Annotated in this window: 42 protein-coding genes (2 of these 42 only partly in view); 10 read left to right on the top strand and 32 right to left on the bottom strand. The window is 37.9% G+C overall.

All coding sequences use genetic code 11. From position 1 onward, the window contains the following. From KMW37_RS12645 to KMW37_RS12600, 10 genes are all read right to left on the bottom strand, one after another. Nucleotides 1-739, bottom strand: partial view of a F0F1 ATP synthase subunit gamma gene (locus KMW37_RS12645; protein WP_215224993.1) — the 5' portion only. 149 nt of this gene lie to the left of the window's left edge; only the first 739 of its 888 coding nucleotides appear in the window; the start codon lies at nucleotides 737-739; its stop codon lies off the left edge, out of view. A 7-nt stretch (nucleotides 740-746) separates the two neighbouring features. Beyond that, on the bottom strand, nucleotides 747-2,258 hold the full coding sequence (locus KMW37_RS12640; RefSeq protein ID WP_215224992.1) for an alternate F1F0 ATPase, F1 subunit alpha: 1,512 nt from the start codon (nucleotides 2,256-2,258) through the stop codon (nucleotides 747-749). Continuing rightward, nucleotides 2,242-3,057 carry a F0F1 ATP synthase subunit B family protein gene (locus tag KMW37_RS12635; RefSeq protein WP_215224991.1) on the bottom strand — a complete coding sequence of 272 codons (816 nt, stop codon included), beginning with the start codon at nucleotides 3,055-3,057 and terminating at the stop codon, nucleotides 2,242-2,244. The genes KMW37_RS12640 and KMW37_RS12635 overlap by 17 nt, the downstream gene beginning before the upstream one ends. 3 nt (nucleotides 3,058-3,060) lie before the next feature. Next, on the bottom strand, nucleotides 3,061-3,342 hold the full coding sequence (locus tag KMW37_RS12630; RefSeq protein WP_215224990.1) for a F0F1 ATP synthase subunit C: 282 nt from the start codon (nucleotides 3,340-3,342) through the stop codon (nucleotides 3,061-3,063). Between the two features lie 14 nt (nucleotides 3,343-3,356). Beyond that, the gene (locus KMW37_RS12625; protein WP_246581472.1) at nucleotides 3,357-4,064 is read right to left on the bottom strand and encodes a F0F1 ATP synthase subunit A; all 708 of its coding nucleotides are present in this window, start codon (nucleotides 4,062-4,064) and stop codon (nucleotides 3,357-3,359) included. Further along, complete coding sequence (locus KMW37_RS12620) at nucleotides 4,027-4,377, bottom strand: N-ATPase subunit AtpR (RefSeq protein ID WP_215224989.1); 351 nt, start codon at nucleotides 4,375-4,377, stop codon at nucleotides 4,027-4,029. Before KMW37_RS12620 ends, KMW37_RS12625 begins: the two co-directional genes overlap by 38 nt. After that, nucleotides 4,352-4,669: an AtpZ/AtpI family protein gene (locus KMW37_RS12615; RefSeq protein WP_215224988.1), complete on the bottom strand. Its 318-nt coding sequence runs from the start codon at nucleotides 4,667-4,669 to the stop codon at nucleotides 4,352-4,354. The genes KMW37_RS12620 and KMW37_RS12615 overlap by 26 nt, the downstream gene beginning before the upstream one ends. Then, nucleotides 4,666-5,055: a F0F1 ATP synthase subunit epsilon gene (locus KMW37_RS12610; RefSeq protein ID WP_215224987.1), complete on the bottom strand. Its 390-nt coding sequence runs from the start codon at nucleotides 5,053-5,055 to the stop codon at nucleotides 4,666-4,668. The genes KMW37_RS12615 and KMW37_RS12610 overlap by 4 nt, the downstream gene beginning before the upstream one ends. Further along, nucleotides 5,045-6,469 carry a F0F1 ATP synthase subunit beta gene (gene atpD, locus KMW37_RS12605; RefSeq protein WP_215224986.1) on the bottom strand — a complete coding sequence of 475 codons (1,425 nt, stop codon included), beginning with the start codon at nucleotides 6,467-6,469 and terminating at the stop codon, nucleotides 5,045-5,047. The genes KMW37_RS12610 and atpD overlap by 11 nt, the downstream gene beginning before the upstream one ends. A gap of 355 nt (nucleotides 6,470-6,824) precedes the next feature. Then, complete coding sequence (locus KMW37_RS12600; protein WP_215224985.1) at nucleotides 6,825-7,331, bottom strand: AAA family ATPase; 507 nt, start codon at nucleotides 7,329-7,331, stop codon at nucleotides 6,825-6,827. Nucleotides 7,332-7,582: 251 nt separating this feature from the next. Between KMW37_RS12600 and KMW37_RS22545 the strand changes: the two genes are divergently transcribed. From KMW37_RS22545 to KMW37_RS12590, 3 genes are all read left to right on the top strand, one after another. Next, nucleotides 7,583-7,711 carry a hypothetical protein gene (locus tag KMW37_RS22545; RefSeq protein ID WP_262898198.1) on the top strand — a complete coding sequence of 43 codons (129 nt, stop codon included), beginning with the start codon at nucleotides 7,583-7,585 and terminating at the stop codon, nucleotides 7,709-7,711. A gap of 262 nt (nucleotides 7,712-7,973) precedes the next feature. Then, the gene (locus KMW37_RS12595) at nucleotides 7,974-8,621 is read left to right on the top strand and encodes a dienelactone hydrolase family protein (protein WP_215224984.1); all 648 of its coding nucleotides are present in this window, start codon (nucleotides 7,974-7,976) and stop codon (nucleotides 8,619-8,621) included. A 10-nt stretch (nucleotides 8,622-8,631) separates the two neighbouring features. Continuing rightward, complete coding sequence (locus KMW37_RS12590) at nucleotides 8,632-9,255, top strand: phosphoribosyltransferase (RefSeq protein ID WP_215224983.1); 624 nt, start codon at nucleotides 8,632-8,634, stop codon at nucleotides 9,253-9,255. Nucleotides 9,256-9,789: 534 nt separating this feature from the next. On the opposite strand, the gene KMW37_RS12585 is transcribed toward KMW37_RS12590, so the two are convergent. Further along, the gene (locus KMW37_RS12585; protein ID WP_215224982.1) at nucleotides 9,790-11,535 is read right to left on the bottom strand and encodes an adenosylcobalamin-dependent ribonucleoside-diphosphate reductase; all 1,746 of its coding nucleotides are present in this window, start codon (nucleotides 11,533-11,535) and stop codon (nucleotides 9,790-9,792) included. Nucleotides 11,536-12,042: 507 nt separating this feature from the next. Here KMW37_RS12585 and KMW37_RS12580 point away from each other — a divergent pair. Further along, nucleotides 12,043-13,347: a glycosyltransferase family 4 protein gene (locus tag KMW37_RS12580; protein WP_215224981.1), complete on the top strand. Its 1,305-nt coding sequence runs from the start codon at nucleotides 12,043-12,045 to the stop codon at nucleotides 13,345-13,347. Further along, on the top strand, nucleotides 13,344-14,567 hold the full coding sequence (locus KMW37_RS12575) for a polysaccharide deacetylase family protein (protein ID WP_262898197.1): 1,224 nt from the start codon (nucleotides 13,344-13,346) through the stop codon (nucleotides 14,565-14,567). The genes KMW37_RS12580 and KMW37_RS12575 overlap by 4 nt, the downstream gene beginning before the upstream one ends. 44 nt (nucleotides 14,568-14,611) lie before the next feature. Here KMW37_RS12575 and glgP read toward each other — a convergent pair whose 3' ends face one another. Further along, nucleotides 14,612-18,829: an alpha-glucan family phosphorylase gene (glgP, locus tag KMW37_RS12570; protein ID WP_215224979.1), complete on the bottom strand. Its 4,218-nt coding sequence runs from the start codon at nucleotides 18,827-18,829 to the stop codon at nucleotides 14,612-14,614. 441 nt (nucleotides 18,830-19,270) lie between these two features. Continuing rightward, on the bottom strand, nucleotides 19,271-19,747 hold the full coding sequence (locus KMW37_RS12565; RefSeq protein WP_215224978.1) for a YbhB/YbcL family Raf kinase inhibitor-like protein: 477 nt from the start codon (nucleotides 19,745-19,747) through the stop codon (nucleotides 19,271-19,273). A 493-nt stretch (nucleotides 19,748-20,240) separates the two neighbouring features. On the opposite strand from KMW37_RS12565, the gene KMW37_RS12560 reads away from it, so the two are divergent. Next, the gene (locus tag KMW37_RS12560) at nucleotides 20,241-20,621 is read left to right on the top strand and encodes a hypothetical protein (RefSeq protein WP_215224977.1); all 381 of its coding nucleotides are present in this window, start codon (nucleotides 20,241-20,243) and stop codon (nucleotides 20,619-20,621) included. A gap of 126 nt (nucleotides 20,622-20,747) precedes the next feature. On the opposite strand, the gene KMW37_RS12555 is transcribed toward KMW37_RS12560, so the two are convergent. The 6 genes from KMW37_RS12555 to KMW37_RS12530 form a co-directional block, all read right to left on the bottom strand. Further along, complete coding sequence (locus KMW37_RS12555; RefSeq protein WP_215224976.1) at nucleotides 20,748-22,616, bottom strand: sulfatase family protein; 1,869 nt, start codon at nucleotides 22,614-22,616, stop codon at nucleotides 20,748-20,750. Between the two features lie 287 nt (nucleotides 22,617-22,903). Continuing rightward, the gene (locus KMW37_RS12550) at nucleotides 22,904-24,280 is read right to left on the bottom strand and encodes a sensor histidine kinase (protein WP_215224975.1); all 1,377 of its coding nucleotides are present in this window, start codon (nucleotides 24,278-24,280) and stop codon (nucleotides 22,904-22,906) included. Then, nucleotides 24,277-24,945, bottom strand: a complete 669-nt coding sequence (locus KMW37_RS12545) for a response regulator transcription factor (protein ID WP_215224974.1) — start codon at nucleotides 24,943-24,945, stop codon at nucleotides 24,277-24,279. The genes KMW37_RS12550 and KMW37_RS12545 overlap by 4 nt, the downstream gene beginning before the upstream one ends. A 43-nt stretch (nucleotides 24,946-24,988) precedes the next feature. Further along, nucleotides 24,989-26,968: an LTA synthase family protein gene (locus KMW37_RS12540; RefSeq protein ID WP_215224973.1), complete on the bottom strand. Its 1,980-nt coding sequence runs from the start codon at nucleotides 26,966-26,968 to the stop codon at nucleotides 24,989-24,991. Nucleotides 26,969-27,381: 413 nt separating this feature from the next. Next, nucleotides 27,382-28,548, bottom strand: a complete 1,167-nt coding sequence (locus KMW37_RS12535; RefSeq protein WP_246581471.1) for an efflux RND transporter periplasmic adaptor subunit — start codon at nucleotides 28,546-28,548, stop codon at nucleotides 27,382-27,384. Beyond that, complete coding sequence (locus KMW37_RS12530) at nucleotides 28,549-32,880, bottom strand: CusA/CzcA family heavy metal efflux RND transporter (RefSeq protein WP_215224972.1); 4,332 nt, start codon at nucleotides 32,878-32,880, stop codon at nucleotides 28,549-28,551. A gap of 281 nt (nucleotides 32,881-33,161) precedes the next feature. Here KMW37_RS12530 and KMW37_RS12525 point away from each other — a divergent pair, with 281 nt between their 5' ends. Together KMW37_RS12525 and KMW37_RS12520 are read left to right on the top strand one after the other, a co-directional pair. Continuing rightward, on the top strand, nucleotides 33,162-33,617 hold the full coding sequence (locus tag KMW37_RS12525) for a (2Fe-2S)-binding protein (RefSeq protein ID WP_246581470.1): 456 nt from the start codon (nucleotides 33,162-33,164) through the stop codon (nucleotides 33,615-33,617). A 12-nt stretch (nucleotides 33,618-33,629) separates the two neighbouring features. Next, nucleotides 33,630-35,885 (top strand): xanthine dehydrogenase family protein molybdopterin-binding subunit, encoded by a 2,256-nt coding sequence (locus KMW37_RS12520; protein ID WP_215224971.1) that lies wholly within the window; start codon nucleotides 33,630-33,632, stop codon nucleotides 35,883-35,885. A gap of 200 nt (nucleotides 35,886-36,085) precedes the next feature. On the opposite strand, the gene KMW37_RS12515 is transcribed toward KMW37_RS12520, so the two are convergent. The 7 genes from KMW37_RS12515 to KMW37_RS12485 all read right to left on the bottom strand — a co-directional run bounded on the left by KMW37_RS12515 (nucleotide 36,086) and on the right by KMW37_RS12485 (nucleotide 48,579). Next, the gene (locus tag KMW37_RS12515; RefSeq protein ID WP_215224970.1) at nucleotides 36,086-36,532 is read right to left on the bottom strand and encodes a molybdenum cofactor biosynthesis protein MoaE; all 447 of its coding nucleotides are present in this window, start codon (nucleotides 36,530-36,532) and stop codon (nucleotides 36,086-36,088) included. Between the two features lie 222 nt (nucleotides 36,533-36,754). Next, a complete protein-coding gene (locus KMW37_RS12510) occupies nucleotides 36,755-37,753 on the bottom strand; it encodes a hypothetical protein (RefSeq protein WP_215224969.1) in 999 nt (332 codons plus the stop codon). An 89-nt stretch (nucleotides 37,754-37,842) separates the two neighbouring features. Further along, nucleotides 37,843-39,621: an FAD-dependent oxidoreductase gene (locus KMW37_RS12505; RefSeq protein ID WP_215224968.1), complete on the bottom strand. Its 1,779-nt coding sequence runs from the start codon at nucleotides 39,619-39,621 to the stop codon at nucleotides 37,843-37,845. Between the two features lie 21 nt (nucleotides 39,622-39,642). Then, a complete protein-coding gene (locus KMW37_RS12500; RefSeq protein WP_394369620.1) occupies nucleotides 39,643-42,153 on the bottom strand; it encodes a hypothetical protein in 2,511 nt (836 codons plus the stop codon). A 165-nt stretch (nucleotides 42,154-42,318) separates the two neighbouring features. Beyond that, nucleotides 42,319-43,719, bottom strand: coding sequence for a sulfatase-like hydrolase/transferase (locus KMW37_RS12495; protein ID WP_215224967.1), 1,401 nt, complete (start codon nucleotides 43,717-43,719; stop codon nucleotides 42,319-42,321). A gap of 57 nt (nucleotides 43,720-43,776) precedes the next feature. Next, nucleotides 43,777-45,480 (bottom strand): RagB/SusD family nutrient uptake outer membrane protein, encoded by a 1,704-nt coding sequence (locus KMW37_RS12490; protein WP_215224966.1) that lies wholly within the window; start codon nucleotides 45,478-45,480, stop codon nucleotides 43,777-43,779. 12 nt (nucleotides 45,481-45,492) lie between these two features. Beyond that, on the bottom strand, nucleotides 45,493-48,579 hold the full coding sequence (locus KMW37_RS12485) for a SusC/RagA family TonB-linked outer membrane protein (protein ID WP_215224965.1): 3,087 nt from the start codon (nucleotides 48,577-48,579) through the stop codon (nucleotides 45,493-45,495). Between the two features lie 842 nt (nucleotides 48,580-49,421). Between KMW37_RS12485 and KMW37_RS12480 the strand changes: the two genes are divergently transcribed. Beyond that, nucleotides 49,422-50,336, top strand: coding sequence for a hypothetical protein (locus KMW37_RS12480; protein ID WP_215224964.1), 915 nt, complete (start codon nucleotides 49,422-49,424; stop codon nucleotides 50,334-50,336). Nucleotides 50,337-50,360: 24 nt separating this feature from the next. Here the strand turns inward: KMW37_RS12480 and KMW37_RS12475 are convergent, their stop codons facing one another. Continuing rightward, the gene (locus KMW37_RS12475; RefSeq protein WP_215224963.1) at nucleotides 50,361-51,239 is read right to left on the bottom strand and encodes an AraC family transcriptional regulator; all 879 of its coding nucleotides are present in this window, start codon (nucleotides 51,237-51,239) and stop codon (nucleotides 50,361-50,363) included. 96 nt (nucleotides 51,240-51,335) lie between these two features. Between KMW37_RS12475 and KMW37_RS12470 the strand changes: the two genes are divergently transcribed. Next, nucleotides 51,336-51,668 carry a DUF983 domain-containing protein gene (locus tag KMW37_RS12470; RefSeq protein ID WP_215224962.1) on the top strand — a complete coding sequence of 111 codons (333 nt, stop codon included), beginning with the start codon at nucleotides 51,336-51,338 and terminating at the stop codon, nucleotides 51,666-51,668. Nucleotides 51,669-51,766: 98 nt separating this feature from the next. Here the strand turns inward: KMW37_RS12470 and gnd are convergent, their stop codons facing one another. From gnd to KMW37_RS12445, 5 genes are all read right to left on the bottom strand, one after another. Next, nucleotides 51,767-53,221 (bottom strand): decarboxylating NADP(+)-dependent phosphogluconate dehydrogenase, encoded by a 1,455-nt coding sequence (gene gnd / locus KMW37_RS12465; RefSeq protein WP_215224961.1) that lies wholly within the window; start codon nucleotides 53,219-53,221, stop codon nucleotides 51,767-51,769. Nucleotides 53,222-53,502: 281 nt separating this feature from the next. Continuing rightward, on the bottom strand, nucleotides 53,503-54,573 hold the full coding sequence (locus KMW37_RS12460; protein WP_215224960.1) for a PCMD domain-containing protein: 1,071 nt from the start codon (nucleotides 54,571-54,573) through the stop codon (nucleotides 53,503-53,505). A gap of 4 nt (nucleotides 54,574-54,577) precedes the next feature. After that, nucleotides 54,578-55,360: a hypothetical protein gene (locus KMW37_RS12455; protein ID WP_215224959.1), complete on the bottom strand. Its 783-nt coding sequence runs from the start codon at nucleotides 55,358-55,360 to the stop codon at nucleotides 54,578-54,580. Nucleotides 55,361-56,295: 935 nt separating this feature from the next. Then, complete coding sequence (locus KMW37_RS12450) at nucleotides 56,296-57,633, bottom strand: BatD family protein (protein ID WP_215224958.1); 1,338 nt, start codon at nucleotides 57,631-57,633, stop codon at nucleotides 56,296-56,298. Continuing rightward, on the bottom strand, nucleotides 57,617-57,671 hold the 3' portion of the coding sequence (locus KMW37_RS12445; RefSeq protein ID WP_215224957.1) for a vWA domain-containing protein. 1,661 nt of this gene lie beyond the right edge of the window; only the last 55 of its 1,716 coding nucleotides appear in the window; its start codon lies off the right edge, out of view; its stop codon occupies nucleotides 57,617-57,619. The genes KMW37_RS12450 and KMW37_RS12445 overlap by 17 nt, the downstream gene beginning before the upstream one ends.

The following is a 57,671-nucleotide window of genomic DNA, read 5'->3' as shown; positions in this document are numbered from 1 at the left end:
TCTGCATTGAAGCTAAACGACTGGTATTTTCACTAGTGAGAGAACTTGCGCAAGCCCTATATAGAGAAACAAATAGGTATTCCCTTACCAACAGCCCAAGGGTCTTTTCCCTATCCCCCATAATTTCCGGTATTCTATTGCTTGGCCAGGTATTTTTTTCAAGATTTTCTAACCACTCCTTGTCCAAAGGAAGTAACTGCTCTTGATAGGGCTGAAATAAAAAATTTTTCATTACTGGCTGGTTGTAAAAAATATATATGGTACTCAAAGGGATAGTATCCAATATTTCAGTCACCAAGGAAGTGATTCCATGGACAGAAGTAGGTAATTCCAATACTCCCTCTATATTCAAATGACGATCGGTCAAATGACCTGCAATCCTATCTCCAACAGCCCATATCTTAGTTTTATCCAATGGGAAATCATTAAAAAACCTGAGTACTTTTTCAGCAATCACTTCATTGAATCTCCCCACTAAACCCTGGTCAGAACCAAAAACCAAAACCTGTACAGATTTACTTTTTATAAAATCACCATCTTGAAAATTGAATTGATGAACATCCCTAAGGCTTATGGATAACCCCAGTTGAACGGTTCTATAATAATCCGTTAAAGCCTCCATAGCCAGCTCATATTGATTAATATTGGTGGAGGCCAAAGCCTTCATGGATCGGACCAAAGTAAAGATTTCCTCTCCTTTATTGATCTTATTTGCTATGACTTCCAAATATTCACTCATGATTTACCTATTCGATATAGAATCTTTTAAGCCACATGTCAGCCAACTCCGCAAGGGTTTCCCTATCTTTTTCTGAGAAGGTTTCAGATGAATTCATTCTGTCCAATAGATCTTCTGGGAGCAGTCTAGCCGCTTTCCGAAGGATTTTCTCAGTTTGTTTTAACTTTTCCAAAGGAATCTTATCCAAAAGGCCATCAGATAAGGCAGTTAATATTATTATCTGTTCTGGAAGTGATACAGGGTCAAATTCCATCTGAAACAGAAATTCCTGAATCCTTTGCCCATGGGCTATATATTTTTTGGTCTGGTCATCCATTCGGGTACCAAAACGCATAAAGACTTCCAATTCTTTATACTGGATATAAGCTAACTTAAGCGGGGAAGCCAGCCCTCTATAGGCTGGTCTTTGGGCCTTATCTCCTACCCTAGAGACAGATTTTTCTACTTCCACTGCAGGTAACATCCCTTGTTCAAACAGCTTTGGAGAAAGGTAAATTTGACCATCTGTAATACTAATAAGATTTGTAGGGATATAAGCCGCAAGGTTCTGCCCTTCTGTTTCTATAATCGGTAAGGCCGTCAATGATCCACCGCCCCTTTCATTATTCAGCTGGGTACCTCTTTCCAAAAGCCGGGCATGGATGTAAAAAATATCACCCGGAAATGCCTCCCTTCCAGGCGGCCTTCGAAGCAACAATGATATTTCCCTATAGGCCCTGGCATGGTGTGTCAAATCATCATATACGATAAGAACATCCTTACCCATTTCCATAAAGTACTCCCCGATACTAGTAGCTGCATATGGAGCTAAGTAAATCAAGCCTGGCGGATCATTTCCTTGGCTAATCATTACAATGGTATAGTCCATTGCCTGATGAGCATCCAGAACAGCCAAAGTTTTGGTTACCGAAGCAGCCTGCTGACCTATGGCACAATATATACAGATGACTTCCTTGTCTTTTTGATTTAAGATGGTATTAACGGCTATAGCCGTTTTTCCAGTTTGTCGATCACCCAGTATTAATTCCCGCTGCCCTCTACCCACTGGAATAAAAGCATCAATCACCTTGATCCCTGTTTGCAAAGGCCTACTTACTGGAGCTCGGTCAGTAATCGGAGGTGAAGGTCTCTCCACAGGTGATCGTGAACTTTGCTCCAATAAACCTTTATTGTCCAATGCAAAGCCAAGCGGATCAATAACCCTTCCAAGCAAAGCCGATCCCACAGGAATATCTACAACCTTTCCTGTTCTTTCCACTTTATCCCCAACCTGCAAATTCTTAATTTCACCCAATAGGACTACGCCTATGGCATCTGGATCAAGGTTAAATGCCATCCCATAAAGCCCCCCTTGAAATTTCAACAATTCCTCATTTCCAGTGCCGGGTAACCCATCCACTAATACTACACCTTGGTATATAGCCTTTACCTTACCTATTTCTTTGCTACTAACACCCGGAGCATATTCAGATCTGACTTTCTCCAAATCCCTGAACAGTGGATCAAATAGGTTTTCCATGGTCTTGGTCTTTAGATTCTAATTTCCCTGATTTACCCAAAATACTGTTATTCAAGGTATCCTGGACCTTATCTTCCCATCTTTCCAAGTATTCCATCAAGTTCCAGCTATATTGATAGTTTTGGGTTTTAAGTGTAAAACCACTTATGTTTTCTGAAGAGGTTTCAAATCTCAAATTCACGGAACGCCCTACTAATGCTTCCAATTTTTCTTTAAAACTTTCCTGAAGACTATCTGGAAGCACAAAGCTGCTTTGAAGTATTATTGGACCGGAAGCAGACTTTAGACCTTCAAAAAGTTGTCCATCCACTTGTTGCTTCTTATCGCCAATACGATCTAAAAAGACATCAGCCATTAGTGCTTCCAATTTGACATTGGCCAATTCACCCAATAGTTTTTTGCACATAAGGAAAATTTCCCGAACCATTTTTTTATAGATTTCATCTTGAAGCCCTCTCTGTTCCCTGTCCAATGAATCCTTCAACCTTTCACTCAATATTTTTACTTCTTCCTTGGCAAGTTTTATGAGCTCCTCCTTTTTCTTCCTTGCCTCATCCTCAACTACTTGGAGCATTTTCTGCTTTTCCTGCTCAAATTCTGCGTTTTTTTTCTGATAGCTTTTTAGCTCACTATTGGCTTCATATAATACCTTTTCTGATTTTTCTAGTTCCTGTCTGATTTTTTCCTCCCTATCATGTACCGCCTTGAGTATAGGTCGGTAGAGGAAACGCTTTAATAGCAAGACCAAGACCAGAAAATTTATTACCTGCGCCAATATGGTAAACCAATCTATCAGCATGACCTATCCACCCGGGGCATTGGTGATGAAATAATTCCAAAAAGGGTTGGCAAAAATGATAATCATGGCCACTACCAATGCATAAATCGCAGTGGACTCGATCATTGCCAAACCGACAAATAGTGTCCTGGTCATTGTTGAAGCAGCATCAGGTTGTTGAGCCAATGAACTCATCGCAGAGGCCACAGCCTTTCCTTCTGCAAATGCAGGTGCAATACAGCCAATGGCGGTAGTAAAACCCGCCGTAATGATCGAAACCATTCCTATAATTGTTACCGAATCCATAAGCATAAAATTTATTATAATTGTTGATCTAAAATTTCTTCTCTACGTGTTGCAGCAGCTATGTAAACAGTAGCCAATATGCTGAATATATAGGCCTGTACCATGCCGGTAAGCAAGCCAAGCACCTGCATGATTACCGGGAAAAAAAAGGGCACGATAGCGACCAAAACCGCCACAATCATGGCCCCACTCATCATATTTCCAAACAGCCTGACGGCCAGAGAAAGTGTCCTGGTCAATTCGCTTATTATATTAAATGGCAGCATCAACCAACTAGGCCTTTGGTAAGTTTTCAGATACCTCCCAAGCCCCAACTCTGCCACCCCATAAGCCGGTACTGCCACAAAAACAGTCAAAGCCAAGGCAGCAGTAGTAGAAAGTGAGCCTGTGGGTGGCTCATAGCCAGGAAAAAGGGTACATAAATTGGAAATGGCAATAAAGAGAAATAGTGTACCCAAAAAGTTTAAATATTTTTCCGGTTTAGCAATTCCGATTGCTTTAATCTGTTTTTGCATTTGAAGTATTAATATTTCCAAAACACATTGCCAGCCCGAAATTTTTATTCCTTTTTTTAAACTTCTGGTGATCAAAATAGACCCCAATACCATTATAAACATGATTAGCCAGGTAAATACAATGGTCGCGTTTAACTTAAATATTCCATATTCCCAGAATATCCAGTCATCAGGACTTAACCTCATCATCCACCTCCTTCCCATCATTGACCCTATATTTCATTTGGCTTTTGATACTTCTCAAAAAGACCAATCTAATGCCCAAAAATCCTAAGAAAGCAGCCAAGAGATCAACCCAATCTGTTTCGGCCAAATAATAAAATCCAAGCATTACTATGACCAAGCGGAAAAAGAAACTCATAGGATATAAAATCGCATAATATTTTGACTTGAAACCATATTGAATCGTCCATAATAGACCAGCCCAGAAAACGAGGCCCAATACTGCACCTCCCAATGCTTTAAGAATTATTTTGATGATCAACTCTTCCATTTCAATTATTCTCCTGATGGTTATCATCCTTTATTTCATTCCCTTCTTTTCTTATCCAGTACCAGGCATTTAAGGCGCCCAGACCAATCCCAAACACCAAGAAGGACAAGGTCCAAGAGTATTGACTAGAGAACTTAGAATCAAGCCAAATTCCCAATAGTGCTCCCAGGACAGCTGGTACCATAACAGACCACCCCACTATTCCAAAAAGGCTAAAGCCAAACCAAATACTTCTGATAGGTCTCTTTTGAGCTTTGATTTTACGGTCTTCTTTTTCAGCTACAGTTTCCTTAAACTTTTCATTTTCCCCCGGTTTCATGTTTTGAGGAGTTCCTGGAAATTCCTTATAAATCCACTTTCAAGCTTTGCCAATGCTGTTCTTATTTGGCTTTCACTTTCCCTGTGATGGGAAAATTCCATTTCAATGGCTTGATGTAATTCCCCAAGTTTTTTCCCACTGATGCACCTTCTAACTGAGATGACAAGCTCATTTCCTGTTTTCACCATTATACCTTCCCCAACAGCAAGGTATTTAGCTTCTTCTCCAATGATTTCATACATTAATATACCAGGTGCCAAGGCAGCTGTACAGTCCAAGCGATTGGGCAAAATACCAAAAGCTCCCTGCCAGGTTTCGAGTACAACCCTGCCTATTTTGTCGGCATTAACTACTACCTTATAAGGTAATAGCACCTTAAGCTTCATGTAGGGAGCCTGATTCATTTATATTAATCGATTTTTCTTTTTCAATTGCTTCCTCAATTCCCCCAACCATGTATAGGCAATTTTCAGGTATATCGGCAAATTCATCATTTAAGATCCTTTCAAATCCATTTAAGGTTTCTTCTAATGGAATAACCTTTCCAGGAATTCCGCTGAATACTTCGGTAGTGAAAAATGGTTGGGTTAGAAACCGCTCGAGCCGTCTTGCGCGATTTACGGTCTTTCGATCCTCTGACGACAATTGCTCTGTTCCCAACATGGCAATAATGTCCTTAAGGTCTTCATATTGGGCTAAATTTTTACGGATTTCCTGTGCCAATTGATAATGTCTTTGGCCGATCACCTCTGGATTACACATCTTAGAGGCAGAATGTAGCGGATCAATCGCTGGGAATAATCCTTCACCAGCTCTTTTTCGAGAAAGAACTATGGAGGCAGATAGGTGGCTGAAAGTATGCACTGCTGAAGGGTCCGTCAGGTCATCCGCTGGAACATAAACGGCCTGTATTGAGGTAATGGCCCCTTTATCCGTACTTGAAATCCTTTCTTGTAATTTGGACAATTCGGTACTCAAAGTAGGCTGGTATCCCATTCTGGATGGCATTTGCCCCATTAAACCAGATACCTCCATTCCTGCTTGAATAAACCTGAAAACGTTGTCAATTAATAGCAATACATCTTTGTTCTTGTCGTCCCTAAAATACTCAGCCATGGTAAGCGCAGCATGCCCCACCCTGAAGCGATTGCCTGGAGGCTCATTCATCTGCCCAAATACCAGCACCATCCCAGGCAATACCCCTGCCGATTTCATCTCCCTGTACAATTCTTCTCCTTCACGGCACCTTTCTCCAATACCACAAAAAATGCTTACCCCCTTGCTTTGCCCAACGAGATGGTGGATCATCTCAGTCAATAATACGGTCTTCCCTACACCAGCTCCTCCAAAAAGTCCTGTCTTTCCTCCCCTTTCCAATGGCATTAGTACATCGATGCATTTGATCCCTGTTTCAAAGATTGCTGAACGGGTAGCTCTACTCATCAAATCAGGAGGATCTCGGAGTATTGGACGCCAAACCACATCCAGAGGATCAGAGAGCCCATCAATGGTATGACCAAAAACATCAAACATCCTAGACAGGGTAGTATCGCCTACAGGTACTTCCAAGGACCTCCCAGTATACCTCACCTTCATTTCTCTAGCTAGTCCCTGTGTAGGAGTCAGAGCGACTCCTCTGACTTGATGAGCATCCAACTGCAATAATACTTCTATAATTACCTTTGAATGGGTACCAGTATATAAAACACTGTGAAGCGGAGGGAGTTTATTGTCAAAACTGACATCCACAACACTACCCCTAACACGGGTAACTTTACCTATATATTGTTCCTCATCCATAATTTTAAAATGTAGCGGAATGAATTCCCATTATTATCCGTACAATCCCTCAAATGATGGTTCAACTGATATTATTTTTAGATGCTAAAATGAGAATTGTCCTAAAGAACAGAGCGACAGAATACGGTACACGCAGGTAAGAACAACATTATATTAGCTCTTTCCTTCCAGCCCATCTGTTCTTAAAGTTTATGGTCCCAATCTTAAATCAATTGATCCTATTTTCTATTTAGTAAGTCCTAAAATATTAAATACACATATGCGCCCTATAAGGGCTAATGATTCCAATCATCAAAATCGAAAATTTTGCTGATTGACTTTTTAAATGTTTTTTCGTAGTCATTTATTAATCCTTTTATACCTTTTCACCCAATTGAATGTAGTTTAGGGCTTGCTGAAGTATGGCCTTTATATTAGAGTTGTTGGAAGTCAATTGAAGATAAGGGTGTAAAACAGGGTCAAAAGCCTTCTTTATTTTAAGGTAAACACTAAAGTTCGCCTCACTATCAGGCCTTGGTTTTTCCATTCTTTTTGAGATTAAATTCTCCTCCGCTTTTACCAATATTTTGACCAAAGAGGTATGTTGATTAGTGGCCAGTTGAAAAAAGGGCACCCTGGTTTCTATGAGGTAAAAAGTGGCATCCAGAACGACGGGAATCCCCTTATCTAATACCAACTTTGCCCTTCTTTCCATTTCTTTATAGACTTTCATTTTATCCCTTTTGCTATATTGATTTGATAGCCCCAATTCCTTTCTGACCACATCACTTTTAAGAAGTACACCACCAAGCCTATCAGCCAACTTAGAAGCCAAATAGCTTTTCCCTGTTCCTGGAAGGCCCATTACCATAATTATCATCATCCTAGGTTTAATTTGTTTATTACAATCTCCATAAAAACAATTTATAATTCCATGATACTCAAACCTTCATAGCATGATGAAAATCACTAGGATAACCTGATGCTAGTTATCACCCATTAAGAATATTTGTATTTACTTTAAGCATTATGACAACAACAACAGACAATCTCCAAATCAAGCAAAGTCTGTTTGATGCTTATGTGTTAAAGTAAAAATCAATGATCAAGGACTTTAAAGACTGATTAAAAGAATTGATACAGACCAGTGATGTAAAAAACCTAGAAATAGGCGATACCAGTAAAAAACTCCAAAAAAGAGATTATGATGGCTTTCTTGGCACCATAGAATATGCCAAAGAGGAATTGGAACTTCTCCATTAACTTGAAAAACTAAGTTAGCACCGTGATAGCCCAGAGATCGGTACTGTACTGGAAACGGATCGTGAGACTTTCTTTATTTCTGTTGATTATAGGAGAATTTTATGTAGGATATATGAGATATTATGGAATTTCTTCCCAAAATTAAACGTAAAAAACACCATGGGGGAAGTTATACTTTTGGGGACAAAAATATAATATGCATTACATTTCTTGATATAAGGGCTAATTCCTTAAATATCCTAGGATTAAAAAATGACCAATAATGGATAGCCTTGCTTCACATCAAATCAACATTCCTATAGGGGATTTGATATTAAAAGGAATATTGACCGTTCCTAACAGTGCAAATGGTCTGGTCATCTTTTCCCATGGAAGTGGTAGCAGTCGATTAAGCACCCGAAACAACTTTATAGCTAATCATTTAAATACAAATGGGTTTTCTACATTACTATTTGATTTATTAACAGATGAGGAAGATACAGTCTATGAAAAAAGATTCGACATTGCCTTATTGACCGAAAGATTAATTGAAGTAACAGAATGGGTACAAAGCAAAGAAAATATTTCAACATTAAAATTGGGTTATTTTGGTGCGAGCACGGGTGCTGCTTCAGCGCTTAATGCGGCTGCATACTTAGGTTCCAAAATTGCTGCGGTTGTTTCCCGTGGAGGTAGGCCTGATTTAGCAGGAGACAAGGAGTTATTTAAAGTGGTAGCCCCCACTCTTTTCATTGTAGGTGGTTTGGATAATAATGTAATTCCTTTAAACCAATTGGCCTATGATAAAATGAATACTGTTAAAAAACTTGAAATAGTACCCGGCGCTACCCATCTCTTTGAAGAGCCAGGAAAATTGGATCAAGTTGCTACTTTGTCTGTTCATTGGTATAAGAAATATATAACAGAATAATTTAATATAAATGTTTACAGATAGATACGAAGCTGGCAAACTTTTGGCTGAGGAATTAGCTAACTATAAAGGAAAGGATGCGGTAGTTCTGGCGATTCCGCGCGGAGGCCTTCCTGTTGGTGCTGTTATTGCCAAATCCTTAGGCTTGCCATTGGATATAGCATTGACCAAGAAAATCGGCCATCCATTCAACAAGGAATACGCCATAGGTGCAGTAAGCTTAAATAGCATCGTTCTAAGCGAAGAAACAGGAAATGTTTCACCGGAATATATTGCAGAGGAAACCGAGAACATTAGGAACCTCCTTCTATCAAGACGTGACGCTTATTATAAGAACAAAGCACCTAGCTCTATCAAGGATAAAACGGTGATTTTGGTAGATGATGGAATAGCTACGGGTAATACCATATTGGCCACCATCAAACTTATAGCACAGGAAAATCCTAAACATATTTTGGTTGCAGCACCGGTATCTCCTCTTTCAGCGATATTAAAAATTGAGGAATCTCCCCTTGTAAGCGAGGTGTTGGTTTTAGAACAAGCAAATAATTTTCATGCCATTGGCCCCTATTATATGGATTTTAACCCAATAACAGACCAGGAAGCCATAAAGATTTTTAATAGCATTAAATAAACTTATCAAACAATTCTATAGCTGTAGGCATAATTACAACTAAAAGAAATAAACCACAGTAATTAAACCGCTTGAACCTTTAACATTCAAACAACTTAATCACCTATCAATAGCTATACGAGGCAAATTTAATCATGATTAAAATTCAAAAAAAGGGAAGCCTTCACTCCTATCATAAATTTTCCAGTGGTTTGAAAAAGCTAATTAAACACCTTAAAAAAGGGAAGGTTATTCTGATTAATTGGTGAATGATCTAATAAACTACAAAGACAAAAAATTCTCCGAATGGTACTTTGTAATTATACTTTATGGACACAGGATTTCTAGCAATATCTCAATAAACACATACTTCGTATTTAAAAATTAACCATTCGACTCGAATAATACCACCAAAATTTTGACATTCTCAAACCCTGAAGAAGTATTGATCCTAAACAAAAATAAGATCATCCAATCAAATTAAGAGTAGTTTATTTCTTATGCTATTTTCTTAGAAAGAAGGAAAAAATAAATTTCACCATCCCACCAAAACACTTATTGACAGACTTTGCAAATAGAGCTGCTATCTTCTATCCCACTATTCAAAACTTGTAGGTTTCCTGTATTATTTCTAAACATGGTTATTCCTTTTAGTTTCATATTCCAAGCATCTTGGTAAATAGAATCTACAGTTTCTATAGTCGCTGCATTAGGTAAATTGATGGTTTTGGAAACGGCGTTATCAGTATACAGCTGAAAAGCCGCTTGATGCCTTAAATGCCAATAGGGTTCAATTTCCAAGGCTGTTTTAAAAATTTCGCGTATATCCTCGCCAAGTACCTTTATTTCTTTACAGCTTCCTGTTCTTCTGACTTTCTGAAGAACGGTCTCATTATCCAGTCCATGCTGAACCAAATAATCTAAAAAAAGTTGGTGAAAACTGCTTAAGATCAAGCCTCCCAGCACATTTCCCCTTTCAAAAGCAAGGGCATATATTGGCTCAATGGAAGCTGACACACCTGCAATAATAGAAATACTTCCTGTAGGGGCAATACTAATTCTGGTCGCATTTCGCATAGGCTCTTTTGGGTAGAAAATACTATGCGACCAGTTAGGAAAATTCCCTCTGACTTCCCCCAAATTTGAGGAAGCTGCCCTGCTCTTTTGGCCAATAAAATCCATCAATTTTTCACCCAGTTGAACTGCTCTATTGGATGCATATGGAATTTCCAATTTTATTAAAAAATCTGCCCAGCCCATGATCCCCAACCCTATTTTACGGTTGGCCTTTGTTGTCTTTTCTATAAGTTCATCTGGATAATCATTGACTTCGATGACATTATCTAAAAATCTTACAGCAAGCATCACTACTTCTCCCAAATAATCCCAATCAACAACATATTTATTTCCTTGCTTTCGGATAAATTTGGTTACGTTTATAGAACCCAAATTACAAGCTTCATTGGGAAAGAGTGGCACCTCACCACAAGGATTGGTTGCTGAAATTTCACTTAAACTAACAAGAGGATTATGGGCATTAATAGCATCCAAAAAGATCAAACCCGGGTCACCACATATCCACGTATTTTTCAAAATGTTTTTCCAAATTTCTCTGGCAGGTAGCTTCTTGGTGATTGCCCCATCACGGGGATTAATTAATTTCCATGTTTTATCTTCTTCCACTGCTCTCATGAATTGGTCCGTAATACCTATGGACAAATTAAAATTATTCACTTTTCCCCCTCCAGACTTTAAACTAATAAATTCTTCAATATCTGGATGATCAATATTCAAAATTCCCATATTGGCTCCTCTTCTTTTGCCCCCTTGCTTAATTTTTTCAGTTGTACGATCAAAAATTTCAATCACGGCAACAGGCCCCAATGCTACATCCCATTTATTATCCACCCTATCGCCTTTTGGACGTATTCTGGAAAAGTTAAAGCCTGTCCCCCCTCCTCTCTGGTGAATTTTAGCCGTACTTTTTAATGTATGAAAGATCTCTTCTAAACTGTCCTCAACAGGAAGCACAAAACAGGCACTTAGTTGTTGCTGCGAAGTTCCTGCATTCATTAATGTGGGCGAATTAGGTAAAAAAATCAATTGGCTCATCAGTTGATAAAAAACACGGGTAAATCGATCAACATCCTTTTTATTGCCCCAGATTATTTCAACCTCTGCTATGGCTTTGGCCACACGCATGAACATATCCGCCGGGCTTTCGAGCAGTTGATTGTCCTTCCCGCGCAACAGGTACCTTTGCTCAAGCACTATATTGGCATTATCAGAAAGCTGATCCATTTGAAAGAGGGGAAATTAATATATGCATTTAACAATAATGACCAGAAATAAACTTCATCTCAAATAAAATTGCTTAAACGATATCCCTTTCACAATGATGAAAAATTTCATTTTTGATAAGACTAGTCATTTATTACAAGACATTTGAATGGTTCAAACAAGTAACCATTCACCTTCAATCCTATCCCTTTTTCCTTATTAGTTATTTCCACTACTCAGGACAAAAAATAAACCACTATGCACTAGAAGTGCATAGTGGTTTAGTCTACCTATTAAATCCCTAACCTTTAAACACAATACATTTAAGTATCAAAAATTATTTGGGGATTTCCCCATACCAAAAAAGAACAATCAGTTGTAGAAAGGACTTTTTTAAAACAGTAAAGATCAACTTGAAAATATATTATGACGGGCATCATTTCTTCTTATAGAAACGATATCGAACTTTAATGAACAAACTAAATCACTTTCAATAAACCAATTACAGAACAATAAATATAAATTAAAATGTCAGTAAAAGTTCTAATGTTTGGTTGGGAATTTCCACCTTATATTTCTGGTGGACTTGGCACAGCATGTAAAGGGATCGTTGAAGGGCTTATAAAAAATGAGGTACAGGTAGCCTTAGTTGTTCCAAAAATTTTAGAAGACAGGACTAAGCCATACCGATTGATAGATGCAGGAAAAGTCCCTATAACAGGTTCAGAAAACATACAGCAAGAACTCCATAAAATCTACCATTACTATGAAATAAACAGTCCTATTGTCCCCTATCTTGATCCAGAAGACTTCTCTGCTAAAGCTTCTTCCATCGATATCAGTAAATACAAAGACTTTGAAAATAAAGGCAGATTTTACAAATTCTCTGGTCGATATGGACCAGATTTGTTCTTGGAAGTGGGGAACTATGCAGCTGTAGCTTCCTCACTGGCACTGTCAGAACAATTTGATATCATCCATGCCCATGACTGGCACGCATTTCCTGCAGGTATAATGGCCAAGAAACTCAGCAAAAAACCGCTTATCATCCATATCCATTCCACAGAATTTGACCGAGCCGGGGATTCGATCAATAAGGATATTTACCAATTGGAAAAAGATACCATGCTCATTGCAGACCATATAATTACAGTGAGCGAGTTTACAAAAAAAATACTGGTAGACCGCTATGAGATATCTCCGTTAAAGATCTCAGTAATACATAATGCAATAGAAAAACCTGATGCAAAGACGGATTACCGTCGACTAAGAAAACATAAAGAAAAAATCGTCACTTACCTTGGAAGAATTACCTTCCAAAAAGGCCCAGAATACTTTATTGAAGCGGCAGCCAAAGTCTTAAAAGTAAATAGGAAGTTCCGTTTCGTTATGGCCGGAAATGGCAATATGTTGTATCGTATGATTGACTTGGCGTCAAAACACCGTATATCCGACCATTTTCATTTTACGGGTTTCCTTAACGCCAAAGAAGTAGAAGATTTGCTTTCTATTAGTGATGCCTATGTTATGCCCTCTGTTTCAGAACCATTTGGACTCTCTGCCTTAGAAGCTACCTATCACCAAATTCCCTCAATTATCTCCATCCAATCTGGTGTTCAAGAAGTTTTGGATCATAGTATTAAACTGGATTTCTGGGACACTGACGCCATGGCCAATGCCATCTATGCAATAGGTTCCTACCCCAGCCTTTCCCGTACCTTAGTATGTGGGAGCCAAAAAGAATTAAATCATTTTGATTGGGATAGGCAAACATTCAAAATAAAACACCTATATCAACAGCTGATCAATAGTTGTAATACTGCTTATCCATGAAAAATATCTGTCTCAATTTTCGCCTACACCTTGGGGACCACTTGTCCCATTATCCCTTTACCCTTATAGGAAGCCATAGCCCATACTTTGATAAAAAGAAAACATTAGTCTTACTCAAAGAGCTTGTCGATAAGAGTATTATCCCTACAAATAAGCTATTTACACGTCTAATGGAGAAATTTAAAAACGAATTCAAAATAAGTTTTTCCATTTCAGGGCCGACACTTGAGCTAATGGAAGCGCATATGACTAATTTAATAAAGCGCTTCGAGACTTATGCCCTTCGCGGACAAGCAGAATTCACAGCTGAGCCCTATTACCCTTCCTTGGCAGCCTTGCAAAGTAAACATGAATTCATGAAGCAGGTAAATATGTATGAAGACAAAATTTTTCATCTATTCGGAAAACGACCAAAAACATTTAGAAACACAGAACTAATTCATGCTGATTTTATTGGAAACATGATATATGACCTCGGTTATAAATATATTATGATTGAATCAAACGAAAGAACGCTAAAAGGAAGGACTGCCAATAAAATATATAAAAGCGCGACAAATGAAAAACTTCGTCTATTGGTCAGGAATAGATCTCTCAGCGAAGACATTACCGAAAGATTCCAAAGTAAATCATGGTCAGAATGGCCCTTAACCGCAGATAAATACTTGACATGGCTAGAACAACTCCCTGCTAGCGACCAATTAGTTAATATCTGGATGGATTTAAAAACTTTAGGGCATAAATACCCCATCGAATCGGGCATTATGGATTTTTTCTATCACTTCATTACTAAAGCTATTCATAATGGTTGGAAGTTTATTTTACCTTCTACAAGTCCAGAATCAGTAGCTGAAAGCCTTTCCATACAAAATCCAATATCAATAAAGGATCATTCAGAAACGACTAATATCTGGCTATCCAATGACATCCAACAAGAAGCTTTTTATTCCCTTTATCAGCTTGAACAGCAAGTTATAAATTGCGGTGTTCCAGAGATTATCCAGACATGGCGAGAATTACAATCCAGTGACCATTTTTACTTTATGAATACTCAAATGTTAAAAAATTACCAAGGTATGCCTTACAAAAGTCCTTTTGAGGCATTTATTAACTATATGAATATACTTTCGGATTTCAAACAGCTTCTAAAAACTGTCAGCAAAAACAAAAAAAAGTTAGCCTATATACCTGAAAAAAAGAATCTTTTCAAACTACTTTAGTCTGTATTTTCACTGCTCCTGTGGTTACTTTCAAATCACAAAAATTAAATCCATTTCACCAATGGAAAGTCAAACCTGTTAGATAAAAGTGGATTTTTTGGATAAACTCTATAGCTGTATTCATAATTACCTGGATCGAGTTCAGGCATTTTCCGCCCAAAGACCACTTTTTCCTTGGCTATTTCCATTGGATTGAGCTCATAACTACTGTGTCCTATTTCAGGATCAATTGGATTTTTTCTCAAAACCACCAATTCTACACCAATATCATTAATGGTTAAATCCCCCATGTTGAGGGTTAATTTAACTTCAAGACCTCTTCCCCAATCAGTTATAGTTTCAGGCGTAATAGCAATCACATCAATATCATTCCAGTTACTTTTCACATATTTTTTCCACTGAGCAAGTTCTTTAGCGACAGAAAAACCCTCTGCTCTCATCTTTCTTCCTCTTTCCAATATTTTCGTATAGAAATTATGTTGATATTCTACCAGTGCACGATGCATGGTATATTGTGGGGCCACCGTAATGGCTGTTTTAATGAGTTGAATCCAATCCTTAGGAATTCCTTCCTCATTACGACGGTAAAACAAAGGAATGATTTCGTTTTCCAACGTTTTATAGATTTTGTCAGCATCCAATATATTCTGATAATCTTGTCTTTCATATTCTCTTTCTATTTCTATGGCCCAACCAATTTTTTCATGATATGCCTCTGCCCACCAACCATCCAATACGCTGAAATTAAGGGTTCCATTTAAAATGGCTTTCATTCCGCTGGTTCCTGATGCCTCCTTCTGTCTACTTGGTGTGTTCATCCAAAGATCAACACCCTGAACCATCATCTTGGCCAAATTCATATCATAATCATCCAAAAAGAAAATTTTATTCCTTAGGCCATTTCCCCTCGATGCTTCAAACACTTTTTTTATCAACTCAATACTTTCTTTGTCTTGAGGATGGGCCTTACCCGAAAAGAACAGTAATACCGGTTTATCCTCTATATTTAAAATCCGTTCTAATCTATCCAGGTCTGTAAAAATAAGGTCAGGCCTTTTGTAGGTTACAAACCTTCTTGCAAAACCAATAACCAAAGCATTCTCTTGCAGGCATGCCACAGCTTCCATAATTGTCTTGGGACTCTCATGACGCATTCTCATCGTCTCGGTCATCCTATCTTTGATCGCCAGTAATAGTTCCCTTTTCAATTGTACATTGGTATTCCAAATTTCCTGATCAGGTACTTCGCGAATTTTTTCCCACAAATGGCCATCTTTAAGAAAATCACTTCCCAAGAATTTAGCATAAAGGGCTTTCCAAACTGGAGCAGTCCAAGTATCATAATGAACCCCATTGGTTACATATCCAATATTTAGTTCTTCTGGAAAATAATCCCTCCATAGTTCCTGAAATAATTTGCAACTTACTTTTCGATGGATCTTGCTCACTGAGTTTACTTCCTGACAAAGTTTTAAGGCAAGATTAGTCATTGAAAAACTTTCATCAAGTCTGTTGGCCCGCGCTCTTCCGAGGTTTATAAAAACTTCCCAAGAAATATTGAATTGCTGTGCCATATGTGAAAAATAAGGTCTTAAAAGTTCTTCACTAAATTTATCTATTGCAGCACCAACAGAAGTATGAGTGGTGAAAAGGCTTGAGCTCCGAACCACTTCTACGGCCTCTTCGTAAGAAAGATTTTCATGTTGGATAAGAGATTGTAAGCGGGCAATTCCAACAAAAGCAGCATGTCCTTCATTACAGTGAAAAATCTCCGGTGAAATGTCCAATGCTTCTAGCACCTTTATCCCTCCCAAGCCCAACAGCAATTCCTGCTTTAACCTATTTTCTTGATTTCCTCCATACAGTTGACTGGTAATTCCCTTATCATCAATATTGTTTTCCTCTACAAAACTATCCAATAAATAAAGCTTTACCCGGCCAATTTCCAATTTCCAAACTTGTGCAATGACAGTTCTTCCGGGAAATGGAAGAGCAATTTTTAAAGCTTGATTATCTTTATCAGAAACAAGCTCAAGGGGCAAGGTGCTGAAATCCATATTTTCAGATTCCATTATCTGATCACCAGTAATGGATATTCTTTGCTTAAAATATCCATTTTTATATAGTAGACCTATCCCTACAAGAGGCACTAAACTATCGCTGGCCTCTTTGAGAAAATCACCCGCCAAAATCCCCAGTCCACCAGAATAGAGTTTCAGTGTATTATGGATGCCGTATTCCATACTGAAATAGGCAATTTTTCCATTTTCTGGCATTGGCACATTCATATAATCCTCAAATTTCCCCAATACCTCCTCTAATTGACTGATATATGACTTATCTTCGGCTAATCGGTCAATTACCGAATACGGTAAAGTCTGAAGAAATGCAACAGGATTTTGATGGCTCTTGGCCCAATTTGTTGAATCCGTATATTCAAACAGATTTTTTGCAGCCTCATTCCAAGACCACCATAAGTTAGTTGACAATTTGTGCAAACCTTGTAAAACAGGAGGCAATTCTTCTTTTACAGTTATTTCCCGCCATATAGGGCTGGACTCCATGATTTCAACGCCTACAAGTGGTATAGCCTGGGGTTTATCCTGATATAATTTTTCTCTTTCCCCGCTTTTATCCAATGCCAAACTATATGCTTCTTCGTAATGATGGATTTGATTTTCCCATAGAAAAAACTGACTGATACGATGGGCATCTTCCCTGATTTCCAGCACTTCTGGTTCGGGTTTATTAGAAAAGGACTCAAGTATATCCGCTATTTTTTTTACGACCTCTTGCTCATTTCCATCTGTTCTCTCAAGTATATAAATACCTTTTGAGGGCGGTTCTTTTAAACTTAAATAAGCAGCCCCAAAACCTGAAACATTTGTCGTCACAGCAGGAATATAAAAAGCCAAGCTCTCTAAAGGGGTATATCCCCATGGTTCATAGTAAGAGGGAAAAACTCCTAAATCAAATCCTATCAACAAATCATAATACTCAAAATCAAAAATCCCATCATTTCCATTTAGATAGGTCGGTACAAAAATGACTTTCAAATTATCATCCACAGATCGGTTGAGATCTACTTTTTTTATCCTTTGAAAAATTGGGTCTGTTTCGACTCCTTGAAGATAATGGGTCAGTAGTTCGGTGGGCCTTGGATCCTTTAAGTTAGGCGACTTGATTCGTTCGGTAAGCTCTTTTCTTGGACCAGTATGGTGTCCTGGAACAAAAATTAAGGCTATTATCTGTTTACCAACCTTGCGGTGAACGAGAACTTCAGCTATAGAATCGATAAACACCTCAATCCCTTTATTCTTAAATTCATACCTCCCGCTTTTAATTACCAATAAACTATCTGCAGGAAACCTTTGGTTAAACAAACCTTCCGCTACCGCCAAAATTTTACTTCTGGCCAAAGCCCTTTTCTCTTCCAGATGAGGTGGAACTGGAACCATAGCATTATCAAATCCATTGGGAGTGATCACATCCGGATATTTACCCAATAGCTTTTCACATTCTTTAGCGGTAAATTCACTTACTGTAGTAAAGCAATCAGCATTCATTGCCGCCACCTTTTCTAATGAATGTTTAGATAACACATTGCTCTCCAACGCTAATTGCTCGGGATTATACTGATATAATTGACTATAGAATGGCATGCCCTTTCCAGCTATAGCCCTTCCTATAACAGTGGCATGAGTAGTAAAAACAGTGGCTATTTGGGGAACATTTTCTTCCAGGTATAATAGTCCCGTTCCTGTCATCCATTCGTGAAATTGAGTTACCACCTGATCGGTAGAATTGATGTGGCAACGATAAAAACATTCAATAACCTTGCCTGCAGCATATCCAAACATGGCAGGTTCTATATAGTCCCACTGTCCATTAAGTGAATCTAATTGATATTTAATCCAAAAATGTTTGAATATTTCATTTCGCTCAAAAAAGAAAGGCGTAAAATCGACCAAAACAGCTATAGGATTACTGTGGATATTCCAGCGACCAATTTTTACCTTCAGGCCTTCTTGGTCTAAAAATTGTCTCCAAAGTTTAAATAATGTTTTATCTTCTATAAATTCAGGATGTACACCTATGCCTTTATATACATCTGGGCCAATCATCATTAATCTTTCATGATAGGTTCTTTCTAATAAAGGAGCTTTAGTTTCAAGGACAGCATATATACCGCCTACTTTATTGCAAACTTCCCAGCTCACTTCAAAAAGATAATCAGCCTTCTTTAAAATTGATTCTTCCATATATTTTGATCATTTCCATTTATAAACCACTGATCAAAAAAATACTTATCCAACACCCTTCATCCTCTATGTATACTTAAAAAAACCAATCCCAATTATTTATATAAATACATCCATACCTCTAATAATACCGACTAACGTACCAAAAAAACTTGTTTGAAGAGGGAACGAATAAACTTGATTGGTAAACTTCAAATTTCCTCTTTTATATGGATTGCCGTCTTCTTCCATCCTAAAAGGAAATATGATGAGGTCAATATCAATTTTCAACTATCTGAACATAATTATATATTTGAAAATCAATGCTAATGTGCGAACCATTTAACTCAAACACATAAAAGTCAAACCCAAATACAAACTCGTTTCATTTCTGTTAAAATTTTTAATCCGAATAACAAAAACATTAATTAAGGCCAATGAATATTCGTAGTATCTATTAATTTAATTAATATTGGATACTTCGTTCCTCTTGGATTTTTGATAAACACCTTCAAATTTGCCAAACCCAAGTTCATGATACCTGATACCATCTTCCACTTCAGTTCGAAACACATGCTTATGATGAAAATACAGAAAATCATCCAAGGCATACACTTTGAACACATATCGGTGCGTACCATTTTCTGGACATGGACCGGAGTATGAGAATTCATTCAAATGATTCATTCCAAATGTGCATAAATGCTCATCCTCATTAATTACATTTTTTGCTGGAATATTATACGCTAACCAATATACAGCAGCATTTCCTTCATATTCAGCATCTTCCATTATAACTACGAGTGATTTGGTTTTAGGAGGTAATTTCTCAATAACTATTGGAGGATTGATGTTCTTCCCATCACAGGTGTAAATACTTGGAATATGACCTCCCTTTCCAAATTTATTGCAAGAAATATTTAAGACTTCCCTGATCATGGTTCTTCCTCTTTATAATTACATTCATGTGGAAACTCGGAGAATTTAGCCCATTTATTCATTCTCAAAACTTTTCTTAACTATTCATCTCCTAGATTTAAATATAGCTCGCTGTTATCCATTTAATAATGACACACATCATCGAAAAAAAAGATATTGGTATATACAGAGGAGTAAATATGAATATTATCGCTTAAAACAATTTTCTTGTCAATATTGACCGCCTAAATTTCTCACGGATTACACTGATTTAATTAATTATTACTGTGAAATAGGTGTCATTTTTGAGAGAATATTTTGAAGGGTAATACTTACTGGTGGAATAGCGGATATCCAGATTAGATATTTAAATATCACAAGTCGCATAAAGATTAAAATATATAAATTTCCCAAAACAATTGGGATTTGGTAAGGTTTCACCTATGAAAACTACTTATATCTAATTAAAAATCAGATATTTGCATAATTACTTCTTACCTAAACCCAATCTATTATGAAAAAAATAATTCTAATTATTCCGGTACTAATTACTTTGTTTATTTGGTCACCTCAATTGCTTGCTCAAGAAAGTGAGGTTAGTAAAAGTGAAATTTTAGGAGCAATGAATAGTTTTGATGGCTTGGACCTAAATGCTGAGAAAAAGGATAAGCTAAAAGAAACCAATCAAAGTGCCGTTGATGACCTTTTTGAAATTGCAAAGGAAGATTTGTCACCTGAGGAAAAGACGAAAAAGTTTATGATGGTAAAAGAAGACAATGCTAAAATCTTTAAAGACATCCTTGGTGAGGACAATTTTAAAAAGTATAAAAAAACAGTGAAAAAGAAGTTGAAACCATTCAAGCGAAAAGCAAAACTCGTCGGCTTCCTAATCTAGCCTATTATATGGGAGTTAAGCACTTACCAATTTTGAAGCTCCAAGACCCAATTCGTTCTACTTGCAAGGTTCTTGGAGCTTTTAATTTAAAAGATACAGATGAAGTTGCTTGAATTAAATATAACTTTAATAGCTCCTTCCCCACTTTTCCTCTAACCATTCCACCACACGTAGATCGTACCTATTTTCTTTTTCATGCTTATATTTTTCCTTCATTTCATTTATCTCCTCTTCAATCATTACGCGAGGTACACCTTGAATATCGATACTGTTCAATGCCTGTACCCTGGCAAATAAATAAGGTGAATTAACCACCTTTTTCAAATATTTAAGCCCTTCTTCCTTGTAGCCACAATTATAAAGACATTCCGATAAAACAGCTGTCACCTCATCAGAATTATCTGGCAGCAATCCAAGGATTTTTTTTACCTTCGGTTTAGCTTGCTGATCTGAAATCAACATTCCCACGGCGCCCCAGTACCGTAAAACAGCATCATCACTTTTAAGCAAGTCCATCAGTAGTTCAATATTATCTTCACTGCCATGAGCAGCTAATTGGGCAGCTTCAATCCAATCCTTCCATTTTTCAGGAACAGTCCTCATATAATCATAATAACTAGCCTCTGGACTTCTAATGCTCCGTTCAGCCTCAGGTATAAATCCCGTATCTCCAATACCTAAACTCCAATCCACGGCTGCTTTTCTCATTTCCATCAAAACCTTAGCATATTGAGGATCATCGGCGAGATTATTCACTTCCCAAGGATCATTTTCAGTATCATATAATTCCTCTACTGGCTTCTTGTTCCAAAAGGTAGATTGCATTTCATTGCATTGACCAGCCAAAAATGCCCTTTCCCAAGACTGCATAGATGGTGCCTTCCATAAGTAGTTCAAATGCTGCCCATAAACCCTATGTGGCATATAATTCATGATATACCTGAAACGCTTGGACCGGACTGCCCTACTCATATCATAGCGCTCATCCATTCTTCCCCTAAACATAAATGCATTTTCTGGATCCAAAGTCTTTTGGTCTCCCAAAAATGCCTTGCCCTGCATCCATCCCGGTATATCTCTACCTACCAAACTCATCATGGTTGGTGCCAGATCAACAAAACTCACCAATCGTCCAACCTGATCTCCAACATTATCCGCAGGAAACAGTTTTTGATATTTTTTGGGGATCCTAACTATAAGTGGTACCCTGGTCCCACTTTCATATACATAGCGTTTACTCCTCCCCAGCACTCCACCATGATCCCCAAAATAAAAAACGATGGTATTCTCTGCCAAACCAGACTCCTCCAGTTCTTGAAGCTTTGCTCCCAGCCATTGGTCCATGTCCTCAATCTTATCATAATACTGTGCCCAATCATGCCTAATCTCAGGGGTGTCTGGGTGGTAAGGAGGCAATTTCACTTTTGATGGATCATGCCTTAATTGATTACTGGGAATGGATTTATGAATGCTGCTTTCATGACTAATATTACTGTTGAAAACAGCAAAAAACGGTTTATCATCAGGCCTGTTCTTATAATGTGCTTTGTTTGAACTTTCATCCCAAATCCCCTTTGTTTGGTTCTTATCAATATTATAATCCTCCTTGGAATTATTGGTGCAGTAATAGCCCGCTTCACGCAATAGTTCAGGAAGCATTTTTATCAAATTTGATTTGAGGTAATTACTACGCATATGCTGGTTTCCACCGGAATTGGCATATATCCCTGTGATAATAGTATTCCTTGCCGGTGCGCATACAGGGGCATTGGCATAAGCATGGGTATACAAAAAGCCCTCTCTGGCCAGTTTATCCATATTTGGAGTAGTAGCCAATTCGTCACCATAACATCCTGCAAAGGGGCTATTATCCTCACTGGTCAACCATAAAATATTGGGGAGATCCTGAGCTAAAAGGCTTGTAGAAAAAAATACGCAAAACAAAAGTAAAAATAAGGCTGATTGAATTACTAGACTCTTCTTTTTGATATACATAGATAAAGAAATATGATCCAAAATAATTTAAATGATTAATAGCCATTAAACACATAATTATGTTTCTCAAAGCCTATACTTACGTAAGATTATTTCAATTTACCCCGCAGAAGACAGCTTTACACTGAAATAAATCCCTTCGGTAAAAAGCTGTGAAATCAGTAACAAGCTATTTTAACAACTCAGAGATACTCATTTAATTGAGTAAATACATATTGATTCAAATCCAATATTCTGAAAAATAATCTATGAACCAAATAAAACGATTGTCACTACCTAAAATACAACTATTCAAAAACAACGTGTACCCAAGTACCTTCACCATATTTGCTGTGCACATCAATTTTGGCATTTATTGCTCCCGCTGCCTTCTTTACGATAGATAGCCCCAAACCATTACCGTTAACACCTTTATGATCTAACGGTTGAGACCTAAAAAATGGATTGAAGATGGATGAAAGGTCTTCGTCCTTAATACCAATTCCTTCATCCTTTATATAGCAGTGGCAGTGACCTGCCTCCTCTTTAATACTAATGTCTATTTTTCCATCATCATGGCTGTACTTGATCGCATTATTGATCAGATTTTCAAGAATTAAATCACCATAATAATAAGGGACTAAATAATCTCCTGACTGATCAGAATGTAATGAAATACTTATCCCCTTATTTTTGATTTGACTTTGATATCTACCCAATATCTCATCAACTAATACAGCAATAGCTGCCTTTCCTTGCCCGTTTAAAGCTTGATTTAGATCATTTCTGGCCAAAAACAACAACTGCTCCACAATCTTTGACATTCGATCAACTTCATAAAGACTATCATTGACCTTCTCCTCATAATCTTCAATATTGCGTTTCTTCCTGACCAGAACTTCCAAGGTTCCCCTTAAGGAAGACAAAGGAGTCCTCAATTCATGGGAAGCATCAGAAGTAAATTGTTTTTCTCTCTCTATGGCCTCCCCAACTCTATCTAAAAGCCCATTGATGGAGGTAGACAGTTCAAATAACTCATCCCTATTGTTAGGTAAAGGCACTCTTTCTGCTAGATTGGTTTTAGTTATGCTGTTGGTAGTATTAATGATAGCTGCAATGGGGGCTATACTTTTTCCAGCCAAGTACCTCGAAATAAAAAACAAGCCTAATATTGAAATAGGAAACAATATCATCAAAGTCTTCATCAAGTTGGAAAGCACCATTAATGAGGCCTCCAAGGGTACCGCTGCCACAATATACCCTTTTGTCATTCCATTGTCTTTAATTTCTATATGCACCTGCCGTATAGGTCGGTTATTCAGCTTTGTATCATAATGTTCATCTATAGATGCCAAGCTGTTGATCATCAGACTGTCCTCCTTAAGATTAGGAGACTTATCCATTACCTGCCCTCTTAGCCCCATTAACTGTAAAAAAACTGGATTGATCTGAACCTCCTTATGCTCTATTTCCTCCCATTCTTTCTTATGCGTAAAATAGACCGTATCTTCTTCAACTGCTATTTCCAGCAGATGCTTATTCGCTTCAAAAGTTAAATTATTATCAAGGCTTCCATAAACCGTTTTCTGGACAATAAAGTATATAAAGCCAAAAACCAATAAACTGACAGCCGATGTAGCAATCAAATAATAAAAAGCAATCCTATTTTTAAAATTAAGCTTCATATTTCTTTGGCTATATATCCTATCCCCCTAATAGTTTGGATATAATTTTCTTCATCACTCAAATTGAGCTTTTTTCTCAAAGCATTGATATATACATCAATTACACCCGAATTATAGTCAAAATTGATATCCCAAACATGTTCAATGATCTGGGTCCTTCTGCATACCTTCCCTTTGTTTCTAATCAAATATTCCAGCAGGGAGAATTCCTTTTGAGTAAGATAAACCTCATGCCTATTTTTAAAAACTTGATGGGTCCCAATATCCATATGAATATTCCCTACCGAAAACTGTTCATGCTCCCCGCTAACAGGCCTTAACTGAACTTTGACTCTTTCCAGTAGTTCTTCAAAATAAAAAGGCTTCTTAATATAATCATTTGCTCCCGCCTGAAGTCCAAAAATAACATCTGTTACCTCGTCCTTGGCAGTAAGAAATATGATCGGTGTTTTGCTATTATGTTTTCTAAATGATCTACAAACTTCGATTCCACTTATTGAAGGAATCATCCAATCCAATAAAATAATATCAAAATCGGTTGAAACAGCCATATCCAATCCTTTGGTTCCATCAGAGGCTGATTCCACCATATACCCCTCCTCTTCAAATCCCTGTTTTAGAAATTTCACAATGCCGGGCTCATCTTCTATTATGAGCATTTTCATGAGCTATATGTTTTACTATTTGATAAAACTATTCTTCTTCGTCTTATTCTTCCTTCTGTTCATGATCTATTTTAAGTCCATTATACTTATATAGATAAGATGCCAATTGATAATATGCAATGGTTTCATCCAGATATTCCTTATCCATAGGTAATGACTCCATTTCAAAAGTATTGGCATCCCAATGATAAAAATTACTGTTCCTCTGGTCATCCAACACCATTAATTTGTCCTTTTTCAAAAGGCCAAGCTTTCTATAGTTTCCTACAAAGGCCCTTTCTTCATCAGAACTAATATCCAATACATTCTGTCCAAACAAATTACTATTATATTCCCATCCCATCATAGCAAACAAAGTAGGAAAAACATCTATTTGTGAACAAAGCTTATCAATTTCCATTGCATCATAACCAGGTAAGTTATACACTAAGGCAGGAATACGGTAATTTTTAATATCCAATTCCCATTTCCCTGCGCTGCTGGCGCAATGATCGGCCATCACTATAAATACCGTGTTTTTAAACCATGGTTTCTTGGAAGCTTTTTGAAGGAAATTATGAATGGCAAAATCCGTATATTTCACCGCTGCGGATCTTGAACCTTGAGACAAATCAATTTTCCCTTCGGGAAAAGTATAAGGTCTGTGATTGGAGGTAGTCATCACAAAATTGAAAAATGGCTTTTCCTCTGCTGTCCTCTTATCAGCATGCTTAATTACTTGTTCATAAAGATCTTCATCACTTATTCCCCAAGCATTTTCAAAATGAATTTCCTCATCCGCAATCAACTCCCTGGAAGTCTTTATTTCATATTCCGGGATATATCCACGTCCTCTATCAATAATATTAAACCCATTTCCACTAAAAAAAGCATTCATATTATCAAAGTACCCATCGCCCCCATAATAGAAATAAGCATCATAGCCTTTATCTTGGAAGATCTTGTTTATAGTAAACAATCCTGAATTTTTAGGCCTTTTTACTATGCTCCTTCCAGGTGTGGGAGGAATAGACAAACTAATGGCTTCCATACCCCGAACTGTCCTAGTACCTGTAGCATATAAATTTTTGAAAAATATACTCTCTCTTGCCAAACTGTCCAAATGTGGAGTAAGTCCATCCTTATTCCCAAAAGATTCCATGAAACTAGCACTTAAACTCTCCACACATATTAATATTACATTAGGGCGAATTTCATTCTGAGATTCATTAAAAATTTTACGCAATACACCTTCCTTAGCCAAAAACTCCACTTTTGATTTGCCCAGTTTTTCTCTTACAATTTCATTGGCAGATTCCAAAGATTCAGAAGCATAAAATGTATCATAGTCCATTTCATTGTTCCTAAAAGCTGCAAAAAAAGAATAAATCCCTGCTTTGGAAATTTCATTATTATAGCGATTTCTAGACCACTCGGCATCCTGATTATTGACAAACAAGGAAAATAACACTGCAAAGGCCAAGACAAAAACACCTACTATTCCCCGATTTAAAAGAGATGCCTTTTCACCAAAAGCTATCTGGAATAGATTGCCTTTACTAAAGGCAAATATTGTTAAACCTACCAAAAGAAAAATTCCACTTATTAACAAAGGTAATGGGTATGACTCGTTTATATTATCTATCACCTCGTAAGTGTAAATGAGATAATCCACTGCTATAAAATTAAATCGTGTATGGAATTCCTCCCAAAAGGTCAGTTCTGCAAAAAAAGAAAAATAAATAATCAAAAGATTGACCAACAGGCCTATATAAGTTACTACCTTATCCAAAATACTGCCAACCAGCTTTTCGGGTAATAATAGCAGATAAAGTGCATAGAATAATAGGAAAAAGGATACTGTTCCCAAATCATAAAACATTCCAATAAATATGGTTTTGATTATAGCTAAAATAGAATGATCCGCTTCATCACCTGACCATAGAAACAAGATCATTCTCAATACAAAAGAGAACATTAAGAAAAGCCCCGTAAAACCAATTAGAATGGAAAATCGGGCAGAAATATTTTTAATTTTATTCATAAATATTGAAAATACATTAGTGCTTATTACTATAGAATTCCTTGCTTTATTTACCAAAAAACCAGTTTTCAGTAAACTAAAGGCTGAAAATAGTAATATTTGCCATTAAACCAGTGTTTTGATTTAAACTATTATACTCCAAACCGAAACTTTATAATAAGAACTGCCAAATATGTAAATTAATGAACATGCCGATAAGGCTTTTACCTATACTAAACTTTTAGGACCCATATTTTGACAGTAAATTCACGTTCATGCATTAAATATTCTAGAAAATAACATTCAAAAGGGATGGACTTCAATCATAGGAAAATTTTATAGGTCTCGACGTCACATAAGCTCCCATCCTCATCTTAATTTTCGTATTTTGAATTGTTATTTACCCAATTCCATTTGCTTATTATTTATTATCATTATTCCTTAATCAAGTTATAAGCTCCTTTCGTCAAAAACTGAGAACCAGTGTTAAAATCATTGGCATTTATTATCTCGACATAATTACCGTCCCGTTCACCCACTTTCACCAGTTTTTTCATAAAGGAATGTTCATTGGGATCATTGCCGTTTTTAAGAAGTACGTAATAATCTTGATCTACCTTAACCACACCTGTCTCTGGTAAAGCAGGGCTTTGAGAACTGTCCAACAAAATTTTTGCTTCAGCAAACATCCCCGGAACCAAATTCTCCAATTCATCTTCTCCCTCTATATGAACATGGACCCTGATACTTCTATCGCCTTCACCTATAGTCCTGCCTACCAAATGCACTTCTCCATTATATTTTTCAGCTGGATTATCCTGTAGACTAAAAACCACTTTTTGTCCTACTTTTACTTTCAAGACATCCTTTTCAAATACATTTAATTCCAAATGGATATGGTCTGTATTGGTGATGGTAAATGCTATATCAGAAGGATTTAAAAACATGCCCTTTTCGGCGGTAATCTCAGCGATATATCCAGAAATTGGGGCCCTTAGTGTGATGCGGGATGAAATATTTTCTTCATCCAGAGTACTGGTATTAATCCCCATTAACAGCAGCTTTTTCTGCAGGGACTCATACCTCGCCTTCATCACCTTATAATCTGCTTCCGCCTTTAGGTATTTCTTTTCAGAACTAACATTTTCCTTTGACAATTCTGCCTGGCGTTTATAATCCGCTTCCAAATATTTAATTTGACCTTTCGCTTCTAAAAAATCCTGTTGTATTTCAAGGTAATCCGGATTTTCCAGCACCAATAATACCTGCCCCTTATTTACTTTCTGGCCTGGAAGTAAGCTCAGTTCTTTAATATATCCGCCAAAATAAGCACTAATCGCTACCTTGTTCTCTGGCGGCACATCGAGCATCCCATTTACATTGACCGCTTCATGAAAATCGACCTGCTCCATTTCTCCTGTTTCAAAACTACCTGAGGAATACTGTTCGGAACTGAGCCGAATGATATTCCCCTGGGAAGCCATTTCCTCTTTATTGCTGTCCATAACCTCCTGATCTTTGCTGTCACAGGCATAAACCAGCAAACAGCCTAAAAGAGCGGTATAAAAAAAGAAGCTATATTTCATTTTAATTTTCATCATCTAATCCAATAAGTATTTTGCCTCCAAAATGGTCAAATTATATTGCCAGAGGTTTTCCAAATATGTTAACTCTATGCCCTTGGCATTTTCCAAAAGCTGTATGTATTGCAGAAAATCTATTTCTCCATTCTTATAGGCCAATTGGGCATTGTGAACCAAACCCACTGCTAATCCCTTCCCCACACCCAAATAATAGTCTATGGCTTTGCTGTACTTTTCAAGGTCTTGGTTCAAGCTTTCATATTTGGCCTGAAGATGTACCTGATAGTTTTCCCCTTGTGCTACTGCAATTGCTTGGCTCGCTTTGGCAGCTTGTATATTGGACTTCTGTGCACCAAACCAGAGCGGAATCGCTATTCCAGCCTGAAATCCCCTATATATCCTTGCCTCAGGAAATTTGTTGGTCCCTTGGAAATAGGAAACCTGTAAGTCGGGCAATAATTTTTGCTTCTCCACACTTAGCTTAGCATCAGCCACCTCATTAAGATGTTGATAATAATTGATACCTGGGTGGTTATCCATCAGTCCTTCATCCATTAGAATAGGCATACTATCTGCCTTAACTAAAAAAAGTGTATCTGTTTGCAGCCAACTGTTGAACTTAATAAGCGCTTGATTGAGATTGTTTTGACTTTGCTCCCGCAAAACTTCTATTTCCTTGGATTTACTTTGGGAAGTTAGTTTCTCCAAGAGATTACTTTCCCCAAGCTCAAATTTTCTTTGGGCAGCAAAGGCAAATTGGCGGTATAGGCTGTCCAAGTATTCATAATTTTCTTTTACTTGGGAATAGTATACAGCAGTATAATAAGCCTTGGAGACCTCCTGCTTGATCCTAAATTCATCCAGCAGATACTTGTTTTCCATTAAGTCCACCTGGTTCTTTTGATACCTGTTTTGTGCACCATAAACTGAAGGAAACTGAAGACTCTGCTCTATTCCCCAAACATTTATAGGCTCACCATTTTCAGCAATATTATTTTGATCTTGATGGTAATAGACATTTGTTTTGTCAATATTCCAAGAACTCCCTATTAGGCTTTCCTGCCTTTCTACCTTATATTTTGATGCATTCAACTGCCTATTATTATCTAGGGCAATCTGCAAAGCCTCTTCCAGATCAATGGACTTATCCTGAGCAAATAAAGAATCATGAAAACCAAAGGTGCCAATTAATACTATTGCTCCTGTCATCATCTTTTTGGAAAGTTTCAGTTGGAGCTTCTTCTCGGCAAATATGGTGTAAAGCACTGGAACCACCAGCAGAGTCAAAAGGGTGGCGGAAATTAGCCCTCCTACCACAACGGTAGCCAAAGGTCTTTGGACCTCAGCACCCGCTGATTGGGAAACTGCCATAGGTAGAAAACCTAGAGCTGCAGCAGAGGCAGTCAATAATACAGGTCTGAGTCGTTTTCTCGTGCCTATCATTACTGCCTTATGAACGTTCTTTACGCCACTAGCACGCAACTCTTTAAATTCCTCGATCAAAACAATACCATTCAATACAGCAATACCGAAAAGTGCAATAAAGCCCACACCAGCAGAAATACTAAAAGGCAAGTCTCTGAAATACAATAGTAGAATTCCCCCCACCGCTGATAAAGGAATGGCACTGTAAATAATCAAAGCTTCCTTCACCGATTTAAAGGCAAAATATAACATCAAGAAAATCAAAATTAGGGCTATGGGAACCGCTATTATCAACCTTTCTCTAGCTGTCCTTAAATTTTCAAACTGGCCACCATAAGTAATGGTATAGCCACTTGGCAGACTAATCTTCTCTCCAATGATTTTTTGCACATCATCAACTACAGACTCCAAGTCCCTGTTACGTACATTGACCCCTATTACTATCCTCCTTTTGGTATTATCCCTGGAAATCTTGGCAGGACCGGTGGTATAATCAATATCTGCAAATTCACTTAAAGGCAGGCTTCTACCATTTGGCAACTGAACAGAAGCTGTGCGAATATCTTCCAAACTTTGGCGCTTTGCCTTATCGAACCTCAATACCAAATCAAACTGTTTTTCACCCTCAAAAACCATCCCTGCCGGTAAACCTGCAAAGCCCATACTGATAAGGTCATTTAAATCCGCAATATTAAGCCCATATTTGGCTATTTTAGCCCTATCGTATTTCACCACCATTTGTGGCAGTCCCGCCGTCTTCTCCACGATGATATCCGAGGCCCCTTCTACCCTTTTTATAGCTTGCTCCACCTCAAGGGCTTTCCTATAGAGAATATCCAAATCTTCCCCAAAAATCTTAATGGCCAAATCTGCCCTCACCCCTGTTATCAGTTCATTAAAGCGCATTTCTATAGGCTGGGTGAATTCAAAGTCAATTCCTGGAATGATGGATAATTTGGACTTAAAAGCCTCCGCAAGCTCATCTTTGGTCTCCGCGCTTTCCCATTCCTTTTTAGGAATCAGCTTAATGATTACATCACTTTCCTCCATGCTCATGGGATCCGTGGGCACCTCTGCCGCGCCAATCCTACTCACTACCTGATCCACCTCTGGAAACTCCAATAGGATCTGTTCCATCTTTGTAGTGGTCTCTATGGTTTTCTCCAAAGAAGTCCCCGTTTTAAGCACTGGCTGAATCACAAAATCCCCCTCATCCAAGGTAGGCACAAACTCTCCTCCCATTCGACTAAAAATAAATATACTAAGCACTAATAAAAGCCCTGAAGCCCCCAGCACGATGGACTTATTTCTTAATGACAATAATACCACGGGCCTGTAAAGGCTATAGACCCAATTGATCAACTTTTGCGAAAAACCCGGCTTATCTGAAATTTCAGGTTTTATAAACAATGAAGCCATTACCGGGACATAGGTAAAACAAAGCACCATGGCCCCAATCAGTGCATAACAAAACACCAAAGCCATAGGCCTGAACATCTTACCTTCTACATTGACCAAAGATAGAATGGGAATAAAAACTATAATGATGATGAGTTGCCCAAATACTGCCGAATGCATCATTTTATGGGCACCGTGATATGTTATCTCATCTATGCGTAGCTGTCTTTCATTTCCACTTAGCTGGCTTAACTTCCTACTTTGTGAAGTAATCTGATAGGCGATAAACTCAACAATAATCACTGCCCCATCGATGATAATCCCAAAATCTATGGCCCCCAAACTCATCAGGTTGGCATCCACCCCGGTCAGGTACATTAAGGAGAGGGCAAAAAGCAAACATAATGGAATTATGGAGGCAACCACCAGACCAGAACGGAGATTTCCTAGCAGCAACACCACCACAAATATTACGATCAAACAGCCTAATAATAGGTTTTCAGCGATAGTAAATGTGGTCTTATCAATCAGTTCGCTGCGCTCCAAAAACGGATTTATTACTATCCCGGGAGGCAATGAAGAAGATATTTCTGCCACCCTCTGGTTTACTGCATTGATCACAGCTTGTGAATCAGCCCCCTTAAGCATCATTACCTGTCCAAGGACTTTTTCCCCTTCCCCATTTCCAGTTATGGCTCCAAATCTGTTGGCATGTCCATATTGTACCTTAGCTATATCACTAATATAAATGGGCACGCCGTTTCTGGTTTCCACCACCATATTTTCTATATCTTCCAAAGAGCCCACAAGTCCTTCACCTCGCACGAAATAACTTTCCTCGGACTTTTCTATATAGGAGCCGCCTGCAATGCTATTATTCTTTTCCAGTACAGTATAGACCTGACTCAAAGGGATTTTCATGGCCCTTAGTTTGGAAGGATCCACGGCCACTTCATATTGCTTTAAATAACCGCCCCAAGTATTAACTTCCACGACTCCTGGAATACCTGAAAGTTGGCGTTTGATAATCCAGTCTTGAATGGTGCGCAAGTCTGTAATAGAGTACTGATCCTTATATTCAGGCTCTACATCAATTATATATTGATAAATTTCCCCCAATCCGGTTGAAATGGGCCCCATAAAAGGAACACCAAATCCATTTGGTATTTTCTCCTCAGCACTTTTAAGTTTTTCAGCAATCAACTGTCGAGGAAGGTAGGTACCAGCCTTATCATCAAATACCACTGTCACCACCGAAAGACCAAATTTAGAAATGGACCTTATCTCCTTCACATTGGGGAGATTGGCCATTTCCAGTTCTACTGGATAAGTCAAAAATTTCTCCACATCTTCAGTGGCCAGATTTTTTGAAGTAGTGATGATTTGCACCTGATTATTCGTGATATCAGGAACAGCTCCCAAGGGAATATGTGACAAGGAATAAATTCCAAATCCGATAATTCCAAGAGTGAAAAGTATAATTATTAGCTTATGGTTTAAGCTATATTGAATAAGCTTCTGAAGCATCCGGAAAATAACTTTTGTACAAATCAAAAATATCAATCTTACCTAAAGCCTCTCTTAGGGAATTCTTAAGATTTCCTTAAAATCAATGTCTGAATGAAAATTTCATCGATTATCAAATAAAAATTCAATTGACAAAAGTAGGATCGTCTTAGAATGCTAACGCGGGTTTAAAACTTAGCTATTAGTTTTCTGGCAAACCAATATGAATTTTGTAACTTATTGAATAATAACCATTAATAGTTTTATTTTTATACTAACCAACAAACCTCAAGTATTTGACCATGGCAATAGTAAAACTAAAAATCAACGGAAAATCACAAGAGCTTGACATAGATCCAAACACCCCGTTATTATGGGTATTAAGAGATCATTTGAAGCTCGTGGGCACAAAATACGGATGTGGAATAGCTCAATGTGGAGCCTGTACTGTACACCTTGGAGGCAATGCCATTAGGTCCTGCCAAATCCCAGTATCAACAATTGGGGAGGAAGAAATCACCACTATCGAAGGTTTATCAGAAAAAGGAGATCATCCGGTGCAAAAAGCATGGCTTGAACATGATATCCCCCAATGCGGCTACTGTCAGGCTGGCCAAATCATGGCTGCTGCGGCGCTATTACAGAAAAACCCTTCCCCATCAGAAGAGGATATAGAAACTGCAATGAATGGCAACCTTTGCCGTTGCGGAACTTACCTTCGAATTAAAGCAGCTATTAAAACAGCCTCTCAATCCTAATCCCCCAAGACCATGACATTTATAAAAACCAATATAAACAGAAGATCATTTATAAAAGTATCGGCCTTAGCTGGAGGTGGGATGGCACTTAGTTTTAGTTGGCTGGCAGGATGTAAACCAACAGACAGAGAGGAAATCCTTCAAATGCCCAAAGAATGGTTTGAACTGAACAACTATATAAAAATCGGAGAAAATGGTGTCGTGACCTTGGTGTCTGCCAATCCGGAATTTGGTTCCAATGTAAAAACATCCATGCCTATGATTCTGGCTGATGAACTGGATGTGGATTGGAATAATGTGATCGTAGAACAAGCTGATTTTTATCCCGAAAGATATGACCGTCAATTCACAGGAGGAAGTCAGGGAATAAGACTAGGGTGGACACCACTCAGGACGGCAGGCGCAACAGCAAGAGCAATGTTGATCAATGCAGCCGCCCAAACCTGGAAATTACCAGCTAATGAAATTACCACCTCCGCAGGGATGATCCACCATGAATCCTCAGGTAAGAAAGCAAGCTATGGTGAAATGGCTTCACTGGCAGCCACTCTTGAAGTTCCGGAAGAAGTAGCCTTAAAAGAGATTTCAGATTTTAAAATTATTGGCCATTCCAAAAAGAATGTGGATGGTTTGGATATCGTAACTGGAAAACCACTTTTTACCTTGGACCATGATCAAGAAGGAATGTTGATTGCCATGATTGTTCATCCTCCAGCTTTTGGGATGAAGGTAAAGTCTGTTGATGATAGTGAGACCAAAAACTTACCAGGCATAAATAAAATTTTCTCCATCAAAACCCTTAAAGACGATTATATCAGAAATGCTTTTGATACTACCACCTTTACAGAATTGGTAGTGATCGCAGGTAAAACCACCTGGGAAGTGCTTAATGCCAAAAAGGCCATTAAAGTAGAATGGGAGAAGGCCAAGGAGCAAGAGGTCACTGTTCAAGGTTGGGGAGGAAACCAACAGTCAGTCACGATTCCTGCAGGATTGGAAAGCTCAATGAACCATAGGGGCATGATGGCTGAACAAAGCAAAAAAGCAGGAAATATCCTTAGAAAAGATGGTGATCCTGAAAGCGCTTTTAAGCATGCAGCAAAAATTATAGAAAGGACTTATACGGCTCCATTTCTAGCACATAACTGTATGGAACCTGTCAACTGTTTTGCAGATGTAAGGCCCGACAAAGCCATTCTCTACGCTCCTATCCAAGCCCCAGAATTAATCCGTAACACCTTAGCAGCAAGGTTAGGCTTGGCCAAGGAAAACATACAAATCAATTTGGCCAGAATGGGCGGAGGCTTTGGGCAACGGGCATATGGTCACCACTTAGTGGAAGCTGCGGTAATTTCCCAAGAGCTTAAGAGACCAGTAAAAATGGTGTATACTAGGGAAGATGACATGACCTATGGAATTTATCGCCCAACTTACTCTGCCACTTATAGGGCCGCATTGGATAAAAACAATAATCTAGTGGCTTTTCATGTAAAGGCAGGAGGCATACCGGAAACACCGATACACCCCAACCGCTTCCCTGCAGGAGCCATTGACAATTATCTTGCTGAGGGTTGGGAAATTCCTTCCAATATTACCATTGGTGCTTTCAGGGCTCCCAGATCTAATTTTATGGCCAGTGCAGAACAGTCATTTTTGGATGAGCTGGCGGAAGCCATGGACAAAGACCCCATTGATTTCCGTCTGGAATTACTGGAAAGGGCAGAAAAAAATCCAGTCGGAGAAAACAACGATTATGAAGCCAATCGTTATGCAGGGGTTTTGAAATTGGTTAAGGAAAAGTCCAATTGGGATCCTCAGAAAAAAGATGCAAAAAGAGGTGTAGCCGCCTATTTCTGTCATAATACCTATGTGGCTGAAGTTATGGATTTGGAAATGAGGAATAATGAACCCTATATCACTAATGTGATTGCAGCTGTGGATTGTGGCATCGTTGTCAATCCAGATGCCGCAGCGAATATGGGAGAAGGAGGAATTGTAGATGGTATTGGCAATGCACTATTTGGAGAACAGTTCTTCAAAAATGGCGTACCAGAAAAAAGCAATTTTGACACCTATAAAATGATCAGGCAAAGAGAAGCACCAAAGCATATCGATGTGCATTTTGTAAAAAATGATATTGCTCCAACAGGCCTAGGGGAACCCTTATTCCCTCCTACTTTTGCCGCAGTGGCCAATGCCCTATATAAAGCTACAGGTAAGCGTTTCTATGACCAACCATTTATGCAGAACATTTTGCCGAGAGGTTAATCTCCAATAAATAAGTCCTTGAATTTCCTATTAGAATTTCAAGGACTTTTCTTTTATCATTTATATAATAGATAAATCAAGAGAACAAAAAACCATCTAATATCCAAAGCAAGAAAAAAACTATAAACAATTTATAAATAGTCATTTAACTCTTAAATCAAATAAATTAATACAAGACTGAACTAGCTCGTACACAACCATTATCTATTGACTTTCCAGACTTCAGCATCATTGTCCAAAATCTCTTTTCCCCATATTGGCAATTCGGCTTTAATCCTTTCTACCAATTCATTGCAGGCTTCAATTGCAGCTTTTCGATGGGCTGAAGAAGTAAATACAAAAAGACAGATTTCCCCCACTTTTACATTCCCCAAACTATGATAAATATGCATGCAGCTAAGCTCATACTTTGCAAATATATCTTCCCTTATTTCTCTAGCTTTTTCCAAGGCCATATCCCGGTAAGCAGTATATTCTATTGCTATAACCTTCCCTTCTGGCTTTACATCATCCCTAATTTGACCTAAAAAGATTGAATGCCCTCCAATTCCAGTTTTGGTACTATGATTGGCAATGGATTTGGCAATTTTATCGGGGTTTATCGCTCCTTCTACAAAGATATCTTTTATGACCTTTTTATCTTTCATATGTAATTATCCGCTTTTATATATGAATATGGTATGCTATATAATTAGCAACACCTATTGATTGAAATATTTTCTCATCCAAATTTACAGTATTAAGCAACAAATCATAAATTGGAGTAACCTAATATAAACCTACTTTTAAACAATCTTCAACAAGTAATAAAACAAAAGTTGCCATTTATCTCTATTTATAAAGGACTATTCCGTAGCCTTGAATTCCTGTCAATCCAATAGCCCAGCGTCTAAAATGACATAAGCATACCTATAATCCGATTCAGCTAATTCTAAAAGTTTGACCTTAAGTGAATCATTCAACAGTTTTTTAGAACTAATAATTTCCAAAAATTCAGAGAGCTGGTTCTTGGACATACCCGAGACATTTTTGAGTAATAGTCCCATACTTTCCGAATGAACCAAATTAGCTTGCTTCAGGCTATTTAGAAGATAAGATTTGGTATTAATATCCATGCGGCCAAACAATTCACAGACATTCAACTGAAAGGGTTTGTCTTCCAAAAGATTGTTAGGAATTTTCCTAAGTATACTTTTTCTCAATAATGGATTTCCATTCTCCAAACTCTCCAACAAAAATGATTTGTCCTCGCTAAGCTCCTCAGTACTCATTTGTTCTACAGCGAAAATACGGTAATCATCGATTTCGGATTGCATAAACTCTTTGGCCAATTGAGGAGTAAAAAATTCTTTTGTTTGTTTATTGAGTAGGTTTTCTATTTCACCTTTATGAGCTATATGCCAAAGCGTATAAGAAGTGTAAAGCGCTCCCATGACCACTTCTTCCTTTATCTCCAATGCAGTGGCACCTGTAGTTCCATCAATTACATCCGAAGGTTTCAGCATCTTCTTATCAATAAGCTCATCTTTCCTTTTAAACTTTAGAATAGTACCTTCATTTAGAAGTAGTTCATGTAGTTTAACATAATCTTCTGCTTTAAATGGTTCATGGTCAAACTTGGTCAAAGGATGGCCGGAAAGGGTATCATAGCCAATATAATTTCCTGTTAGATCCCAAAACAGCTTTATATATAGAATCTCACATATTTTATCCTCACAAACAGTAGTTGGAAATTCAGAACTGTAAAAAACTGGCTGGCCCATATGACTGTACAGTTCTATATTCAAGGGTTCTATATAATCCTCTTCTGAATAAGCCCCTATAGAAATACTGTTATAGTTTTCTTGGCTCTTCAAAGGCAATTCCATGAAAAGAGGTTTAAAAAGATCTTTCCCCTCAAAGCCTAGTATGAGCAAAAAGGGGAAAGTAAAAATCATTAATTTCCTTAAATAGAACTTCACTTTTGCTTTTCTATTAATTCTAAATATTCCTTCAAATGATCTTTATAAACTGACCTAGGATCACATTGGTATTTGGCACAAATAGCAGCAGCAAATCCAACTGCAGCGCCCATTTGTCCAGTAGTCCTCATCACCCTTGGCCCCCCCAGGCCTATATGAGAACAACTGAAATTACGTCCTGCCATAAATAGGTTATTGATATTTTTGGAATAAAGGCTTCTATAGGGGATATAATACATTGGTGTTCTGTAAAATATAGCCTCTGACAGAAAATCAGGTTTGGAAGCATCCTTTAGGTTCTGTTGGTAATGCACATCCACTTCCCTTTCTTCCATCACCACAGCATCTGGAAATTTCCTCTGCTCTGTTACATCTTTGAAAGTAAAAATATAGTCTCCCACCAACCTTCTGGATTCCCTTTTCCCAACCAAATAGGAAATCCATTCAAATTTGAGGTTCTCCATTTCTGGAAGTTTCTTTTGATTGGCAAATGATCCATATATAGCTTTTAGCATATGGTCCCTGATTTCTTCCGCATCTTCTATCTGATGAAAATCCAAACGTGAAAGCTCCCATTTCCATGTCCCTGCTTGAGCTTCATGCCCGTTGGCTATTTCTTCGGCCCATGGAACATTAGGGAAACTATATGGCTTATCTCCTTGATAAGTCCTCCAAAGAACTGAAGAGCCCATTACAAATCCATCAGCTTCATTCGGCGACCATAATTCCCCCCATTCCTCATAAGCTTCTCCATATTGATCCACAGCTTCTCGGCCATAGGAAAATTCAGCACCAGCCCAAAAACCTATCCAACCATCTCCTGTAGAATCAACAAAACGAGGAGATTTGAACCGAATTCTTTTTCCCTCTGAAGTATGCCTTGCATCTACCGCTGTAATGGTATTACCTTCGGTCAAAGCATCATAAGCCCTCCAGTTGGTGTATAAAGCAATGTTTTTATATTTTGATATGTTTTGTTGGCGCTTGTGTTCATCTTTATAGGCCTCTGGAGATCCATTTGGATAGTGCTCCGTATCCAGCATTCTTAGGATCCTTTCAAAATTTCCATAAATCCCCAAAGTATGCACACGGATTTCGCTACTTGCATTTCCGCCCAACACAGGCCTGTCGTGTATCAATGCTACTTCTAATCCTTGCTCTGCAGCGGCAATGGCTGCTGCACAACCAGCAATTCCCCCTCCAACGACAACCAAATCATATTCTTCCACTACTGGCGGCTGGTCACTCTCACCTATTACACTTTTCCTCCATTCAGCCAATGATTTGCTGCTCCTAGGAGGAACATCATTCTTTGATTTAGAAAAATAAATGGCATCACATCTCCCGTCAAAGCCTGTCAAATCAATTAACTCCAAGTCAACAGTCTTTTTGCTTATATTAGCCATTCCAGCATATTCCCAGCCCCAACCTGCTTGGATTCCTAATTCACTTGAAAATAATTCGCCATTTATAGCCAATTGAAACCTTCCTGGTGCTTCCCAGTCTCCTGGAACCCAATTTTTTGTTCTCACCCAAATATGGTATTCGCCTTTATCTTTGATTTTAAAGCTCGTAGAGGCATTGGCAACTGGATCCCCCATACCATGAGCTAACAAATAAGGAGACCCCATTTGCTCTACAAATTGTGGATCTACCAGCCAACCTCCCAGCTTATCAAAACTTTCGGCTTCTATTAAAATGCCTTTTTGTTGGCCATATCCACTGGATATGGCCAACAAAAAGAAGACTACTGAAAAAAAATAATGCTTCATCATTATCTATTTTGGGTCAATTGTTTATTTGTAATCTAACCAGCTTGTGGCCTTGCAATTCTGGTCAACAGTAAAGCGGATCCACCGGGCCTGGAAATTATCAGGAAATTCATATTCCAATTTCTCTCCTGGCTTCACTTCAAAAGTTTTATACTCCATCCAAGGACCATGTCCGATAGGCTCCACTTCCACGGTAAAGTTAACAGGATGATCTGCATCATGAGACAAAGTCATAGATTTCTCATCATAAAAACCTATCAAATAAGGATCGGAGATTTCATTAGCTTTAACCTCATGATCTTTCCAAGGCCCTCCATGACCAACTGGCTTGCCCAGCTCCCACAAATCATCAATAACGCCTGCCCATACTGCAGCATTTCCGTCTTCAGAAACAATCACATGTTCTGAATTCCCCATTTTAGGATCAATCCCAGACATTACCAATAATCCCCTATAAGAGGCATAATCATACACTGCCAAATTATGGGAAGATATGGGCCTTACCTTTGCAAAACCGTCTGCGTTCTCCGCAGGAAGCTCATAGAATGTTCCATGTAAATTCATTAAATCCCTCTCGGTAGCTACTTCTCTAGCAATCCGCTGAATACCACTATTGATAAGGTCTTCGAACTGGGCATCTCCCAAAGGAAATCTCCATCTTCTACCCAAGTCATCGATGACCAAGACAGAACTTTCTTCAACGCTTACCACCTCTTTAGGAATGGCAAATTTATTTTCAATAAAGTCCGATGTTTTGGGGTCGTCCTTTTTCTCCAAGTTCATATCTCCGTTCAATTCATAATAAGCAGTTTTTTGGAATTTCCCTTGTTCAACCTTTCCAGCCAAAATCCCCAAACTCCTCCTATCATCTCCTAAACCATAAAGTAGTCCGGCTTTATAACTTACCTCCCCAATACCGGCCAACCCCTCAAACATTCCTTTATCAGACCTGTTGAATCGTGTGTCATCTGTATAGGTAAAAAAGATAGTTCCTTTGGTAGTTTGATCAGCTATTACCCTAATCCACTCTCCCTTTTCCTCTTTTTCAAATGAAACATCTACTGAGCTATTAGCTGGTACTTCCACTTCTTTTAGATCTTTCCATTCCCCATTACCCCTTTCATCAACTTGGAAAGTAAGATTGACAGAAGAAGACCCATTATTATCAATCCATGCTATACGTTGATTCCAACCTGCAAATAAAAATGGATCTGATGCTTCTCCAGCTTTAATGCTTTCGTTGATATAAAGTGATCCCTCAGCGGTATTTGGTCCCAGCTGATCTGGCTTATCCATACTGATAAACCAAAGATTGGAATTAGACTGCCCAGGACCTTCAATGCTTCCCTTTACCTTTCTTTTGTTCAAAAACTCTTTTTGAGCAGAATCATCACAACCAAACACCAGTTGGTCATTCCATCTAGTATAATCTCCGATTACCTTCAAATAAGCTGATCTAGGTCTGATCCCTTTGGTGTTTCCCACGCTGAAACTTTGAGGGAAATCCCAAAACAAACCATGCATGGTCATCAAATAATCAGGATCATTTTGAGTTCCTATATCCCTAATTCTTGGCCATTCTGTATTCCAACCATGCGCCCCATCGTAAGAATGTGAAGCTTTGGGAAGTCTAAAAAACTCCCAACCTTTCTTATTATCCCTCACGCCGAGTAAAACAGACTTATGATCCCAGCCCGTAGCCCAAATAGGATCTGTTTCGGGATTGGCATTTCCATGAATCCCACCTGGACCGGTAATTTCGACAAACTGGTTTCTTCGTACCAATTTCCAGTCCTTTCCATCCCACTCTGCCAAAGCCCCAGCTTCAATATCAAATTGTCTTTTGGCTTCTGGCACATCTTCGCCATTATTAGAAAATACCATTACTCCTTGACCAGAATACAGTCCCTTTCCATGCGCTCCTGGAAGCAAAGGGCTAAATTGCGGCTCCTCTCCCTTTCTTCTTACTTGGTTACCATCCACATATAATTCATTCACCTCCAAGCTCTCTACATCCACCTCATAAAACCCTTCTTCCATGGTTCCATAATAGATTTTATGTTCTGGATCTGTAAGGTGTCGGGCATTACCAGTATGCCTACCTGGCATTTTATCATATGATATCACCCTTATTTTTCCTTTATCATCTATCGCATAAGGACCAATAAACAGCTGATTACTTTCTTCATGGATCATCCTGTTGGCGGGTGTACCACCTATACTTTCCTTATGTACAATCTGCTCCAATCCAGGGGTCACCTCATATAGTTTATCAGAAGAACCATAAGGCTTATGAGGTCCATAAGTGATCACCCAAAGTCCACCGGCCCATGGAACCACCGCCCCTGTACCACACTCTCCTTCGTTATTATAATAAGCCAAATGAGGATAAACCCCAGAGATTTGCCTCATTTCATTTCTTTGCTGTGTATTGGCTTCATTGCAACCAAATAAAATGCTTGAGGATAATAATACTGCTAAAAGTGATTTCCGAATTTTAGGGTAATCAAAAAAGCCTTTAATATTCTTTGTCACGTCCATCGGGTAAGCAATAAAATTAATTTGATTATCCTGTGATATATTTTTTCTCTTGACTATTTTTTGGGGTTTAAAGATATTTTTAGCCTTCTGACCTTCCTTTCCTGAAAGCCAAAATTTTTTAATTAAATTGGTCGTTTCCATATTTTTATAATTGAGAATTTATTGCTTTAAAATTTCTTTTTTGTGATTTTGAATCACTTTTTTGAAATCCTCTATTCTATTTTTTTGATCATTACCCTTAACCATATTAATCATCTCATCTGGATCAAGTAGGTTATCATACAGTTCCTCAAACACTAACTCACTAAGACTTGAATCTGAAAAAGTTTGTATATACCTGTATCTTCCGTCAAAGACTGTCAAATTCTGATCAGCTCCTCCATATCCCCCTAGGCCTTCATAGACAAATTCCTTGCGCCAATCATTATTCCCTGGCTTCAAAAGCTCTTTCAAACTTTCACCATGCATATCCCTAGGAATTTCCACTCCTGCCAAATCCAAAACAGTTGGCGCTATATCAATATTAAGAACCAATTCCTCTCTTGAAAAACTTGTAACACCAGGTCCTTTAATAAAGAAAGGTATAGTGGTGGATGGCCGGTAAGGCAAAACCTTACTGGTAAACCCATGCTCTCCTAGCATCCATCCGTTATCACTCATAAAGATGATATAAGTGTTATTCATCAATCCAAGGTCTTCTACTTTTTTGATTAGTCTTCCCAAGGCATCGTCCATCTCAGTAATAACAGCATAATACTGTTTAATATGCTTTTCAATAGCATCTAGGGCAGGATAACCATAATCTTTTGCTTTGGTCAAATTCCTGACCTGCTTGAGGTAAGGTGGTTTATTGGACAAATCCTCCCCTCTTGATTCTGGGACAGGAATCTTTTTATCCTCATACTTTAATAATGTGCTCAATTGGGCATTCCACACCAATTTTCCATTCATATGGGGCAATTGGGTACAGTGTAAGAGGAAAAAAGGAGATGCTTGGGATACTATATTTTCCAAATAATCAATAGACCAATCCACACAATACTCATCACAATGTTGGGCAGGTCTAGAAACTTTATTGGCCTCAAATATCTCTCGATTATAATAGGCACCATTCCCCTCAAAATACACCGCCTCATCAAAACCCAATTCATGGGGAGTTTGGGATAGATGCCACTTTCCAGCAAAACCAGTATTATAGCCTTCATCTTTTAAATATTGGGCTAAGCTCTTTTCGTTTTCCTTCAAACCACTACCCAATTTCAACACACCATTGGCGCTTCCATACCTTCCTGTAAGTAAAGCGGCTCTACTTGGACTGCAAAGAGAAAAGACCACATTCGCTTGGTTAAAAACCAGAGATTGACCTGCTAGTTTATCCAAACTTGGTGTCATGATATAGTCATTCCCATTTGCGCCCAATGCATCCATTCGTTGGTCATCAGTCAAGATCACTATAAAATTGGGCCGAGGATCCTGTGCTAACGAGACAAGCGGCCATGATAATGCCACAAAGAGACCTATCAACACCAAATCAAATCTTAAAGCCTTATAAGTCTTCATGAAAATTGATATTGAATTTGAAGTTGAGCTGCGGGTGATTCCCGCAGCTCTTTGGGATTAATAGTTGGGATTTTGTGTAAGATTTTCATTGGTGATTACCTCTTCAGCAGGAACTGGCCATAGGTATTGCTTACTGGCATCAAAAGTCCTATCTGCTAATAATTTTATAAGTCCCTTATTGAAAACAGGTTCTAAAACAGGTATTCCGTCTGCATCAATTTCAGGGGTTTCAGGAAAAAACCATAAACCGGGCTGAACCACTTTTTCTCTCAACTCAGTGGGATCCAGCATGCCATAGATATCATTATTCAGTACCTTATCAGCTATTCCCCAACGAATGATGTCCATATATCGCAAACCTTCCCATGCAAACTCCATCCGTCTTTCTATATGAACAGTTTGTCTTAGTGATTCCTGATCTGATATAGTGATTGCAGGATAGGCCATGGTGTTGGAATAATCCTGTCCGTAAGCCCTCCCCCTTACCATATTCAATGCATCCAATACGCTTTGATCGATTAGATTTAACTCGATGCTCGCCTCTGCATAGGTCAACAGTATTTCTGCATATCTCATCAAAATAATATCGGGATCTGTATTCAAATCATCGGCCCAATCTTCTGTAACTCCTTTTTTCCATACCAATCCATTGTATGAAGCAAATTGGGTATTGGTCCTGCTGTCATTGTTCTTAATATACCTCGCATTTTTGAAATCATATACTTCTACCGAATCTGGATGGGGTTGGTACATATAACCAAGATGCTGCGTTTCAAAAGGTACAATGGTCTCATTCAATCTAGGATCCCTATTATCGAAAGGATTTCTTGGATCAAACAAAGGTGACTCATCTATTGGCTGTCCATCTGAACATAAATAGGAAAACAACAAATCCCAGCTAGGATTATAGGCAGACCATCCTCCAGAATTACGGGTAATTGTAGCTTTGACAGGGTAATTGGTGCCCAATTGAGAGCCTAGTTCTACATTCCTTGGAATAGCAAAGATGGTTTCAACAGAGTTTTTGACCTCAGGTCTAAAATAATCACCATAATCAGCATGTAAACTATATATTCCTAAATCCATACAAGCCTTTGCTGCATCGCGGGCTACCTCCCAATCCTTCATATACAAAGCAATTCTAGCTTTAAAAGCCATGGCAGCTCCAACTGTAGCTCTTTTGAGATCCCCTGAACCATATTCCACAGGTAGGTTATCAATAGCATAATCAAAATCCTGATAGATTTGATTTAAAACAGTAGTCTTGTCAGTTCGCACTGTCTGAAAGGCTTCTTCCAAACCAGGTACCTCTGTATACAGGATCACATCTCCATAATGGCTCACCAACAAAGAATACATTACCGCTCTTACAAACCTTGCTTCAGCAGTATATTGCTTAACCTTTACCTCAGGTATTACTTCAGCCGCTTTATCCATATTGGACAAAATGGTATTGGCTCTTGTAATTCCCTTATAAGAATTTGCCCAAAGGGATTTGGACGTGGACCATTCACTATTAATAGTTCCATTGGTAATGGTCGTCAATGCTTCCCTACTGGTCCAATCATCTGTCCAAGAGTCATCATCCTGGTGCCATAAATAAGAGCGGTAGAGGTCATTAAGTGCCATATTCACTTCCTCATCATTGCTGAACCAATTTTCACTTGAGCCCTCTGATAGCGGATTTAGATCCAAATCCGCACAACCAAATGCTAATATTACCAGGCTCCATAAAGTCAAAGATTTTATATTCAATTTCATAATATGCTGATTTTAGAAAGTCACAGATAATCCCAATAAATACGAGGTGGTGATATAGTTGCCTAAAGCAGACTCAGGGTCCCAGCCATCAGGAAACTTATCAATTGAGAAAAGGTCAGATGCGGATCCATAAACTCTCAGGCGATTGATCTTGATCTTTTCGGTAAACGATTTAGGCAGACTATAACCCAAGGTCACATTCTTAAGCCTGAAGTAAGAACCGTTAAACATCCAAAAATCCGACATAGTATAATTATTCGATAGGCTATTTCTGCTCAATCTTGGGTACCTAGCGACTTGGTTTTGTTGAGTTGTATTGTACAAGCTCCAATAGCTCTCCTCATAAATTGCCGGTATATTTCCCCAGTTTTCTGGCAGCGGCTCCACCATACGTTGAGCTGTCCTAGAATTTTGTTTTCCAACTCCTTGAAAGGCAGCTGAAAAATCAATTCCTCTAAAATCCATTTTGATAATTCCACCATACAGATATCGGGGCAAAGAACCACCTAATAGTACCCTATCATATTCAGGTGAAATACTTCCGTCTGGCACACCATTTGGCCCACTGATATCTACATATTTAACATCTCCTGGCTTGGTAGCTGAACTTATGGTCGCTGAATTGTCCACCTCTTCCTGAGTTTGAAAAATTCCCTCGGATTGGTATCCATACCACTCATTAAATTCATTTCCTTCGATTTTAATTTGATCTCCCAAAAATTCCGTTCCTGAAAGGTTACCCATAACTGACTTGGAGTCCGATAAATTGGCTGAAATGGAATAATTGAATTCTCCTTTTGTATCTCTCCAGCCCAGCTCAAGTTCCCAACCTTTGGTATTCATATCTCCCGCATTTTGCTGTGGACTCTCAAAACCAATATTCAAGGGGATATACAATTCCAAAAGCATATCCTTTGTTGTTTTTTTATAGACATCAACTGCCGCAGTCAACCTGTCCTGTAAAAAGCCTAGATCTAAACCAATATTATAGGACTTAGTCGTTTCCCAACTGATATCCTGCAAGGCATAATCTACCTGAGCTGCTGTATTTGCTGAAACTATACTGTTTCCTTCATAAAACAGGGTGTTAGAGAAGTTCAAGGTGGATTGATAAGGATAATTGCCTATCCTTTCATTTCCAAGAGCTCCATATGAAGCCCTAAATTTCATAAAGGACAAGGCTGAGCTGTTGACTAGGAAATCCTCTTGGGAAACCACCCAACCTAAGGAAACCGAAGGAAATGTTCCCCATCGGTGGTCTTTATGGAAGCGTGAAGAACCATCAGTCCTTACATTGGCCTGAACCAAGTACTTATTGTCATAATTGTACATCAATCGTCCAAAATAAGATCTGTAGGCATTTTCGGTAGCCCCACCACTGTTGCCTCGGTAATCCAATGGACCAATATTCAAATATGGGAATGAAGACAGTTCATATTGTTGTCTGGAGGCTCCAAGGTTTTCTACAAATGCGTAGAAATTTTCATAACCTAAAACAGCATTGAAATTATGGTCACCGAAAGACTTATTGTAGTTGATCAAAAACTGGGAAGTAACTTGATAATTGTCATTTCGAGTTTCGCTCAAATCGGTTGAAGCATGGTTTTCTATATATCCTCCGAATACCGTAGGGGCATCATACTGGTACCAAGCAATTTGTTTGGAGAAATTTTTGCCCTTGTCAAAGCCAAACTGTGGGGCAATAACCCCAGAGATTTTCAATCCTTCTAGGGGAGTGATATGCAAAGCAGCTCGACCTCCCAAAAGATTATAATTACCATTATTGAATCCTCCTTCATGCAGTTCAGCATAAACATTGGCTCCTTGTTTGCCTTCAGCAATACGCCCATCACTCCAAAGTGCTGCATAAATAGGTGCAGATATCCTTGCCCTTCCAATAGGATTTAGTGTAGGTTCTTCAGAAATAGTCCTCTTATAGTTCAAGTCCACACTTGCAGTAATGAAATTGTTGATTGAAAGGTCATTATTAATTCTTGCCGTAATACGCTCATAAGTCCTATGATCATAAATTGCGTCTATTTTATCATATCCAAAGGATATATTGGTCTTTATATTCTTCGTTCCAGCAGAGATACGCAGATCATGGGATTGTCTAGGGGCATTTTTATTGAACACCAAATCTGTCCAGTCCGTGATAGGGTACAAATCAGGGTTTTCCGCATTGAGCTGATAATAGTTATCAACCAAATCCTTTTCATAAGTAGGATATTCATTATCCCCGTTTCCACTATCATTCCACCTCATCTCATTGGCCATTTCCAAATAGCGTTGAGCATTGACAAAAGCCGGTAATCTAGTAGGTCTATCGATTCCAAACTCATAATTATAGGTCAACTGGCTCTTTCCTTCTTCTGCACGCTTGGTGGTAATTAATATCACACCTGCAGCTGCTCTTGAGCCATATATTGAAGCTGAAGCAGCATCTTTTAAGACGGAAATACTTTCCACATCATTGGGATTTACATCATTGATGCTTCTAATGGGCACCCCGTCCATGATGATCAATGGTTCATTATCACCAATAGTAGTGATCCCACGAACCCTAATGGTACTGGTAGCACCTGGTCCACTGTTATTTCTAGTAACCATTACTCCAGCAACAGCTCCTTGCAAGGCTTGACTAATTTGGGTAGTCTGTCGATTGGCCAAGTCCTTTCCCTCTACTACCCCGACCGAACCAGTAAGGTCTTTTTTCTTCACTTCTCCATAGCCGACAACTACCATTTCTTCTAAATCTGTCAGCTCAGTTTCCAATACTATATTAATTGTTGAACTATTTCCTACTTCAACTTCTTGCTTAGTGTATCCAATAGATGAAAAAACCAAAACAGCATTGTCCTCAACCGTTAGTTGATACTTTCCATCGATATCTGTAACCGCACCATTACTGGTCCCCTTTTCCAATACTGTTGCCCCAATTATTGGTTCACCAAAGCTGTCTTTGACAAGGCCGCTGATTTCTACTTTTTTAAATAGAAAACTATTTAAAGAATGATTGGAATAGCTAGAGCTATTACCAAAAGAGTTTTTGAAAATGAAACTGGTCATTAAAAAGGTGAGGATGAATGCTAATTTCATCCTTTTACGCCACCTCCAATGAACTTGGGTAAAGTTTTGTCGCATAATTTTTTGGGTTTGATTATTATTGATATTGAGCTCTGGGTACTTAGGTCATAGTTACTTGATGCATACTGAATCAGGAAAAATGGATCAAAACATTATATCGCCTTTAACCATAATTACACTATTAAACCTTGCCTCCTAGTTCTCGAACATTACCAAGTTTAAGTCGAAAAAATATGAATAGTAAGGAAATCCCAACTCAAAGCAAAACCAATATTATGAACAATTTTAACTATTGATTTACAACAACTTAAAAACCATTAAAAAATCAAATGAACAAGTTACCAAACCGGTTCAAGGGAAATATAACTTTAAAACTAGGCTGTATAATATAACTATTAAAGAAATTTGGTAATTAGATCTTTTTCCAAATTTCCAGTTTAATTAATTTTCTTAATACAGCTTTTGATTTAAAGGTCTTTTATATAGTTTTATCAATTGAACCTTTAAAAAGCTTAGCCCAATAACAGCATTTAAGTACAATAATGAGCAGACGGGAAAAACATTTAGAAATTATAAAAAAAGCCGTCATAGACAGGTTCAATAACGGTTCTCCAAAAACTTGGCAGAACAAGGATTTTGAAACACTTAGCTTTAAAATAAAAATTGAAACTAAAATCCTGATCAGCAAATCAACCCTCAAAAGGATTTTTGGTAAAAATAAAACTGGTGAAGCCTATTTTCCTCAGCCAGCTACTTTAGAGGCCCTTCAGCAATTTGGAAAGGTAAAAGACCCAGAATCAATATTAGTCCAACAGAAACAGAATTTTCAAAAAAAGGTGCTTATAGGCCTCTTATTGCTAGCTGTAATTTCGGTTTCTGTATTACTTTTAACAAGAAACAAAGTAGAAGATCCTGAATCATTACTTGCGGAGCTAAAATTGGAAAGAATAGAAGGAAATAATCCCTCAACAGTATTCTTTAGCTATTCAATCCCAGTTACAAAAGACTCACTATTCCTTTACCTAGGAAATGGAATAGAACCCTTTTACCTTAATCCATACAATAAGAAAATATCTCTTTATCTAAGGTTTCCCGGAGTCTTCCACCCTTATATTGGAACAAAAAGAAAAGCTATCCTGGCAAGCTCTGAAAAATTATTTGTCCAATCCAAAAATTGGCAAACATTAGGCTATTACTATGAGCAACCTTATTCCATGCGGTATTATCCAATCCCCATGAGCTTTAATTCTCCAAATTATGCATTTCATATTAATGGAAATGAACTGAATCGACTAGGCATGGATACTAGCAAAATAATAGTTCTTAGACTGGACAATTTTAAAACAACAGAAACAAATGGAGACAATTTTCTTTTCAATGCAAAAGTAAAGAGCAGTGAGTTTTGGCCTGCCATACGCTGCAATTCGATATATGTCAGCGTGGTAGGTGAAAATTCCAAGATAATGTTTAAAACTACGAACGAAGGATGCAGTGCTCACAGTGAATATATACTAAGTGAAAAAGCAGATTATGGCACTGATAAATTAATTGATTTTTGCATTAACACTAGCGAGTGGCATACAATACAAATAAATAATAAGGATAAAAATGTCGAAGTAAAGATTAATGATAATTTGGCTTTTAAAGACAGTTATGATCAGTCTTTGGGCAAGATTTTAGGTGTTAGTGTCATGTTCCATGGAAATGGTTATTTGGATCACTTACAACTTTTAGATAATAAATCACAACCAGTCTTTTTCCTCCAATAGGAACGAAACACGAATTTATATGCACTATTTGTTTTGATAGATTTTTTGAAATTTTGAAGGCCCCATGCCCACCCTCTTACTAAATAAACGAGAAAAATAAGCATAATCGTCATAGCCTAAGTCTTCAGCAATCAAAGACAGGCTTGTCTTGGAATGACTTAATAATCTTTTGGCCTCAAGTATTACCCGGTCAACAATCAATTCTGAAGGAGACTTTCCTATTGCCTCTTTGGTCATCCGATTGAGGTGTCTAGAAGTCATGTTCATCATATCGGCATATGCGGCAACTGATTTTTCTTTCTTATAATGCCCTTCAATCAACAGTTCAAATTCCCTCAAATGCAGAGAATAAGTACTGGGCTTTGATAGTTCTCCTATTGAACTGCTTAGGTATAAGCTACTCAATTCAATATAAATCAGGTTCAATAAAGATACGATTTTTGATTTCCTTAGATAACTCTCCTCCATCTTGGCAGAATAAACCCTTTGAAATAAATCAGAAATATAAGGTACATCCTCTGCCTTAAGAAGCAGTTTGGAGGGATTCAATAATGAGTAAAAAAAGGGGAATTCATAAATGGTATTTTCTGTGAACACGGCATCAAAAAACTCCTTTGAATGAAAAAAAATATATCCGTCAGTGTCCTTGGATAACTCCCAATGGTGAGATTGACCAGGGTTTAACATAAACACACTCCCTGGACTAATAAGGTATTGTTCAAAGTCTATTTCATGCATACCTGTACCTTTTGTAAACAAAACAGTAAGAAAAAAATCATGTTTATGGGGCACCGTTATCTCATCCTTATGGGCAGCCAAATGCTTGCTAAAAGTATTACAATAGAAATCGGGCAATACTTCCTTTTCAAATTTACCTAAACTCAACACATTAAGCACACTCATAAACCTATGTCCTATTTATCCAAATACCTGCAACATATATAGCATATATAAGCTATAAATACTAGTTAATTTTGCTCAAAATATAATATACCAATTATGATCAGCAATATCCTAAAGAAAAAATGTCCTGTATGTCAAAAGGGAAAAGTATTTGAAAATTCTGGTTTTTTTGGTTTTATGTCCATCCCAAAAATGCATAAAAACTGTCCAAATTGTAATCACCGTTTCGAAAAGGAACCAGGATTTTTCTTTGGAGCCATGTATATCAGTTATGCATTATGTATCCTGGAGGCTGCACTTTCATTCCTTCTCTATCTGACCTTTGGAATAGATGATAAATATCTCATCTACCTTCTTATCGCTCCGATCATTTTATTCTGGCCCTTTAATTATAAAATGTCCAGGGTAATATGGATGCACATCATTTGAGAAAGAATTATAAATTCAATTCAAAAAATCAAAAAAGGGGAAACGTGTGTTTCCCCTTTTTTATCCATCAAGCCAAAAATTGACTAAAATAATCTCTATTAGCTATTATAGGCAGTAGATACGGTATCTGCTCCCTCGCCAGTCCAATTGGTATGGAAGAACTCTCCTCTTGGTTTATCAATACGCTCATAGGTGTGTGCGCCAAAATAATCTCTCTGTGCTTGAAGTAGATTGGCTGGCAAACGTTCAGTCTTGAACCCATCAAAATAACACAAAGCCGAAGAGATGGTAGGTACTGGAATACCATTCATCACTGCAGTAGCACAAACATTTCTCCATCCCTGCTGAGCTGTCTCAACCTTTTCCTTAAAGAAGGAATCCAATAACAAATGTGGAAGATCAGGAGACTTATCAAATGCCTTTTTGATATCACCCAAGAAGGCAGATCGAATGATACATCCACCTCTCCACATCAAGGCTATATCACCATAGTTCAACTCCCAATTATAGGCCTTTGAAGCTTCCATCAATAGATTATAGCCTTGGGCATAGGAAATAATCTTCGCACCATAAAGTGCCATTTTTAGATCATCCAGCATTTTTGCCTTATCTCCATCAAACTTCACCTCAGTAGGTTTAAATACCTTTGAAGCTTCTACTCTAAGGTCCTTCTGAGCAGATAAGAAACGAGAGAACACTGATTCTGCGATCAAAGTCAAAGGAACACCTAGGTGCATGGCATCAATTCCTGTCCACTTACCAGTTCCCTTCTGACCAGCAGTATCCAAGATCTTCTCTACCATTGGCTCTCCATCGATATCCTTATAAGCCATGATATCTGCTGTGATCTCAATCAAATAAGAATCCAATTCCTCCTCATTCCACTTTTTGAAGGTAGCATGCATCTCATCATAGGACATTTTAAGTACATCCTTCATAAATTGATAAGCTTCATTGATGATTTGCATATCACCATATTCGATGCCATTGTGAATCATCTTCACATAGTGACCTGCACCATCTGCTCCCACCCAATCACAGCAAGGAACACCCCCGTCTACTTTCGCCGAAATAGCTTGGAAAATCTCCTTTACTTGTGGCCATGCTTCCTTACTACCTCCGGGCATCATGGATGGACCACGTAAGGCTCCTATTTCCCCACCCGAAACACCAGTTCCAATAAACTTAAATCCTTTGCTTTCTACATATTTTGTTCTTCTGATAGTATCCTCATAATAAGAGTTACCACCATCTATGATTATATCACCTGGTTCTAAATGAGGAATTATCTGATCGATAAAATGGTCAACTGGATCACCGGCTTTCACGAGCATCATTACCTTCCTTGGAGTCTCCAAAGCTCCTACAAGCTCTTCTATTGAATGAGTACCAATGAATTTTTTTCCTGCGCCTCTTCCTTCAATAAATTTATCTACTTTTTCAGTAGAACGGTTAAATACAGCAACAGTAAAGCCCTTGCTCTCCATGTTTAAGACCAAGTTTTCACCCATTACTGCCAATCCTATTAGCCCAATGTCTGCTAAATCCTTCATATTTATGTTGTTAGTTATTTACTTAATTCCCCTTTGCCTACTAAAAATCCAAATCAAGGGAAAATCATCTAGGTTTTTTGGGAGCTTTAAAGATAATAAACCCTCAGCATTATTTCATCAATTAAACACTTCTCTTTGCAGTATTGTCAAAAAATTAAAAGTTTTTTTGCCATTTTGAGAACAAAACTAGGCCGTATGATGACTCAAAACAGTTTATTTTAATACAATACCAATAAATATCATTTAAAGGATTTCAAGGAATATTTTAACACCATCTTATATTATTCATATACCATTTCGACATCGTCCAAGATAAGCTCACTATCAACTGCACCTGCAAAATTTACTCCATCAAAACTTGAAGATGCCACGAAAGTAATATATGTTGGCAATATGTACTGTGCAGAGTCCTCACTGACAAATTCCTGATCAACTGGGAACAAATATTCGGGAAAACCGGGATCAAGCTGACCATAATAGAAATCCACCTCCATAGTGGTCAAATCGGATACTTCCTCGCCACTTCTAAACCAAGCTGTCGCCAAGCGTTCAATTTTCCCATTAGATCTTACCTCCAAAAATGCATAAATATCAGCCATATCCGAATAGGGCAATGCATTACCATTTCTGTCCTCATTTTTCTCTCCTGGTCTATAACTATATTTAAACCTCAATTTGGTTGGCCTTCCACTAAAAGGCATACCAAAATCAATGGCAGCCTCAGGGTTTCTTGGATCTAGATTGTCTGTATTAAATACACCAGTGAAAATGGATCCTGCTGCAATTGGAGCCCCGAAAGTTCCGCCCAATACTCCGTTATCTAAGGTGATCAATTTAGCAGCCAAATTTCCATCCTCGATTTCATAAGGAACAGTTGCCAACTTATTCAATATATAAGTCCCTTGATTTCCCGTTCCCCAAATGGTGTTCTCCTTGCTTTCTCCTGGTTCATAATAACCCGAATTGGTTTTGTACCAAAGCTCAAAATCTCCATTTACTAATTGTGGCGTTGCTGAAGCCACTAATGGAATTAATGTCCAAATAGTAACAGTCCCATCCTCGGCAGTAATCGAAATTTCTTTCTCATCTTCTAAATTTATAATATCTCCAATGTTTCTATCTGCGATGGCAAAAGTGGAAATTGTCATTTTTTGAATCCTTATACTACTAAGATCAATGCCTGCTGGAAATTCCACCGTTACTGTTTTTTGTTCCAAGTCAATAAGTGAATTACTAGCTTGATTGCTAAGTTCTAAGGCCTTTATATTTCCATAGCTGGATAATCCAAAAAAATCTTCATTCACACAGGAGTATAATATCAAAACTATACATAAAAGGCCAGCAGTCTTCATAACACTAATATTTATGTGATTTTGCACCGAAATAATAGGCCAAGCCTAAATCCAATGAAAGCAGATTTATATTAAAATCTATGTTCTGACGAGTTTCTATAGCCGTTTCAGTATTGTTCATGGTATTTTTTGTCACCTTTAAATCATAGCCAAGAACATCCAGCTGCACTTCTATCGCAAAAGCCTCCATAACAAAAAAGGTCAGTCCAGGACTTAAGCCAACTCGAAAGTTAAATTCCGACCCATACACCTTTTCGATTTCATCCAAATTTTTTGTTTTACGACTTAAAGTTCTTCCGCCTCCAAAAGTGACTCCTAGAACAGTGAAAAAACTTAGCCGTTCATCATTTGTCAAAGGTACCGAAGACCTAAAATTTGGACTAACTGAAAGCCCCCTACTGATCCTATTGGATTGTAAAGAATCCGGGTCCTGAAAGGTTATACCGGTGAACTTATCCTGGTAAAACTCCACATCCACTCCCACCATCCCATAATCACCCGTATAATAGCCGCCTTTTAAGGTCACATCATAATCTAAATGCTCACCATCAATTACTTTTTGAATCAAAAAATCGGTGTTTTCCAGTTTCCTGTCAGTAAGAGAAAAAGAAAGCCCAGTATAAAAATTCCCCTTTTTGAATGGCTCGAATCCCTCTTCATAATAGCTTGATAGCAAATCATAAGGAGAATAATTTTCCTTGCTTATTTCTTGAGCATACCCCTTAGCGCCCACTCCCGTAAAAAGAAGCAGAAAACATTGTATAAAAATTAGGCATTTCTTATTCATCGTCTCTTTAGGTGTGGGGATTTATAAGCTAATTTGACCTAATTATTCAATTCAATAATTCTATAAATAATTTAAAGAATAATTCTTTAAATTTCCCCTGTTCATAAATTATTATCGGTTTATCTTTTAAAAATTCCTTCAATAAATTAATCAAGTTTTCCTTTAACAAAAGCGACACAATTATTTGGAAAACCAACTTTATTTATTTGATATTCAAGACATAATGCAAACTATACTACAGTTAAAATAAAATGCGAAACCTATGAAAATAAAAGCAATAATAATCGGTGCCGCAGGTATGGTGGATAAAGGGTATTACTTGAATGTCTTGTAAATATAGTGCTAGAAAAAGTACTGATTATTAATAAGCTACCGTTGGATATTAAATATTCAAAACTTCAATAATTTGTCCTTGAGGATTTTTGAGGGATTGCAATTAATAAAAGAAAATTTAAAGAATACAATGCCTGTTACCACTGTTTAGGTATATCCGCTTTAGGAATGAATGAGGAAAACTATGCGAAAATCACCTTTAGTATAACCTAAAAAATTAGCAGATTTATTATTTGAATACAATTCAAAACTTGTGTTTAATTAAGTATCTATATCGGACACAGATAGTAGTGAAAAAGGAAATGTTATGTAGGCCAAAGTTTAAGGAAAAGCTGGAAATACAATATTAAATAAAGGATTCAAGTCCGCTTATTCCTTCTGAGCTGACTTTATTGTTTACGAGAAAGGAATTAAGTCAAGCACAAAACTATACAACACCATTAATTTATTATTTAAACCATTATTTCGATTATTGAAGAACTCCCCTACCATTACTACTACTCTACTACAAGAATAGGTCAAGCCATGATCTACGTAAGTTTATTCCCTTTCGATAAAAAAGTCCTAACCAATAAAGATAAATGCAATAGCAAAAGAAAAAATTAAGGATTGATCCAAAATCGAGGTTGTCTGAAAGCCCTTTCTTTATTCTTTAAATACCGCTTTCTGGATAAATGAAAATCATCAAGATGATTATTAAAAAATGATGTTTCAATTTTCCCGTTCAGGGAATCAAGTCTCGCTTTCAAATCAGAAGTTCCATAAACACGAATAAAATAATTCAAACTTGGCTCTTTCAAGTCCAGCTCATCAATCCATCGGTAAATTGCCTTGAGGGCTTCCTTGTGATGACCTTTTTGAACAGATTTCCTGAACAAGTCCCAATAATACCTTTCCGAATGAAGGTAAGCCTGCCTTTTTGCCTTGCTCCAAGCAATCAAACGCTGAACGATTTTGATCAAAAAATAGATAAGCGCCACAATGACCAAACCTACAACCACCAGTTGTTTCCATGACAAACCCAACCATTCAAATGGCTTATCTTCTTCAGCTTCCAAAACCAATTGAGCTTGTTGTGTCGCCAAAGAATCCCTGATGGATGCCAACATGCCCATATTAGGATTGGGTTTAACCTCAATTTTGACTTCTTTGAGAGTCCTTTTGTAAAGCTTATCTTGATAGGGATTGTACCAATGAAAAACCATTTCTGGAATGGTGACCTCCCCTTCCTTTTCAAAAAGATATCGCATGGACTCAGTTCTAGACGAGCTAATTTCTGTCTTTCCCTTATTATCATTCACCTCAGTTCTGGAAGGGTAGAGTCCTAATCCCGGAACGGAATCCCATTGCACAGGAGGAATCAACCTGGCCATAGTTCCTGAGGCTGTCCTTACAATCCTTCGCTCAAGGACGTCTCCCACTTTTACCTCCTTAAGACTTCCCAACCATCTATCATTAACAGATAAGCCTGTAGCCACCAGCCAATCGTTTGTTTCAAAGCCAGGAGGAATAGGTTTGACTTTGATCAGTTTTTCGTCTGAACTCACCTTCATCTTCACCCCCTTATAATCTCCTTCAGGGGGAGTTTCAATGGTAATCTCAAGAGAAGGAAACATCACATCCTCTTCTTTGTAGGGAAATACCTGATAGATCAATTCCACATTGGAGTAGGTCTTGCCATTTCTGGAAAACGATCCATTGACCGATCTGAAATAATTAGTAAATGCCCCATTCACCTGAAGATTTCCTAAATCGATCCCTTTGGTAAACCAAGTCGAAGTGTAAACTTTAATGCTGACATTGACAGGTTGTCCCACATAAACACTCGATCGGCTTAGATGCACTTCTTCCCAAACTTGCTGTCCTTTTGAAGGCAAGGAGGTCAATATGCCAAGGCACAGACCAAAAGCAATCCATATATATTTAATAAGCCTTTTCATTGGAGCGTGGCTTTACTTTGCCTTTCTTAAGTTGGTAT

Source organism: Echinicola shivajiensis (genome assembly GCF_018642165.1).
GTDB lineage: Bacteria > Bacteroidota > Bacteroidia > Cytophagales > Cyclobacteriaceae > Echinicola > Echinicola shivajiensis.
The sequence above is the reverse complement of the archived record's forward strand: the minus strand, read 5'-3'. Positions and strand labels throughout refer to the sequence as shown.

Coding starts and splice junctions, on each gene's coding strand:
- KMW37_RS12640 (WP_215224992.1), bottom strand. CDS start 2,258: ATGGAAAACCTATTTGATCCACTGTTCAGGGATTTGGAGAAAGTCAGA.
- KMW37_RS12635 (WP_215224991.1), bottom strand. CDS start 3,057: ATGCTGATAGATTGGTTTACCATATTGGCGCAGGTAATAAATTTTCTG.
- KMW37_RS12630 (WP_215224990.1), bottom strand. CDS start 3,342: ATGGATTCGGTAACAATTATAGGAATGGTTTCGATCATTACGGCGGGT.
- KMW37_RS12625 (WP_246581472.1), bottom strand. CDS start 4,064: ATGATGGGAAGGAGGTGGATGATGAGGTTAAGTCCTGATGACTGGATA.
- KMW37_RS12620 (WP_215224989.1), bottom strand. CDS start 4,377: ATGATAACCATCAGGAGAATAATTGAAATGGAAGAGTTGATCATCAAA.
- KMW37_RS12615 (WP_215224988.1), bottom strand. CDS start 4,669: ATGAAACCGGGGGAAAATGAAAAGTTTAAGGAAACTGTAGCTGAAAAA.
- KMW37_RS12610 (WP_215224987.1), bottom strand. CDS start 5,055: ATGAAGCTTAAGGTGCTATTACCTTATAAGGTAGTAGTTAATGCCGAC.
- atpD (WP_215224986.1), bottom strand. CDS start 6,469: ATGGATGAGGAACAATATATAGGTAAAGTTACCCGTGTTAGGGGTAGT.
- KMW37_RS12600 (WP_215224985.1), bottom strand. CDS start 7,331: ATGATGATAATTATGGTAATGGGCCTTCCAGGAACAGGGAAAAGCTAT.
- KMW37_RS12595 (WP_215224984.1), top strand. CDS start 7,974: ATGGATAGCCTTGCTTCACATCAAATCAACATTCCTATAGGGGATTTG.
- KMW37_RS12590 (WP_215224983.1), top strand. CDS start 8,632: ATGTTTACAGATAGATACGAAGCTGGCAAACTTTTGGCTGAGGAATTA.
- KMW37_RS12585 (WP_215224982.1), bottom strand. CDS start 11,535: ATGGATCAGCTTTCTGATAATGCCAATATAGTGCTTGAGCAAAGGTAC.
- KMW37_RS12580 (WP_215224981.1), top strand. CDS start 12,043: ATGTCAGTAAAAGTTCTAATGTTTGGTTGGGAATTTCCACCTTATATT.
- KMW37_RS12575 (WP_262898197.1), top strand. CDS start 13,344: ATGAAAAATATCTGTCTCAATTTTCGCCTACACCTTGGGGACCACTTG.
- glgP (WP_215224979.1), bottom strand. CDS start 18,829: ATGGAAGAATCAATTTTAAAGAAGGCTGATTATCTTTTTGAAGTGAGC.
- KMW37_RS12565 (WP_215224978.1), bottom strand. CDS start 19,747: ATGATCAGGGAAGTCTTAAATATTTCTTGCAATAAATTTGGAAAGGGA.
- KMW37_RS12560 (WP_215224977.1), top strand. CDS start 20,241: ATGAAAAAAATAATTCTAATTATTCCGGTACTAATTACTTTGTTTATT.
- KMW37_RS12555 (WP_215224976.1), bottom strand. CDS start 22,616: ATGTATATCAAAAAGAAGAGTCTAGTAATTCAATCAGCCTTATTTTTA.
- KMW37_RS12550 (WP_215224975.1), bottom strand. CDS start 24,280: ATGAAGCTTAATTTTAAAAATAGGATTGCTTTTTATTATTTGATTGCT.
- KMW37_RS12545 (WP_215224974.1), bottom strand. CDS start 24,945: ATGAAAATGCTCATAATAGAAGATGAGCCCGGCATTGTGAAATTTCTA.
- KMW37_RS12540 (WP_215224973.1), bottom strand. CDS start 26,968: ATGAATAAAATTAAAAATATTTCTGCCCGATTTTCCATTCTAATTGGT.
- KMW37_RS12535 (WP_246581471.1), bottom strand. CDS start 28,548: ATGATGAAAATTAAAATGAAATATAGCTTCTTTTTTTATACCGCTCTT.
- KMW37_RS12530 (WP_215224972.1), bottom strand. CDS start 32,880: ATGCTTCAGAAGCTTATTCAATATAGCTTAAACCATAAGCTAATAATT.
- KMW37_RS12525 (WP_246581470.1), top strand. CDS start 33,162: ATGGCAATAGTAAAACTAAAAATCAACGGAAAATCACAAGAGCTTGAC.
- KMW37_RS12520 (WP_215224971.1), top strand. CDS start 33,630: ATGACATTTATAAAAACCAATATAAACAGAAGATCATTTATAAAAGTA.
- KMW37_RS12515 (WP_215224970.1), bottom strand. CDS start 36,532: ATGAAAGATAAAAAGGTCATAAAAGATATCTTTGTAGAAGGAGCGATA.
- KMW37_RS12510 (WP_215224969.1), bottom strand. CDS start 37,753: ATGGAATTGCCTTTGAAGAGCCAAGAAAACTATAACAGTATTTCTATA.
- KMW37_RS12505 (WP_215224968.1), bottom strand. CDS start 39,621: ATGATGAAGCATTATTTTTTTTCAGTAGTCTTCTTTTTGTTGGCCATA.
- KMW37_RS12495 (WP_215224967.1), bottom strand. CDS start 43,719: ATGAAGACTTATAAGGCTTTAAGATTTGATTTGGTGTTGATAGGTCTC.
- KMW37_RS12490 (WP_215224966.1), bottom strand. CDS start 45,480: ATGAAATTGAATATAAAATCTTTGACTTTATGGAGCCTGGTAATATTA.
- KMW37_RS12485 (WP_215224965.1), bottom strand. CDS start 48,579: ATGAAATTAGCATTCATCCTCACCTTTTTAATGACCAGTTTCATTTTC.
- KMW37_RS12475 (WP_215224963.1), bottom strand. CDS start 51,239: ATGAGTGTGCTTAATGTGTTGAGTTTAGGTAAATTTGAAAAGGAAGTA.
- KMW37_RS12470 (WP_215224962.1), top strand. CDS start 51,336: ATGATCAGCAATATCCTAAAGAAAAAATGTCCTGTATGTCAAAAGGGA.
- gnd (WP_215224961.1), bottom strand. CDS start 53,221: ATGAAGGATTTAGCAGACATTGGGCTAATAGGATTGGCAGTAATGGGT.
- KMW37_RS12460 (WP_215224960.1), bottom strand. CDS start 54,573: ATGAAGACTGCTGGCCTTTTATGTATAGTTTTGATATTATACTCCTGT.
- KMW37_RS12455 (WP_215224959.1), bottom strand. CDS start 55,360: ATGAATAAGAAATGCCTAATTTTTATACAATGTTTTCTGCTTCTTTTT.
- KMW37_RS12450 (WP_215224958.1), bottom strand. CDS start 57,633: ATGAAAAGGCTTATTAAATATATATGGATTGCTTTTGGTCTGTGCCTT.